The sequence below is a fragment of the Pseudodesulfovibrio sp. S3 genome (assembly GCF_004025585.1).
Lineage (GTDB): Bacteria > Desulfobacterota > Desulfovibrionia > Desulfovibrionales > Desulfovibrionaceae > Pseudodesulfovibrio.
In genome coordinates this window covers 57173-114843 of sequence record NZ_QTZO01000001.1, presented here as the reverse complement: position 1 = coordinate 114843, position 57671 = coordinate 57173, and the positions used below count along the sequence as shown (strand labels likewise).

General features: G+C 55.6%; 56 protein-coding genes and 1 riboswitch (2 of these 57 running past the window's edge). Of the genes, 25 read left to right on the top strand and 31 right to left on the bottom strand.

The features are described from left to right. Nucleotides 1-315: the 5' portion of an IS200/IS605 family transposase gene (gene tnpA / locus DWB63_RS00545; protein WP_128326852.1), read on the bottom strand. It extends 117 nt beyond the left edge of the window; 315 of the gene's 432 nt are visible here — the first part of the coding sequence; its start codon is at nt 313-315; its stop codon lies off the left edge, out of view. Between the two features lie 68 nt (nt 316-383). After that, nucleotides 384-1184, bottom strand: coding sequence for a hypothetical protein (locus tag DWB63_RS00540; RefSeq protein WP_128326851.1), 801 nt, complete (start codon nt 1182-1184; stop codon nt 384-386). Nucleotides 1185-1273: 89 nt separating this feature from the next. Between DWB63_RS00540 and DWB63_RS00535 the strand changes: the two genes are divergently transcribed. Both DWB63_RS00535 and DWB63_RS00530 read left to right on the top strand, forming a co-directional pair. Continuing rightward, nucleotides 1274-3583: an ATP-dependent endonuclease gene (locus DWB63_RS00535; RefSeq protein ID WP_206613109.1), complete on the top strand. Its 2310-nt coding sequence runs from the start codon at nt 1274-1276 to the stop codon at nt 3581-3583. Beyond that, a complete protein-coding gene (locus DWB63_RS00530; protein ID WP_206613108.1) occupies nt 3570-5444 on the top strand; it encodes a UvrD-helicase domain-containing protein in 1875 nt (624 codons plus the stop codon). The genes DWB63_RS00535 and DWB63_RS00530 overlap by 14 nt, the downstream gene beginning before the upstream one ends. 49 nt (nt 5445-5493) lie before the next feature. Here DWB63_RS00530 and DWB63_RS00525 read toward each other — a convergent pair whose 3' ends face one another. The 8 genes from DWB63_RS00525 to DWB63_RS00490 form a co-directional block, all read right to left on the bottom strand. Beyond that, nucleotides 5494-6039 (bottom strand): hypothetical protein, encoded by a 546-nt coding sequence (locus tag DWB63_RS00525; protein WP_128326849.1) that lies wholly within the window; start codon nt 6037-6039, stop codon nt 5494-5496. Nucleotides 6040-6157: 118 nt separating this feature from the next. Further along, a complete protein-coding gene (locus tag DWB63_RS00520) occupies nt 6158-7354 on the bottom strand; it encodes a hypothetical protein (protein WP_128326848.1) in 1197 nt (398 codons plus the stop codon). Beyond that, complete coding sequence (locus DWB63_RS00515; RefSeq protein WP_128326847.1) at nt 7351-7758, bottom strand: hypothetical protein; 408 nt, start codon at nt 7756-7758, stop codon at nt 7351-7353. Before DWB63_RS00515 ends, DWB63_RS00520 begins: the two co-directional genes overlap by 4 nt. 11 nt (nt 7759-7769) lie before the next feature. Further along, on the bottom strand, nt 7770-8468 hold the full coding sequence (locus tag DWB63_RS00510; protein ID WP_128326846.1) for a metallophosphoesterase: 699 nt from the start codon (nt 8466-8468) through the stop codon (nt 7770-7772). Beyond that, a complete protein-coding gene (locus DWB63_RS00505) occupies nt 8465-9583 on the bottom strand; it encodes a Wadjet anti-phage system protein JetD domain-containing protein (protein WP_128326845.1) in 1119 nt (372 codons plus the stop codon). The genes DWB63_RS00510 and DWB63_RS00505 overlap by 4 nt, the downstream gene beginning before the upstream one ends. Then, nucleotides 9580-14115, bottom strand: a complete 4536-nt coding sequence (locus tag DWB63_RS00500; RefSeq protein WP_128326844.1) for a hypothetical protein — start codon at nt 14113-14115, stop codon at nt 9580-9582. Before DWB63_RS00500 ends, DWB63_RS00505 begins: the two co-directional genes overlap by 4 nt. 4 nt (nt 14116-14119) lie before the next feature. Beyond that, nucleotides 14120-14941, bottom strand: coding sequence for a hypothetical protein (locus DWB63_RS00495; RefSeq protein WP_128326843.1), 822 nt, complete (start codon nt 14939-14941; stop codon nt 14120-14122). 1 nt (nt 14942) lies between these two features. After that, the gene (locus tag DWB63_RS00490; protein ID WP_206613107.1) at nt 14943-15911 is read right to left on the bottom strand and encodes a hypothetical protein; all 969 of its coding nucleotides are present in this window, start codon (nt 15909-15911) and stop codon (nt 14943-14945) included. Nucleotides 15912-16517: 606 nt separating this feature from the next. Between DWB63_RS00490 and DWB63_RS00485 the strand changes: the two genes are divergently transcribed. Continuing rightward, the gene (locus tag DWB63_RS00485) at nt 16518-17279 is read left to right on the top strand and encodes a WYL domain-containing protein (protein ID WP_241648517.1); all 762 of its coding nucleotides are present in this window, start codon (nt 16518-16520) and stop codon (nt 17277-17279) included. Here DWB63_RS00485 and DWB63_RS17165 read toward each other — a convergent pair. Continuing rightward, entirely contained in the window at nt 17271-17498 is a 228-nt protein-coding gene (locus tag DWB63_RS17165; RefSeq protein WP_164879731.1) for a DUF6471 domain-containing protein, read from the bottom strand. The genes DWB63_RS00485 and DWB63_RS17165 overlap by 9 nt on opposite strands. A 182-nt stretch (nt 17499-17680) precedes the next feature. On the opposite strand from DWB63_RS17165, the gene DWB63_RS00480 reads away from it, so the two are divergent. After that, complete coding sequence (locus DWB63_RS00480) at nt 17681-18646, top strand: IS1595 family transposase (protein ID WP_128326841.1); 966 nt, start codon at nt 17681-17683, stop codon at nt 18644-18646. A 543-nt stretch (nt 18647-19189) separates the two neighbouring features. Here the strand turns inward: DWB63_RS00480 and hypE are convergent. From hypE to DWB63_RS00465, 3 genes are all read right to left on the bottom strand, one after another. Next, complete coding sequence (gene hypE / locus DWB63_RS00475) at nt 19190-20194, bottom strand: hydrogenase expression/formation protein HypE (protein ID WP_128326840.1); 1005 nt, start codon at nt 20192-20194, stop codon at nt 19190-19192. 2 nt (nt 20195-20196) lie between these two features. Then, a complete protein-coding gene (gene hypD / locus DWB63_RS00470; RefSeq protein WP_128326839.1) occupies nt 20197-21291 on the bottom strand; it encodes a hydrogenase formation protein HypD in 1095 nt (364 codons plus the stop codon). 144 nt (nt 21292-21435) lie between these two features. Continuing rightward, entirely contained in the window at nt 21436-22131 is a 696-nt protein-coding gene (locus tag DWB63_RS00465; RefSeq protein WP_128326838.1) for a hypothetical protein, read from the bottom strand. 263 nt (nt 22132-22394) lie between these two features. On the opposite strand from DWB63_RS00465, the gene DWB63_RS00460 reads away from it, so the two are divergent. From DWB63_RS00460 to DWB63_RS00435, 6 genes are read left to right on the top strand one after another with little or no spacing between them, the layout of a single operon-like run. After that, nucleotides 22395-22967 (top strand): HD domain-containing protein, encoded by a 573-nt coding sequence (locus DWB63_RS00460; RefSeq protein WP_128326837.1) that lies wholly within the window; start codon nt 22395-22397, stop codon nt 22965-22967. Continuing rightward, nucleotides 22933-23847 (top strand): D-alanine--D-alanine ligase, encoded by a 915-nt coding sequence (locus DWB63_RS00455; protein ID WP_128326836.1) that lies wholly within the window; start codon nt 22933-22935, stop codon nt 23845-23847. The genes DWB63_RS00460 and DWB63_RS00455 overlap by 35 nt, the downstream gene beginning before the upstream one ends. Further along, entirely contained in the window at nt 23848-25134 is a 1287-nt protein-coding gene (locus tag DWB63_RS00450) for a glycosyltransferase N-terminal domain-containing protein (RefSeq protein WP_128326835.1), read from the top strand. Nucleotides 25135-25152: 18 nt separating this feature from the next. Beyond that, complete coding sequence (kdsB, locus tag DWB63_RS00445) at nt 25153-25896, top strand: 3-deoxy-manno-octulosonate cytidylyltransferase (protein ID WP_128326834.1); 744 nt, start codon at nt 25153-25155, stop codon at nt 25894-25896. Then, complete coding sequence (carA, locus tag DWB63_RS00440; protein WP_128326833.1) at nt 25893-27017, top strand: glutamine-hydrolyzing carbamoyl-phosphate synthase small subunit; 1125 nt, start codon at nt 25893-25895, stop codon at nt 27015-27017. The genes kdsB and carA overlap by 4 nt, the downstream gene beginning before the upstream one ends. Before the next feature lie 32 nt (nt 27018-27049). Beyond that, nucleotides 27050-27853: a tetratricopeptide repeat protein gene (locus DWB63_RS00435; RefSeq protein WP_128326832.1), complete on the top strand. Its 804-nt coding sequence runs from the start codon at nt 27050-27052 to the stop codon at nt 27851-27853. A 60-nt stretch (nt 27854-27913) separates the two neighbouring features. Here DWB63_RS00435 and DWB63_RS00430 read toward each other — a convergent pair whose 3' ends face one another. The 5 genes from DWB63_RS00430 to DWB63_RS00410 form a co-directional block, all read right to left on the bottom strand. Beyond that, nucleotides 27914-28453: an HAD family hydrolase gene (locus DWB63_RS00430; protein ID WP_128326831.1), complete on the bottom strand. Its 540-nt coding sequence runs from the start codon at nt 28451-28453 to the stop codon at nt 27914-27916. A gap of 5 nt (nt 28454-28458) precedes the next feature. After that, on the bottom strand, nt 28459-29469 hold the full coding sequence (gene pdxA / locus DWB63_RS00425) for a 4-hydroxythreonine-4-phosphate dehydrogenase PdxA (protein WP_128326830.1): 1011 nt from the start codon (nt 29467-29469) through the stop codon (nt 28459-28461). Between the two features lie 85 nt (nt 29470-29554). Continuing rightward, nucleotides 29555-30019 carry an NUDIX hydrolase gene (locus DWB63_RS00420; RefSeq protein ID WP_128326829.1) on the bottom strand — a complete coding sequence of 155 codons (465 nt, stop codon included), beginning with the start codon at nt 30017-30019 and terminating at the stop codon, nt 29555-29557. A gap of 507 nt (nt 30020-30526) precedes the next feature. Next, nucleotides 30527-31138, bottom strand: coding sequence for an L-threonylcarbamoyladenylate synthase (locus DWB63_RS00415; protein ID WP_128326828.1), 612 nt, complete (start codon nt 31136-31138; stop codon nt 30527-30529). Between the two features lie 10 nt (nt 31139-31148). Continuing rightward, a complete protein-coding gene (locus tag DWB63_RS00410; RefSeq protein ID WP_128326827.1) occupies nt 31149-31739 on the bottom strand; it encodes an RNA methyltransferase in 591 nt (196 codons plus the stop codon). Between the two features lie 185 nt (nt 31740-31924). Here DWB63_RS00410 and DWB63_RS00405 point away from each other — a divergent pair, with 185 nt between their 5' ends. From DWB63_RS00405 to DWB63_RS00365, 9 genes are all read left to right on the top strand, one after another. Next, nucleotides 31925-32320, top strand: a complete 396-nt coding sequence (locus DWB63_RS00405; protein ID WP_128326826.1) for a response regulator — start codon at nt 31925-31927, stop codon at nt 32318-32320. Between the two features lie 13 nt (nt 32321-32333). After that, on the top strand, nt 32334-33059 hold the full coding sequence (locus DWB63_RS00400; RefSeq protein WP_128326825.1) for an Hpt domain-containing protein: 726 nt from the start codon (nt 32334-32336) through the stop codon (nt 33057-33059). A 9-nt stretch (nt 33060-33068) separates the two neighbouring features. Then, nucleotides 33069-34733, top strand: a complete 1665-nt coding sequence (locus DWB63_RS00395) for an ATP-binding protein (RefSeq protein ID WP_128326824.1) — start codon at nt 33069-33071, stop codon at nt 34731-34733. A gap of 13 nt (nt 34734-34746) precedes the next feature. After that, nucleotides 34747-34920: riboswitch (cobalamin riboswitch) on the top strand. Between the two features lie 124 nt (nt 34921-35044). Beyond that, on the top strand, nt 35045-36025 hold the full coding sequence (locus DWB63_RS00390) for a sirohydrochlorin cobaltochelatase (RefSeq protein WP_128326823.1): 981 nt from the start codon (nt 35045-35047) through the stop codon (nt 36023-36025). Nucleotides 36026-36032: 7 nt separating this feature from the next. Beyond that, the gene (locus DWB63_RS00385; RefSeq protein ID WP_128326822.1) at nt 36033-37067 is read left to right on the top strand and encodes an iron ABC transporter permease; all 1035 of its coding nucleotides are present in this window, start codon (nt 36033-36035) and stop codon (nt 37065-37067) included. After that, complete coding sequence (locus DWB63_RS00380; protein WP_128326821.1) at nt 37060-37833, top strand: ABC transporter ATP-binding protein; 774 nt, start codon at nt 37060-37062, stop codon at nt 37831-37833. Before DWB63_RS00385 ends, DWB63_RS00380 begins: the two co-directional genes overlap by 8 nt. Before the next feature lie 10 nt (nt 37834-37843). Beyond that, complete coding sequence (locus DWB63_RS00375; protein ID WP_128326820.1) at nt 37844-38737, top strand: ABC transporter substrate-binding protein; 894 nt, start codon at nt 37844-37846, stop codon at nt 38735-38737. A 69-nt stretch (nt 38738-38806) separates the two neighbouring features. Next, complete coding sequence (gene cobI / locus DWB63_RS00370) at nt 38807-39520, top strand: precorrin-2 C(20)-methyltransferase (protein WP_128326819.1); 714 nt, start codon at nt 38807-38809, stop codon at nt 39518-39520. After that, nucleotides 39517-40314, top strand: a complete 798-nt coding sequence (locus DWB63_RS00365) for a sirohydrochlorin cobaltochelatase (RefSeq protein ID WP_241648516.1) — start codon at nt 39517-39519, stop codon at nt 40312-40314. The genes cobI and DWB63_RS00365 overlap by 4 nt, the downstream gene beginning before the upstream one ends. Here the strand turns inward: DWB63_RS00365 and DWB63_RS00360 are convergent. Beyond that, the gene (locus DWB63_RS00360) at nt 40311-40694 is read right to left on the bottom strand and encodes a PilZ domain-containing protein (protein WP_128326818.1); all 384 of its coding nucleotides are present in this window, start codon (nt 40692-40694) and stop codon (nt 40311-40313) included. The two genes, DWB63_RS00365 and DWB63_RS00360, sit on opposite strands and share 4 nt — an antisense overlap. A gap of 117 nt (nt 40695-40811) precedes the next feature. On the opposite strand from DWB63_RS00360, the gene DWB63_RS00355 reads away from it, so the two are divergent. Genes DWB63_RS00355 through lipA form a run of 4 tightly spaced genes read left to right on the top strand, consistent with a single transcriptional unit; the run spans nt 40812 to nt 44931 of the window. Next, a complete protein-coding gene (locus tag DWB63_RS00355) occupies nt 40812-42359 on the top strand; it encodes an ASKHA domain-containing protein (protein ID WP_128326817.1) in 1548 nt (515 codons plus the stop codon). Then, entirely contained in the window at nt 42349-43476 is a 1128-nt protein-coding gene (locus DWB63_RS17455) for a small ribosomal subunit Rsm22 family protein (RefSeq protein ID WP_241648515.1), read from the top strand. Before DWB63_RS00355 ends, DWB63_RS17455 begins: the two co-directional genes overlap by 11 nt. Then, entirely contained in the window at nt 43473-44132 is a 660-nt protein-coding gene (lipB, locus tag DWB63_RS00345) for a lipoyl(octanoyl) transferase LipB (protein WP_241648514.1), read from the top strand. Before DWB63_RS17455 ends, lipB begins: the two co-directional genes overlap by 4 nt. Continuing rightward, nucleotides 44062-44931 carry a lipoyl synthase gene (gene lipA / locus DWB63_RS00340; protein ID WP_128326814.1) on the top strand — a complete coding sequence of 290 codons (870 nt, stop codon included), beginning with the start codon at nt 44062-44064 and terminating at the stop codon, nt 44929-44931. Before lipB ends, lipA begins: the two co-directional genes overlap by 71 nt. Before the next feature lie 224 nt (nt 44932-45155). Here the strand turns inward: lipA and recJ are convergent, their stop codons facing one another. The 9 genes from recJ to DWB63_RS00295 form a co-directional block, all read right to left on the bottom strand. Continuing rightward, the gene (recJ, locus tag DWB63_RS00335; protein ID WP_241648513.1) at nt 45156-46808 is read right to left on the bottom strand and encodes a single-stranded-DNA-specific exonuclease RecJ; all 1653 of its coding nucleotides are present in this window, start codon (nt 46806-46808) and stop codon (nt 45156-45158) included. Nucleotides 46809-46882: 74 nt separating this feature from the next. After that, the gene (locus DWB63_RS00330; protein WP_128326812.1) at nt 46883-47743 is read right to left on the bottom strand and encodes an HDOD domain-containing protein; all 861 of its coding nucleotides are present in this window, start codon (nt 47741-47743) and stop codon (nt 46883-46885) included. A 39-nt stretch (nt 47744-47782) separates the two neighbouring features. Further along, nucleotides 47783-48685, bottom strand: a complete 903-nt coding sequence (locus DWB63_RS00325; RefSeq protein ID WP_128326811.1) for a tetratricopeptide repeat protein — start codon at nt 48683-48685, stop codon at nt 47783-47785. Nucleotides 48686-48694: 9 nt separating this feature from the next. Next, nucleotides 48695-49399: an orotidine-5'-phosphate decarboxylase gene (gene pyrF / locus DWB63_RS00320; protein ID WP_128326810.1), complete on the bottom strand. Its 705-nt coding sequence runs from the start codon at nt 49397-49399 to the stop codon at nt 48695-48697. After that, a complete protein-coding gene (gene gmk / locus DWB63_RS00315; protein ID WP_128326809.1) occupies nt 49392-50033 on the bottom strand; it encodes a guanylate kinase in 642 nt (213 codons plus the stop codon). Before gmk ends, pyrF begins: the two co-directional genes overlap by 8 nt. 3 nt (nt 50034-50036) lie before the next feature. Then, complete coding sequence (locus DWB63_RS00310) at nt 50037-50291, bottom strand: DUF370 domain-containing protein (RefSeq protein ID WP_128326808.1); 255 nt, start codon at nt 50289-50291, stop codon at nt 50037-50039. Between the two features lie 26 nt (nt 50292-50317). Next, on the bottom strand, nt 50318-51199 hold the full coding sequence (locus DWB63_RS00305; protein ID WP_128326807.1) for a YicC/YloC family endoribonuclease: 882 nt from the start codon (nt 51197-51199) through the stop codon (nt 50318-50320). A 42-nt stretch (nt 51200-51241) separates the two neighbouring features. Further along, entirely contained in the window at nt 51242-51775 is a 534-nt protein-coding gene (locus DWB63_RS00300; RefSeq protein WP_128326806.1) for a DUF4416 family protein, read from the bottom strand. Beyond that, nucleotides 51772-53064, bottom strand: coding sequence for a MiaB/RimO family radical SAM methylthiotransferase (locus DWB63_RS00295; RefSeq protein WP_128326805.1), 1293 nt, complete (start codon nt 53062-53064; stop codon nt 51772-51774). Before DWB63_RS00295 ends, DWB63_RS00300 begins: the two co-directional genes overlap by 4 nt. Nucleotides 53065-53122: 58 nt before the next feature. On the opposite strand from DWB63_RS00295, the gene DWB63_RS00290 reads away from it, so the two are divergent. Next, complete coding sequence (locus tag DWB63_RS00290; RefSeq protein WP_128326804.1) at nt 53123-53701, top strand: tetratricopeptide repeat protein; 579 nt, start codon at nt 53123-53125, stop codon at nt 53699-53701. Here DWB63_RS00290 and mnmA read toward each other — a convergent pair whose 3' ends face one another. After that, nucleotides 53702-54739, bottom strand: a complete 1038-nt coding sequence (mnmA, locus tag DWB63_RS00285) for a tRNA 2-thiouridine(34) synthase MnmA (RefSeq protein WP_128326803.1) — start codon at nt 54737-54739, stop codon at nt 53702-53704. It lies immediately after the preceding gene. A gap of 137 nt (nt 54740-54876) precedes the next feature. Between mnmA and DWB63_RS00280 the strand changes: the two genes are divergently transcribed. Next, complete coding sequence (locus DWB63_RS00280; RefSeq protein ID WP_206613105.1) at nt 54877-56616, top strand: C69 family dipeptidase; 1740 nt, start codon at nt 54877-54879, stop codon at nt 56614-56616. Nucleotides 56617-56829: 213 nt separating this feature from the next. Here the strand turns inward: DWB63_RS00280 and gatA are convergent, their stop codons facing one another. Further along, a protein-coding gene (gatA, locus tag DWB63_RS00275) for an Asp-tRNA(Asn)/Glu-tRNA(Gln) amidotransferase subunit GatA (protein ID WP_128326802.1) crosses the window boundary here: on the bottom strand, nt 56830-57671 show its 3' portion. The gene runs 616 nt beyond the window's last position; only the last 842 of its 1458 coding nucleotides appear in the window; its start codon lies beyond the right edge, outside the window; its stop codon occupies nt 56830-56832.

Genomic DNA, 57671 nt, shown 5'->3' with positions numbered 1-57671 from the left:
GAAGTTCTGCCCTGCAAACCCTCTTGCGCGGCCTTGGACTTCATGAGCTATGTGAATCGCACTTTTGCCCTTTATGTACCCAACCACTTGGGACACAGCATATTTAGGCGGAATTGCAATATACATGTGCACATGATCGACACACAGATGCCCTTCCAATATTTTACTTTCGCGTTGTGCTGCCAACTTATGGAACACATCTCCCAAGTAGTTTCTCAGCTTTCCAAACAGCACCTTACGCCGATACTTAGGTATCCAAACGATATGGTACTTGCAGTCCCATTTTGTATGACATAGGCTTGAATTGCACTTCATTGAAGCCTCTCCCTTGCTCACTTAGAGCAGCTCACAAGGGGGGAGGCTTCATGCTACTCCCGCATAAGTCAAACTTCTATGGCCGCCCCAGCAGAGCTGGGGGGTCTCTCATTGGGACTAGGAACAGGCTGGCCTCCACAGTTTACGTCAATGACAGACGCTCCGCTTACAGGCTTATTATTGGCGTGTGTGTACGCATAGTACAAGGCTCCAATGATACAAGCTTTGCTCGCCTCGTGATTGCTTTTTATTGCGACTATACATGGGTGCAACGCCTGAATAACTTTGTCGTAGATCATCTCATTGTGCTGCTTGTAATAGCCATCGCAGATGTCCTGTAATATTTCTGGAAATTCCAAGTAATCGTGATGCCCCAGGTCTTTAAGGTGAAATGCGACTTCTCGAACAACAATTCCAAATGGGCCTTGGTCAACCTCGCTGCGCTTCTTATGGTTATAGTGATCACTTTTGACGCTTCCGTCGCGCATTGCTCTGAGCCTGTCTCTGATTTCCGCATCATCAAATATTGATTCAAGGGTGTTCCAAAGGGTATCGAGGACATTGGAAAGCGGATAAAGCCCTTCTTCAAACATGTTATTCTTCTTTGTCCTTGTAAGGTGGAACCAGTATCGAGAGCTTGTCTTCTTTGGGGTGCCTAAATGCTGCTCAACGTAATTATACAAATACTCTGGTTGCTGTATGTCGATATCATCAAAATTCTTCTTGTATATAGCTTCAATGTCTATGCTTTTTAAAACTTTTCTAAGTTTTTTTATTCGACATCTATACGCGATTGATAGGCTTCGCAGGGTTGTCTCTCCATTTGAACAATTCAAGACAAATTTTTCAGTCGTAGCTCCAAATTTCATGACCATTCCTTCGTTTTGTAGAATTTGAACACCGTCATACTTAAATACATTTATCAAACATTCTGTTGAGTGTTAAGCTGAATAGGCATATGGTGAGGCAACTGCTTATTATTTTTGGAGAACCCTATGAAGGATTACTGCGAATGCTGATAAAATCTTTTCAATTAAAGAACTTTCGTCGACTCAAAGATGTTCATGTTGAACTGGATCCCAAGACCTCGATTTTTGTAGGAGCTAATAACAGTGGCAAAACATCAGCAACGCAGGCCTTTAAACTCTTCTTAGGCCAATCTAAGGAGCGGTTTAATCTTTATGATTTTCATGTCGAGTGCTGGAAAACTTTTGACATCATAGGAGTCAACTGGGGAGATAAGGGTGAAGAACTGGAGATGCCAAAAATCAGTCTTGACCTCTGGTTTGAGGTTGAGTCTCAGGATATTCATAGGGTGATCGACCTACTCCCAAGCTTGGACTGGAAAGATGCTCCTATTGGGGTGAGGATCGAATATGCACCCAAAGATCCGGCTGGACTGATTGATCGATTCAATGAGGCAATAACTAAAGCTCAAGAAGGAATAAAGGAGGACTCCAAGTACCGCCCTTGGCCCCAAACACTCACTGATTTCCTAAAGAAGCAACTAGATTCAGAGTATGCCCTTTTTTACTATGTTCTCGATCATGAACAATTTGATGAAAAATTTAGTCCCATAGCAGGGTACCAGCCGGCTCCACTTGGAGGCACTGGAACAAAATCGGGATCGAAGGTTGTTGGCTCTTTGTTAAGGGTTGATTTTCTTAATGCACAGCGACATCTGACAGATGAACACTCCTCCGGTGGTCGAGCCGAAAATCTTTCCACTCGGTTTAGTCGATTCTATGAACGTAATTTAGAAAAACATGAAGATGATCACGAGGCTATGAAGGCTCTGGTTGATTCAGAGGAACGTTTGAATTCACACCTGAAAAGTGTGTTTAAACCGATGATGGATAGCTTAGCTAAGCTAAAGTATCCTGGATTTGATGACCCTCAACTAGAAATCAAATCGGCTCTCAATCCCAAAAGCCTCCTGAACCAAGGTGCTCAAGTACATTATACTATCAATAATCCGAATTTTCCTAGTGGCTTTGAACAGAATTTCTCTTTGCCAGATCACTACAATGGATTGGGTTACAAGAACTTGATATATATGGCTGTGGAATTGTTGGATTTTCATGAACATTGGATAGCCTCTGAAGTCCGTCCTCCACTACATTTAGTTTTTGTCGAAGAGCCCGAGGCTCACCTTCATGTCCAGCTTCAGCAGGTGTTCATCCGTCAGGTCCAGAATATTTTAAGACAACCTGGCCAAGATGATTTCGGTTACGAAAGCCAGTTGGTTGTGACGACTCATTCTCCTCATATTATATATGAAAGTGGCTTTACGCCTATCCGATATTTCCGCAGGAGCATCTGCCCGGCCATTGAACAAAAATCAACTGTTCTGAACTTATCGTTGTTTAAGATTCATGATGTTGAAATCGAGGGTTACGATGATATCGACACAGCGCGTCATGAAGCTTTGGAGTTCCTCCAGCGATATATGAAATTGACCCACTGTGATCTGTTTTTCGCTGATGGAGCAATCTTGGTTGAAGGCAATGTTGAAAGGTTGTTGCTGCCAATTATGATTGAAAAATCTGCTAAAGAGCTAAGATCTGCATATTTAAGCATTCTGGAAGTCGGTGGAGCCTATGCTCATCGTTTCAAAGAGTTGATTGACTTCCTGGGGATAACTACGTTGGTGATTACGGATATTGATAGCGTGAGGCTCAAAAAGGATATCGAGGAAAAGGCTGAGGAAGGAGATGAGGAGATCAAGGCAGGCGCATGTAGGACTTCGGAGGAAGGAGCAGTCACTTCCAATGAAGCTTTGAAGCAGTGGATCCCCGGCCTTACCAATATAGCCGATCTTCTTGCAGTTGATGAAGCAAAGAAAGAGATTGTGTTGTCAGAAGATTGTCCTGCGAAAGTCCGTATCGCCTATCAGACTCTGCAAACAGTCGCATGGGAAGGGCAAGAGGAGAAATTGGTCGGGCGAACCCTAGAAGAAACTTTTGCTTTGGAAAACTTGGAATGGAGCCAGGACTTAAGCCGGAAGCATCTTGGCCTGAGAGTGATCACTAAAATGAATCGGTTTACACTGGATGAAGTTGCCCAAAAGCTCTTCATACGAGTGAGCGGTAACTCATTTAAAAAAACAAATTTTGCGCTTGGCCTTTTGCTTGAAGGTGAAGGGTGGGACGTGCCTGTATACATTGATGAAGGGCTGAAGTGGTTAGCATCAAATCTGGTTTTCTCGGGCGAAAGCTTGCAGGGCGAACCTCGGACTGATGTTGAGGTGACAGATGCTGATCAGTAGAGCTGGGAAGCCTGATACTCCTACCGACGTCAGCATTAGGGAATATCTTGACTCAATCCCACCTGTTAGCTTCAGCATGGTTGCTGGTGCCGGTTCGGGCAAGACAACCTCGCTGATTAAAGCCTTGCAACACATCAAGAATGCATTCGGTGGCTCTTTACGAAAAAATGGTCAAAAAGTGGCATGTATTACCTACACCGAGGTTGCGACTCAAGAGATATGGAAGGACGTCGGAAACGACCCCCTTTTTCATGTTTCAACGATTCATAGTTTTCTTTGGGAGTTGGTGAGGCCTTTTCAGAGCGACATCAAGAAGTGGGTTGAAAACAAAGTTGGTCTGGACATTGATGAGCTCACTGAAAAACAGGCAAACTATGGTCCTAAAGTTCAGCAAAAGACAAAAGATAAAGATTCCGAAAAAATTGAGCACTACAAAGCGCTTTGTGGTGTCATAGGCAGCATTGATCAATTCGATTATGGGACAGGAAGTGATTATGCCAATGGCATATTGGGGCATTCAGACATAATCAAACTTGTTCCTGAAATCATGCTGGGAAGTACTCTTTTTAGAAATATCGTTGCTCGTAAATATCCATTTTTTTTTGTTGATGAGAGCCAAGACACTTTCGAAGTCTTTGTGGAGGCCTTAAGGGCTATTTTTATCCAAGAATCAAAGAACTTTTGTTTAGGCTTTTTTGGCGACCCGATGCAAAAGATTTATGCGACCGGAGTTGGTGATATCCGTCAAGAGAACACTTGGGAAAAAGTTACAAAGCCTGAGAATTTCCGAAGCCCGGACAGCGTGTTGTCAGTGATAAACAATATCCGTGCAGACGTGGGCGATTTGGTTCAAATCCCTGGTAAAGAACAGGCGGATGGCACTGCGCAACTTGTCATCCTTCCTGCTGATGAGAATAGAGGAGCCTACTTACAACAGGTTCGAGAGTGGCTGGCCCAAGAGGGAAATGATCCGTTGTGGACCCAGGACACAGAGGAATCGGATGTAAAGATTCTAGTGCTTGTTCATCGAATGGCGGCAAAACGACTCGACTTTGCGAATCTTTATGCAGCCTTCAATGACAGAACTCCGGAGTCCTTTAGCATTGGATTCACAGAAGACTCGCATTGGTCTTTGCGGCCATTCAGAGATTACTTGCTGCCGCTAGTTGCAGCATTTACTGATGGTGACAATTTTTCAGTAATGCAACTGCTCCGGCAGAAATGCCCATTGCTGTCAAAAGCGAAATTTGAGAAAGCTCCCAATAAGCCAGAATTGTTGGCAGCAATCAAAGAGAACGTTAGTTCATTGGCGCAGTTGTTACTTGACGATAAGGCTACTGTTTCAGACGTTTTAAAATATGCCGACGACAATAACCTGGTCGATTTGGACGATAGGTTTGCGTTGGTTCCGATAGGTGGGGAGTTTAGCCCAGAGGAGTTGGAAAAGGACAAAGCTGCCCTTGCTAATTACTATAATTGCCAAGCCAAAGAACTGTGGGGATACCATAGATACATAAACGAAGAATCCCCATATGATACCCATCAAGGAATAAAGGGAGCCGAGTTTGAAAGAGTGCTAGTTGTCCTGGACGAAGAAGAAGGAAGTGCCCATAAATTATTTTCATACGAGAAACTATTGGGGATAAAAGAACTGACAGCCACCGATAAAAACAATTTGGCCAACGGAATTGATTCTTCTATCGATCGCACTCGCCGCTTGTTTTATGTCTGTTGCTCTAGAGCTCTGAAGGATCTTGTTGTTGTGCTCTTTACGCAAGATGTTGAAAGTGCGGTTGAGAAAGTGAAGGGCGCTAGGCTCTTTTCTGCTGAAGCCGTATTTACGGCTGCTGATATAGCGTAGAGATTGTTGGTTGAAGGGACGGTCAATCAGACCGTCCCTTTCTTTTTGCCTACCAACGGCGGCAGTGCTTGCTCAGGAGCTTGAACAGGTACTGGATGTCCTGATCTGCGAGCTTGTGCTCATGCTCATAACAGGCACGCAGTTCCTTCCAAGCCTTCATCTCCAACTCTGGGGTGGTGGCGTTTGGCCAATCCGTGAACGACATGCAGTAATCCGGATCGATGTCGCCGGTTTCGTGGTCATAGGACGGCTCCCAGAAGCTACGCATTTCGCCCCACTTTTCCTCATGGCACTTGAAACAATGCTCGCTGTACTCGTCAGCGAAGTAGCGGTCGATGAGCAATTCGCAGACGTGCATCAAGTGCAGGTCGCACTCAGCGCCCACGTAGTCCGGATTACGGCTCAACTCGCGCTGCATCAGCACGAGCTTGTAGCGCATGACGTTGAACAATCCCCAGGACGTGTAGTGCCGGTCGGGCCACACGACAGGAAACCACTGGAACAGATTACGGATACCGAATTTGACCGCACGATACCATTCATCCACCAGCTCCCACGGAGCGGTGAGGTAGTGCGACCAGCGATAGTCAGGCATGACAGACCTCCTATGGTTTTATTTTACCTATAGAAATGTCATGTCATGCCTCCTCTTGAGGATAAGATTGAGATGCTTGGGCATTGGTTACGGACTCGACCATAGCACCGAACTGAAATCATTTCACCACATATGGTTTGTTAATCGTGGCTGCGAGATCAGACCCCTTATAATACGGCCGAATCCAGGTTAGCTTTCGGTCTTGCCGAGCAGGGCCACAAGGCTGATTCCGCCAATGACCACGCACCATGAAACGGACCAGAGGCTTGCCTTTTGGGATATCTGGCCCAGATCCATCTTCAGCGTTGTCTTTCTTGATTACAATGGTTCCAACTGAAGCGCCTACTTCGTTGTAATCAAGGCTGGAATGTCGCTCAGCCCTTTGGAGAAGCTTTCTCCTTTTGGACTTCGATGAAAGCCCTTCAAGGCGTGCTTCCATTTCTTTACGAGGACTGTCCTGGGGAATCAACTCAACCTCATCGGAAGACAAGTACAACACTGCGTTCAACACGATCCGATAGAACGCAAGGCCATCGGTATAAAAAACATCGTCGTGTTCTGAGTTTATTTCCTTGCTTTCAATGTCAACACTGATTCCTGGCCCGAGATTGTCCGGCGTAAGCGTTTCCCAGTCTGTGTGTAAAGCTTGTTCCAATGTCCAGTCGTCCCCTAAAAACAGTTCTCGCTTAAGCATCAAATAAGATGTGTCCGGGCAACGTGCGTGCCATGCACAGATAATAAGCTTTCTGCCAACAAAACCTTCGTCCGCAGGAAGCATGGTGAGGAAGGCTGAAATTGGAGCCGAGTAATCTAGGCCATGATTTTCTTTACCATTTATGCTGTGCATGGCATCCACAACTGTCCTTGACGTAAAGGTAAAGAGACAGGTCGGGAATGGTAATTGAATCAGAGGACCTTTGAGGTTGATCTCCGTATTTGCCAAGTGTTCAGCAAGGTTGTCGCTAAAATGGAAAGTTTTCTTACCTGCCAAGGCAAAATTTAGAGCCACATGGTATTCCTGATTCACGATGCCATACAAGCTTGCATACTCTGCACGCATCTGTGGTAACGCATCATGCAGATGTGGTCTGAGTTGTTCAATGCTGTACCCAGTTTCTTGTGCTGCATAATTCAGAATACCCAAATCAACCTGTTCAACGCACTCTTCAAAGCGGCTGTCGTAATCGTCAACGCTTTGGATTGAGGTCGGTGGCTCTGGCCTGCGCCTCAAGTCCTTGGCATCCCGCTCTGTCAGATCAAGCACAAAGGGGCGCACTTCTCGAATAAAATCGTAATATGTCGCTGGTAAAGTCATATCTGCCACCATTCATAGGGCATCGAAAGGATGCCCAGATAAGGATAATGCCGGTCAAAGTCTTCAGCCACTTGTTTGGCTATCTCGATCTCTTCTTCAAAGTGACCAGGCAGAATGCACCATGTCGCAAGCCAGTGGCGCTTGCTGCACAGACTGCAGCCGCCCTCTCTAATCCAGTAGGTTGAGTGATATTTTACAAATAAGCTCAGCCTCTTGAACTCTCGACAATCTCCCTGCATGTGAGATTCACAAATTGCCGTTTGCGGCAACGCCAGTTCAAGCCCCTCCACAAGTTTTTCAAACTCGGCTCTCACGGCTTCTTTTGCCTGGATCTCATCCTTGTTCTCGATGAGCTTTTCGATCCATCCAGGGTAGTTCATTTCCATGGCTATGTGCTTGCTCATGAGGAGACTCCTTATTCGTTCTCCAGCTCAATCCACCACTGCCTGCCACTTCCGGCGTAATCCAAAGCCGTCCACCTGCATCCGTCAAACTCGTCTTGCTGGAATCTGTGAAAGTGACCAAGATACCACTGTTTGGGTTGATAACGCCTGAGAATCTCGCTGAGCACTTCTTCGGAAGGATCAGGATCTCGGTCCCACCAAACAGGCCATTGTTCGTAGGGGAGGCCTTTGACGTTGAATTCTCGTGGGGCTGTATGGCTGATGACAACATCAATCTGAACCAGAGAAGGGTCAGGGGAATTCTCCAAATCCTCTTCGGTCAAAATCTCATGATCTGGAAACCAGTCTTTGCCAGGCAACCGCGCATAGTTGTCTACCGAGAAAGCCCCGCCAGCAAAAAGCACATTGCGTCCGTCAGGCAGCTCAAGAGTGGAACCTCGCGGCTGATAGATTACGTTGGGCATGCCGTCAGAGAAAGTGCGCTTACCAGATTCTACGAGTGCTTGAAGGCTTTTTAGGTCCTCGTGGTTGCCGTCTATCCAATGGATATGCGCCGAGCCCGGTTTGAGTTTTTTGGCAGGATCACGCCATTTGTGACCTGGCCAGAAACCGAAGTCGCCACACTGAAGGATCATGTTGGGCTTGCGTTGCTCAATAAGAGCATTCAATGAAGCCCAATCTCCGTGGATATCTCCGACAACAAGGATCATGAGATGCTCTCCACCCCGTCAAGTGCGGATGCAGGCAACGGGTGCATGCCCAATTTATCAAAACCGTCGTAGACAATTTCTTGATCTACCGCCCGGCCACGGCAAAGTGCGGCAAGACGTTGAGCCATTGGGTCATTCAACCTTTGGGCCTTCTGCCCTTTCTTACCAACGCATCCAACATACGGATGACTCCGGCCAGCGAACAGCTCTTTGATCATTGGCTCATAGAGAGCCGACAGCTTGAGTTGCGGGAAATGTCTTTTCAGACGATCAAAGATGGCCATGCCCATCAGATCAAGATCTCCCCAGAAAAAGAGGTTCGAGTGACGCAGGAGAAGGCTTGGATTCTTTGGCGGGTTACCTTCACGAGTAAGCACATGGGTTACTCTGTGAGTTAAATTCGCTTGAAGCATGGCCCCATCGTGATCGGATTTTTCATTGGCCACACCGAAACCATACGTGCAAATCCAGGCGAACTGCTTTGAGGCTCCGGCCCGGATTGCGGTTTCGAAGCAGTTCGGGTTTTCAACCAAAATTACAGCTAAAGGCTGCGGCGGGCCTGCCACTGCAAGGTATTTGGGTGAAGGCTGGAAGGAATCAATGTCGATTCCGAATTCGCGGGCGGGACCTTTCAGCCGGTCTAGCAGCTTTGAGGCCCCGAGAAGGTGCCTCGCACTCACAAGATATTGTGGTTTCCCCTGAAATCGCTGCTGATTGTTGCGCAAGTCAACAAGGCCCTGTAGCAGCCTGGCTTTCATCTCTTGAGGGAATTCTTGAAGCGCTTCCCCGGCCGAGTCGAGGGCTTGCCTGTCCGCATCAGAGATGCGGTCATTGGACGCAAGCACATTGTTCCATTCCTGCGCCCATTCGGGTACGTCCTTCTCGCGAAGTTGAATTTCAACCATTGCCTGCGGACAGGTTGGACTCGATCCCCATGAGGCACTTTTTACTACCCCCTCCTCCCGGAGGGTTTGCAAAGCCAAACCAACGTCAAGTTGTGAAAGTTTGGTCCACTTGATGAGCCTTTGAAACAAACCTGTAGGACGCAGTTTGTGTTTCCCGCCATCGGATAAATGGTAGAGTGCCTCAAGGACTATTTTTTTTGTCACGCTCACAGGTCCTCCTCCTGGGTGACAGGAATCTCACCAGAGACAAACGCCACAATGCTGTCGGCTTCTCCTTTGTGAAATTCCTTGCTGTCGGCCCATTCGTTCGGGGAGGCAAGATCCGGCGAGTTCCTGACCATCGTTACAAACAGCTTTGGGAAGCTGTCGAAGTCGTGCCGGAACAACGCTTCTGGGTTGTGCATCAACCCGATAAGCTGGAACCGTCCCAGGCTTTCTTTGAGCTGCAGGGAGGTTTTGACCATTTCCGGGCTGGACAGATTGGAAAACAACCCGTCAATCCAGAACACGCTGGGGCCGATTTCTTTCACAGCCTTTCGGCGTCCTCCGGAGTTGATCCGGGCTTCCATTTTGATGGAGTATTCCGCCAGGAGAGTCAGCCAGAGAAGCGAAAGCGCCATTCGCTCTCCCGAACTGAAACCGTCGTTGTACAGCCTCTTTCGGTCGCCGCAAATGTGCGGGTAATCCACGGTGATACGTGGATTACGGAACACATTGCGGTACAGTTCGGTCCGCAAGTTGTCCCGGACGCTTTTCCGGGCCTTCGCAGCCTCAGGACCATCGTCGCCGAGTAGATCTTGGCCGGTCTCCCTTTTGAGAGCCATCTGGGTTCTCCGGAGGTCCTGGACCAGTTTGCCGATGACCACGGAAAAATCGTCAGCCAGCTCGACGTCGATCTGGAACGTCGCCCCCTTGTGGGCGCGGAGGACCTTTTTCAACTCGCTCAAACCGCTTGCGCTAGTCTCTGCGAGGCTCTGCAAGTTCCCCAAAAGTTCCTTGTAGAGGGTCTCTTCCTTCTGCTGGGCCTCAATGCAGTCCGCCTCCGCGTCTTCGACACGTTGCCGCTTGCCGTTGACAAAGGTTTCAAGACCGTCAGGATCATTACGGAACCGCTCAAGGATCTCAATCTCTCCCTGGGTCAGTCCCTTCGGGGGCGTTTGCAGCAATGCGCCACAGGCCTTCACGTATCCCTGCTGTGCGGAATGAAGTGCCCTGCGTTCACTTCGGGCCTTTTCGTCGTAGCTCTTCAGGCTCAACTCACTTTCAAGATGCCCCTTCAGCGTGTTCAATGCGACAAGGATCTCGTCCTTGCACGATTCAACATCGGAAAGGCCGTCAAGTATTTGAGCTACCTGTGCCTGGGCAACCTCGTCCGGTGCGCCGGACGAAGGGCCGAGAAGGGTGGACATTTCGTCGTCATGGATCAAAACGGCAAGGGCCCGGTACGCCGGAAGCATCTGCGCCACGGCATTATCGTAGGACACGATTGGCCCTTGAAGGGCCCCGGCTCTCGCGGACAAGGATCGAATTATTTCTTCCCGCTCTATTACAGCTTTAGCCGCCTTTGCATGGTCCATCATCTTGGCGTCGATTTTTTCTCTTCGTTGCTCTTCGGAGCTATCGAGACTCGATACATAGGATTGAGCTCGGTCAAATCTATATTTCAGCCGTTTCTCCAGTCTATCCAGGGATTCCCGAATGCTGGCGGCATCCGCCTGGGCGGTTTTCATGAAAGCATGATCCCCCTTATGTACATGCTCGACTAGGTTCTCAATGTCTTGCCTGAACGGTTTTGAGGGCCCTTCCAGGAAAGTTTCCAATTCCCCCTTTGCCTTCCGGAGTGCTTCGGAGGCGGCTGGCCGCTCTCGCTCGGCGGCGGCCAAATCACTTTTTGCGTTCTCAAGCTGCCTTTGAGCCGTGAGAAGTGCTGCCTTGGCTTTAGCCAGGGCTTCTTTGCCCCCTTCTGTTTCCAGTCGTTCGGCGCGCTGGGAGGCGTAAAGCACCTTCTCGGTATACTTTTCCAAAAGCGCATCGTGACTCTTTTGCATCCGGCTCTGCGCCTGCAACATCTCTTCAAATCTGCTCTTCGCGTTCACGGCGTCTTTGGCCTTCCTTGCCGAGACAAGCGCCGGGCTATCGTCGGATGCTTCCCTTAAAAGCTCCTTGAGCTTCGCCTCCTCGATCTCAAGCGAGGCCACAAAACGTTTAAGCCGCTCTCGTTCGGCGGCGAGTTTGCCCGGGTCAAGCAGGCATTCGACGGCGAAGGACCGTCTGCCGACGAGGTAGGTGTACACAATCCCGTTTACGGCCTCGGAATGCAGTTCTCCATCGATGCAGAATGATTCGAGCTCGTCCTTGAGAAAGACCGGCACGGAGAGCCGTCGCTCTTCGAACAGCTCCAGCAGTGCTGACACACTCTCAAGCGAAGGAACTACCGGTGCAAAGAGGACAGTCGAAAATAGTGTGAAAAGCTCTACGCGGCGCTCGTCGGACAACTCGAAAGATCTGATGGCTTCGTGCAGGGAGGTAAACCCGCAGATGACCGCCCCGGCCGTCAATGCTTCCGCCACGTCGGGTCCAGGCGCGATCTTCTTCTGAGAGAGAAACGCAAGATCCTGCTTTGCCGTGCCTAGTTCCGCCTGTTTCAAGCGAAGCGATTCGGCGAGTTCCTGCTGTTCCGTCAAGAGTCGGGCAACAGCCTCGGCAGGAGTCTCCCCGGGGTGGTTTGCAACCCATTTGTCCAGGTGGTCGACCTGGTCTTTGATCTCCTTCATCTGACCCTGAAGATCACCCAGTCCTTTCTCGCTCACCGAGATTTCATTACGAGCGCGACCAGCAAATCCCGCAGGGCTTTCATTTGGGAAGGCCTCATAAAATGGAGCCGAATCCCGATTTAGCTCGTCAAGGCGGGAATGGTGGGTCTGAGCGGTCGTCTCCTTCCTCTGTGCCTCCCCTAGGGCCTTGAGGGCCGTTGTTTCGGTTGCGTGAGCGGTGCGGTCCAATTCTGCGGCGATGGCCTCTGCGGCTTTAAGATAGGTCTCCCTTGCTCGCCATTCGTCCTTTTTTTGTGTTGGGGACGAATCCGGGAAGGCCGCGATGAATCTCTCATACAGGGTATGCACGGGCTGGAGTCGAAGCTGCTTTTCTCGAAGGGCTTCAAGTTTGGCCGTGGCCTGTTGTTTCTGGTCTTCAAGGGCCTTGCCCGTCCCGGCCGGTTCAGCGAGTTCTGCGGTCGAGAACAGTCCGGAATCGACCATTTCTCGGTAAAGACCTTCGTTTTCCTTGAACTCCTTAAACCCCTGCTCCAAGCCTTCTACTTCCTTGCGAAGAGAGTCAGCGAGTTCCCATTCCGCCTTGAGGAGCTGCTCCGCCTTGGCGGTGTCATTGCCCAGCCTCCGAACAAATTGCCTGAACGGGTTGCTGTCCACCTTTGTCGCGAAGTGCCGGAACGCCTTGCAAATGATTTCGACAAGCTCTTCTCGCGGAGCGGGGAGATAGGAGTCGGTACACGCACTAAGAAATGTTAAGCAATGCTTTTGGGAGTAATATCGTGGCGAACGCCCCCTTTCGTCTTTTAGAAATTTTTGGTCCACAATAATTTCAATGACTTGCGGCGAAACGGCCCCATTTATGCCACGGCTACTCGCATCTCGATTTACGTGCTTTGCCTCTTTGCCTAATAGCTCCGCCAGGCCACGGTCGCGAAGCAGAACGCCGAGGTTGGGATCTACCACCATGTTGGTCACCAACAGGTCCACCTTGTTCTCACCGCTGGAGACAAAACGGGGGAAGCCCGGCAGAAGCGCTTCATCCACGATGTACCTCGTCGCGGCCATGGCCTGTCGAAGCTTGTCCAGGTGTCCCGACAGCCTTTTCTTGGAGTCGACCACCTGTGCTCCGGACAGTACCAAGGCATCCAGATGTCCCAGGGCCTCATTTTGCCTGGCCAGCCCCTCCATCTCTTCCTCGGCCGCAATCTGCGCTGCCACGGCGCGACCGGCCGTCTGAAGGATGGTGTCCTCGAAATGGTATTCGTCTTCCTCGGCAAAGGCCCCCATGGGGTTGGCCATGATTTCTGGAGCAAGGACTTCCCAGAAGAAGGTCTGATCCAGACGCTCACCACGGATCTTCTTCACCTGGAAGAGGTTGTTGTCGTGATCCTCTCCGCCTCCGCGAAGTTGGAACCTGGCCATGCGTTCGACGATGTGGTTGGGAACCATTTGACCAATGGCAGCCCGCCATTCGTCCCACCGCTGGTTTCGCTTCAAGATCCCCGGAAACTCTGAAATGAGATCATTGAACCGCTTCTTCGAATAGATGGTCAAGTCGCCATGCTCGTTCCGTTCACAGAGGGGGAGATCCTCCAGCTTCCCTGCATAGTGGTAGAACTGGATCGAGCCTTTACTTTGGGTCCCGTACATTCCGAAAACATGGGTTTCCCCTGGGGTGGAGACCAGCCCGAGAAATCTTTTGGAAATGAATTCTACCCGGAAATGGGAATACGCATCGAATTTGTCCGGGGCCATCGCCCTTCGAACCATCTTGAGAAGTTCTTTATTGCGGCTCAACAGGGCGTTGAAGGCATTTGAGATCGTCGTCTTGCCTACGCCGTTTACGGCCTGGACGATGGAAGAGTTCTCCTCGAAGTCATACGTTTGCTCACGGAAACGAGGGGACCACTTTTCGCCGTATTTATTGCGAATGAAGTTCACCACCTGAACACGATTGATCAAAGCGCTCATAGTTTTACATCTCCTGTTCTTGGCCGATTTCATCGTTATCGGCCAATTCAAAGGCTTGTTCGGTGTGCCTCATCGAAATGGGAGCATCTTCCTCCTCCGCAGGGTCCAGATCAACCAACAGACCGAGGCCGTCATTGAAGTTGACCCCAAGTTCGGCCGATGCGAGCAGCGTCTGCCGGAAAACGTTCTTCTCAACCTCCACAAGGTGCCCAATTTTGACCATGTACTGTAGAAAGGAGCGAACCCTGTCGCTGATGCGAGGGGATTCGGAATCAAGCAAGATCGTCCTGGCCAGGGACGGTTCCGCAACGTTTTCCTGCCGCCGACTATCCAGAGTCTCCCGGATGGCGTCCGCAAGATGATCGCGTGTAAACGCGGCCTCCTGATACCTTGAGACCTCGCTGAAGCTCCGGCCCAGTTTGGGGTATTGAAGATACAGCATGGAGAACCATATTTGGCAAAGCCACACTCTTGCATGATCCTTGGGTTCGCTGGACGTGCCGTGGCGATGTCGGACGCAATCCACGGCCTCTTCCGCATCAGCCCAGGGCGTCAAGACCCCCTCTCCGTCTCGTAGGAGGAGAAAGACATATTGATCCCGCTTTATGCCGGGCATATCGTAGGAATCGTATCGATGAAGCCGGAACCCTTGTGCCTGGAGAAAATGGTCGAGACATGCCTTCTCTTCCGAGGTCGCTTCATATTCCAGGAACTTGGCCAGATCCTGCTCGTTCTTCCGTAGGCGCTGTCCCTGCTCCGCTGCCGAACGAATCATCCGTTGGTCCGACAAGAAGGCGAACACCAAGCCTATTTCCCATCCGCGCATCTCACTTCTCCTCTGCGATTTCGAGTTGCACATCATCGGAGGACAGAACCCTTCCCCGCCCCAATGCAATGGACAGCTTGGCACCCTCCGCCCTCTTCACGATGATCTTTTCTCCGACGTCGCCTCCGCACAAGATGCCGGAGTTAAAACAGACCCCCACTGAGGCAGAGATGTCCTCCAAACAAAGGGAACCGGCGTCAACCATTTCGGAAAGTCTCACAGGCCCGACTGCCAGGGCTTTCCTGACATCGTCGACCTTTTGCGAGAGGAGTTGATAGAAAACGTCGCCAACGGTCGTTGATTCCAGCTTGTCTAAGACGACATCTCTTTCGGGAAGTGCCTGTTGGCGCAGTTTCCGAGGGACATCGTAAAGGCTGCAGCAAATATGTCTGGGCGACCATATGCCGTGTCTGGATTGTGCCCTTCGAATGTCGAGCACGGTCAATTTCCCTTCCCAAAAATGGTCTACCACTCGCTGGATACTGAACTTAGCAACACCACTCCCTTTTGCATCATGGAAGGACTGAAAGAGTAGCGTCAGATTTCGGATGAGCGATCCATTTGCCGCATGGACCTTCTTCAAGGCCGAAACCAACTCGAAAAGCGAAATCTCGTCAGGATCATTTGCACTCCAGGGTGAGTATTCTTCGATCATTTGGGCAACGGCGGGAGAGCGTAATTGATTGGATATCTCAAGCAGTCTTTCTCTGAGTTCCTTGAGAAGCTCCAGATGGCGATCCGAGGATTCAAGAATCTCGGCTCGGTATTTCTGATAGACGGCGTTTCGTTCCCGGATCTTGGTCACCTTGAGGGAGTGGTCCCGGATCATTTGTATGAGACTTTCACAGTTCTCAAGAAACTGCGGCAACTTTCCGTCTGCGAGATCCTTTTCCATCATGGAAACGAATTCAGGAGTGTATTCTAATCGGGAGGGTCTGTTCAGTTGGTAGAAGAGGTCTCGTCCGGACATGCTAATGCGGAAACCACTTCCAGCCACGGCTTGTTCGACTAGTGCGGTCTGCTCGAAGACAGAGGACGGCCGAAAAGCCTCAAAGGTCATTCGACAAGGCGTGTGTAAATGCTTGAGCGCGGTCAGGACGCCTTCCCTTGATACGGGAAAATCCTGTGAAACCTGTTCGGAAATTTCATCCAGAGGAACGAAAGATTCGGGCGAGAGTTCGTCTCGGAGAAAGAGAAGATAAAGAATCGTCGCACCGACCTCCAACCATTGTCCATTCCTATTGTTTCGTCTCCGGTCTTGGGGGGCGAAGGCTTGGGAGCATTCGGAAGGGGAACCACCAAGCACATACAGGTCATGCAGCCGCGCCGTCATCGCGAGGAGTTTGATAAGGGGGGCGTCAAATTGCATAAATCAGTTCCTTGTCTTGGTAAGGAATACGGGCCCACATTGACTAACCCGAAGGTTTGTGTGATGGTTGGCCTGCGTTTGAATTGATTAGACTGTTAGAATTTCTAACACACGGATATTATGATGGTCAAGTATAGCAGTAACTATTTGCGCCTCTCTTTTTTTGAGGCTCGCCTTTTCTGGCTTGGCAGATCCAGCAGGAAAGATATGGCCGAGTATCTGGACATCTCACTTGAGCGAGCGTCCGCAGCCATCAGGGAATACTTGAAGCTTGCGCCTGACAACGCTCACTATGATCCGTCTGACAAGGTTTACAAGCCAACCAGAGACTTCGTGCCGATGATTATTAATCCAACACCTGACCAGGTGTTGGGCCACCTTCTGCTCGATGATGGTTTTTTGTGCCCAATGCCGGATATGATGCGGCTTCCCGTTCCCAAAAGGGCAATCCCGACAGACATCCTCAGAACATTGCTTTCAACGATGGCTGCAGATCAGTCTATTGATATCCTGTACCGCTCAATGTCCAGCTCAGAGCCGACATGGAGGCGCATTACTCCGCACGCCTTCGGCCATGACGGTTTTAGATGGCATGTACGAGCATACTGTTCTCTGCGTGGAGAATTCAGAGATTTCGTCCTTGGACGAATCGTTGAGACTGGCGATCGTGGTTACTCGAAGATCGAAGATCAGATTGATGAGGAGTGGGATGAAATCCTTTTCGTCCGGATAGGGCCTCATCCTGGTTTGAATGAGAACCAGAGAACAACCATTGAAATGGATTATGGAATGGAAGACGGAGAGGCTGTCTTTGAAGTGCGAAGAGCCATGCTCTTTTACGTATTGAAGCAACTCGGCCTGCACCGGACTGAAAAAGAGCAGAAGGAGATGAAGATACCTGCCAAAGAGCAACAGGTTGTGTTGCTCAATACGGGTTTGCTGAAATTGATCCGGTCGGATCTAGTCTAGGCGTAGCTCTTTGATATCCAACGCACGGCAGCATTGTAGCACCCAAAAGAAGCTAAAAGTGCCTCGATGGAGTTTTCCCTTGATGCCCTGAACCGTTTCCTCAACTCCAATCACCGAGAGCCGGGAAACAAGTTCGCTGTAGGTAACGCCGCTTCGGGCCAAAACTGATTTGATAATTCGGCTGGAATCTTCCTGCCATTTTTCATTGGGATTACTCATACAGACTGAGTAGAACACAAACCAAAGTTCTGCAAGTGAAACTTTTGTTGTAGATTTATGTTGACATAATGGTTCTGAATGTGAAACCTTAGACTCGTAAACGAAACAACGAGGTCGAAGTGTCCCAACATTTTTTGCTATCAGCCCAAGCCAGAACCTTATCGCTCACGGAGGTATTCACCATGAGTGATGAGGATATCTTTGGGCTGTTTCGGCAAATGCGTTGGGGTAAGACGAACGGCGAACCGGTTTGTCCTCAGTGTGAATGCGAGGAACACTACTATATTAAGGCAAGGAAACAGTGGCGTTGCAAGTTCTGCAATCACACTTTCTCAGTCACAAGCGGAACATGGCTTGGTTCCACCAAGCTGCCGTTGCGCACGATCCTGATAGGTGTCGTGGCCCTTGCAAATGCCGCTAAAGGCATGTCTGCCCTCCAGCTCATGAGATACATGGGCGTGCAGTACAAAACAGCATATATTTTCTACCACAAGCTCAGAGACGCGCTTCATCAAACTCGCCATGATCAACCAGCCCTGAAGGGACAGGTCGAAATGGATGGGGCATACATCAACCCGTCCAAGCGGTTCCCAAACAAGGTTGCAGATCGTCGGGAGAAGACGAAGCTTTCCAATCGGCCAAAGCAATGCGTGATTGTTGAGCGCATGCGCAGTACTGACGGTTTGGGAGCTTGCAGGACGTTAACGTATGTAGTCGAAACCGAAAGGGCTGAGGACATAACCGATATAGCGGAGCAAGACATTGTTCCTGGAACCGAAATCTTTACTGACTGCCATTCCGGTTATTCAGATCTTATGGTCAGCTTCGACCACACCACAGTGAATCATGACGTTTGTTTCATAGGGCCAAATGGGGAGAACACAAATCAGGCCGAATCGTTCTTCAGCCGGTTCCGTCGTCTCATCCGTGGCCAAACCCACCAGGTCGGGCCTGAATATCTCGAACTGTACGCCAACGAAGTAGCCTACCGTGAAGACACAAGGCGGTGGGATAACCAGCGGATCACCTTCGATATGCTTTCACGCATGCTCTCTGATGAAGACAACGGCAAAAAGTCTCGCTTTCGGGGATACTGGAACTACACAAGACGTAATCGTGGGGCAGAAGACTTGGTCTTGGCTGCGTAAGCCTTCAATGTCCACAACGATTCGCCAGTGTCAGTTTCGCCTACCTTGACAGTTAGTCGGTAGTTCCTAAGCGCTTTACTCACAGGCCCCTTGCAGTCTTGCAATAGGCGTTTACGCCTTCGTACTTCATCGATAACTTGCCTTGTGGTCATGGGGCCATCCGAAGCCTTCAAAATCTCTATGATCAACCTTTTCAGCTCTCCATAGTGAAATGTACGCGTGTGGACTTTCCTTGGCCTAGCCAGTTCCATGTCGCATGAAATGCCAAGCATCAACATCGTACAATCAAGTGTGTTGATTTCGGCCTGCTTGTGCTTCAATTGTTCCTGGAGGCTTAGCAGTTCTCTACTTAACACAGACCTCTTCTTGGAGAGGGCCACTAACACTGGCGATTTGCGTGCTCTAAAAGACATGCCCACATCTTACGACGTGGGCATGCTTGATTTCAATATGGCTTATGTGCGTTTCCTACATAATGCCGCCGCATAAGTAAAAGGCCCCCGGAGAACCGGAGGCCTTTTTCGTATTCATGCATAGAAAAAACTAACAAATGCGCGGCAACTGCTCCCCTTCGAGCATGCCCAGCAGCCTCTTGCCGCCGAGTTGGGTAAGCATCACGACCTTGCCGGGGTTGGCGTCGGTCATGGTGCCGATTCGGCAGGCATCCTTTCCCAACGGATCAGCACGCATGATTTCCAGGGCCTTTTCCGCATGAGCTTCGGGCAGGACGCAGAGGAACTTGCCTTCGTTGGCCAGATACAGCGGATCCAGACCGAGGATGGAACAGCCGCCCTTGACCTCGGGTTTCACGGGAATGCTGTTCTCATCAAGTTCACAACACACATTGGAGCTGGTGGTAATTTCATTGAGGGTGGTAGCCAGACCGCCCCGGGTCGGATCGCGCAGGACATGCACCTCGGGCAGCTCCCGGACCAGCTTGACCAGCAGATGGTTGAGGGCGGCGGAGTCCGACTCTACCTTGGCCTCGAAATCCAGTCCTTCGCGGGTGCCGAGCACGGTCAAACCGTGGTCTCCGATGGTGCCGGAGATAAGCACCGCGTCACCGGAACGGGCAGCATCGCCGCTGGGGGCCGGGTCCACGATGATATCGCCGATGCCGGTGGTATTGATGAAGATCTTGTCCACAGCGCCCTTGGGAACCACCTTGGTATCCCCGGAAACCACGGTCACGCCCGCGGTCTTCACGGCCTCGCCCATGGCGGACACGATGCGCTCCAGGTCATCCATGGGGAGCCCTTCCTCGATGATATAGGCGCAGGTGATGTAGCGGGGGATGGCCCCCATCATGGCCACATCGTTGACCGTACCGTGTACGGCCAGGGAACCGATATTGCCTCCCGGAAAGAAAATGGGGTCCACGGTAAAGGAATCGGTGGACATGGCCACCCGTCCGGACACGGACAGTTCAGCGGCATCATTGAGCCGGTTGAGTTCGTCGTTGCCCAAGTACTTGAGAAACAACTCGGAAATAAGACGCTGGGAAGCGCGGCCGCCACTGCCGTAATCGAGTAATACCTTGTCTGACATGCTTAATCCAATTTGTATTTGTAGTAGGCTGCGCAACTGCCCTCGGTGGAAACCATGCAGGGACCGACCGGGTTGGCCGGGGTACATGCCTTGCCGAAAAGCGGACATTCATTGGGCTGTTTGATGCCCTTGAGGATGTCGCCGCACTTGCATCCCTTCAAGGGAGGGCAATCCTTGATGACGATACCAAATTCCTTTTTGGCGTCGAACTGTTCCCACTCGGGCCGGATTTCCAGACCGGAGCCGGGGATCAGCCCGATGCCGCGCCACAGTGCATCGGCAGGCTCAAAGACTTCATACATAATCTCCAAAGCCTTTTGATTGCCGTTCGCGCCCACGATGCGGGTATAATTGTTGACAACATGGGCCTCACCCTTTTTGCGCCAGTCAATCATCTGCATCAATGACTGAAGAATATCCAAGGGCTCAAACCCGGTGACAACAGCGGACTTACTGTACTTTTCAGCAATGAAATCATAGGGTTTAACGCCAATAATGGCCGACACATGACCGGGCAGAATGAAGCCGTCGATGTTGATGGCCTCATCGGACAGGAGCGCATCCAGGGCCGGGGGTACGGTCTTGTGGAAGCAGAGGATGCGCAGATTGTCGACGCCTTGCTCCCGGGCCATTTTCATGGTCGCGGCGATGGTCGGGGCCGTGGTCTCGAAGCCCACGCCGATGAAGATCACCAGATCGCCGGGATTCTCCTTGGCCAGCTTGAGGGTGTCGAAGGGGGAATAAACCACCTTGACCCGTGCCCCGTCAGCCGTGGCCTTCTTCAGATTGCGCCCGCCGTCTCCGGGCACACGCATGAGATCACCGAAGGTAGCCATGATGATCCCTGCCCTGCCCGCCAAATCCAGGAAGGCATTGACTTCCGACTCGTGGGTAACGCAGACCGGACAGCCGGGACCGGACAGGTGGACGATGCGCTCGGGCAACAGAGACCGCAGGCCGCTCTGAAAAATGGCCACGGTATGGGTGCCGCAGACTTCCATGAAGCGCAGATCCCGGTCCAGTTCTGATTCCATCTTGTCGAGAATTTTCCGGCACATGTCCGGATCACGGAATTTTTGCAGGAATTCAAGGCTCAAATCAATATCCTTATCGTAATAGGTGAGACCGATTTCTTTTGATCAGCGACAGTCATATACCTTCTGAAAGATGTGGGCAAATGAAAAACCCACGCCGTGAACCACCCGACGGGGAAGAAGCTCGGTCCCAAAAATCATCCGGATTTATTCGGGGTTATTTGTCGAAATACGCGCCTCTTCACGGATCATGAATATCGTGGCTGCCTGGGCAGCAAAAAGGCTGATAATCATTACGGATGTCAGTGCCGTCGCAACGCTCCCCGAAATAAATTCTTCATCCGGGGCGGGATTGAGAAGTATGTCGATGGTCCGCACTCCGTTGATGAAGGCAAAAAGACTGTAGAACGACCCGGCAATGGTGACCGCCCGTTGTTCGAATCTGACGGAAAAGAGCTTTTGCGACAGGACCAGGGAAAACGCCAACAACACGATGCAGCCGATGGCTATACGGATTTGATACACCGGATCGATCAGCCAAAACCAGAAAATCCCGAAGCCGGAGAGGCCCAGGACGGCCGCAACAAAGAGATAATGCCGACGCCCCACCAGTTCACCAAGGAAAAGACGCGTCCCAAGCCAGATGGCTCCGAATCCGCCCATGAAAAACAGATGAGCCAGGAAGGTCTTGGTCCATTCACCGACCAGACCGCTTACAGCGGCCGCCAGCGCAGTCAGACTGATGGCGCTGTAGCCGATCACCAACCAAAGCACACCCGGCAGTCGGTATTCCCGATATAAAAGCCACATCCTCCAGACCATGCTCCCGGTGCACAGAAAAGTCAGATAAAAAGTCACCTGCAAATAGGACATGTCGACACCAAGTCTTTTTATGCAACTCATTATTTCTCAATCCGTACCACAACCATAGGTAGTATTCGAGAACCAGACAAATCGCTCCGAAGCCGTTCCCTCCCGGAACATACACCTTTTTCCCATAGACACCCGCTTTATTTTTTCCCAACGGGCTGTTAGGAACAATCCATCGGGTGCACTTGGGCATCCAACCAACCGGACACGCTCCCGCGCTTTCAACGATGCCAGTGAATACTAACTCATATAAAGCCGCCAGCCCAAAAGGCTCAACGCTTCCAACTCCTCCGGGCATGCATTTCGATCCGGGCCTGCCGGTGCCTGACGATGCCCGGTGCGCCGAGTACTGGGAACGATTCGACATATTGGACAACGTGGCCGCGCACAGCCATCTGGTGGCGGACGTAGCCACCTTCCTGGCCAGACGGGCCAAGACGGTGGGCTTGAGGGTGGATGTCCCGACCGTTCGCGCCTCGGCACTGCTTCACGATATCGCCAAAACCTACTGCATCCGCCACGGGGGCAACCACAGCCAACTGGGCGGAGCATGGACAGCGGAACTGACGGGCAACCCCATCATAGCTTCGGGCGTCACGCATCACGTATACTGGCCTTTCGCCCTGGACCTTGAACGCTATTTCACACCTCTGGCAGTGATCTATGCCGACAAGCGGGTCAACCACAGCGACCTGGTAACCATCAAGGACCGCTTCCGCGACCTGATCAAGCGGTACGGTATTCCCCTGAATCTTCAGGACCGCATCAAGGTCACTGAAAATCAGGCCATCGATCTGGAAAAACTCTTATGCGACACACTCGAGGTGGACCTCAATGCATGTGATTTTGATAGCGGGCGGCTGGTCTAATGAACGGGAAGTATCCCTGTCCGGAGCCCGGAAGATCCGTTCCGCCCTGGAAGAACTGGGGCACGACATCACCTTTTTTGACCCGGCCAAGGATTTCAAGAATCTGCTCGACACGGCCAGAAATGCCGATTTCGCCTTTATCAACCTGCACGGCACTCCCGGCGAGGACGGCCTGATTCAGGCGGTTCTGGACCAGGCGGATTGCCCATATCAGGGAGCCGGACCGGCAGCCTCCTATCTGGCCCTGAACAAGGCGGCCTCCAAACTGGTTTTCGAGGACAAGGGCATCAGGACCCCGGACTGGCAGTTCATCACCCCCACCCAGGGAACGAATGCAGAACTCGAACTCCCCTTGCCGGTATTCGTCAAACCCAACAAGGGCGGGTCTTCCCTTGGCATGTCCCTGGTCAAAAAGGCCGAAGATTTTCCTGCGGCTTTGAAAAAGGTCTTTGACCTGTGCCAATCCGCTCTGGTGGAAACATTCATCCCGGGCGTGGAACTGACCTGCGGCATCCTCGGGGACAAACCCCTTCCCCTGATCATGATCACCCCCAAGCCTGGTGCGGAGTTCTTCGACTACGAAAACAAGTACGCGATCGACGGGGCCGAGGAAGTCTGCCCTGCCCCGATTGACGACGCACTGACCCGGTCCATCCAGGCACAGATGGTCACGGCCCACAAGGCACTGGGCCTGACCGGGTACAGCCGGGGCGATTTCATGGTCACGGCAGAAGGCGAAGCCTATCTTCTCGAAGTGAACACGCTGCCCGGCATGACGCCCACCAGCCTGCTGCCCAGAGCCGCCGCCAACCTGGGACTCTCCTTCAACGATCTCATCGCAGAGCTTGTCCGCCTCGGACTGGAAGCGAGGCACGCATAAATGGGCAAGACCGCAGTCGACATGGCTCTCGCGGCCTATGGATTGGGCTGGAAGGGAATTCTGCCGCTCCTGAAACTCAACCCCCGTCTCAAGGAAGGCTGGAATCAGCGCACCTTGTCCGAAGGATTGCCGGCTCCGGCCCACCTCTGGATACAAGCCGCCAGCGGCGGCGAGGCCTACCTGGCCTGGGAGGTGCTCAAACGTCTCGAATCCCCGTTCCCGGAAAGCCTGCGCGTCCTGGTCACCACCAACACCTTGCAGGGATATCAAACCCTGATCAGGGCTGCGGAAGACATCAACGGACAGAAGGCCGGACTGGCGGTTCAGCCGTGGTATTTCCCCTTTGATGCACCCAAGATGATGCAAAAGCTGGTTAGCCGGGTGCAACCGAAGCTGGCGTTGATTCTGGAAACCGAAATCTGGCCCGGTTTCCTGCGCGCGTGCAAACGGCACGACGTACCCGTCCTGCTTGCCAACGGACGCATGACCACCAAGAGCCTGGCCGGATACCTGACCTGGCCGGGTTTATTCCGCGCCCTGGCCCCGGACCGCATCATGGCCGTATCGGAAACCGACGGGCAGCGTTTCGGCACCCTGTTCGGCCGCGATCGGGTGTGGACCATGCCCAACATCAAATTCGACCGCATGGGCGACGCCGGTCCCGTGGCCCGCAAGGACAATCCCCTCAGGGAACTTATCGGCCCCAAAGAGGATTTCGTCATCCTCGGTTCGGTGCGCAGACAGGAGCATTCCGAGGTGGCACGGCTTGCCGCCGGACTCATGTCCAAACGGCCCGGAACCATACTCGGCCTGTTCCCGCGCCACATGCACCACCTTGAGATCTGGCGCAAAAGCATGGATGCCGTCGGACTGAAATGGACACTCCGCTCACAACTCAAAGGACAGGCCGCTCCCGGCACCGTCATTCTCTGGGACTCCTTCGGTGAACTGGTCCCGGCATACGGACTGGCCAAGGCGGCCTTTGTGGGCGGCAGCCTGGCGCCCCTTGGCGGACAGAATTTCCTTGAGCCGCTGACCTGCGGAGTCACCCCCGTAACCGGTCCCCACTGGAAGAATTTCAACTGGGTGGGCCGCGAGATCATCGACTCCGGCCTGGCCATTGAAGCTGCAGACTGGCAGGATGCTTTGAAATCACTTGATAAAATCCTGACAGACACCCCTTCCAGAAAGGCTGTGGCAGCCAAGGCAAACCAATACATCAGGGACCGCCGGGGCGGCACGGAAGCGGTATGCAAACAGGTTGCCGATTTCCTGAATAAAGACTAATAACGCACCCGATACGAAATGAGCGAATTCCCCGAATGTCACGGCATAATCCCCGCGAGGTATGAATCCTCCCGGTTTCCGGGCAAGCCACTGGTCGAGATCAACGGCAGGCCCATGTTTTGGCACGTCTATTCCCGAGCCGCACAATGCCCGCAGATGACCAGCGTCACCCTGGCCACCGACGACCAACGGATATTCGACGCCGCTGAGAAGCTCGACGTTCCCGCGGTCATGACCCGATCCGACCACTCCAGCGGCACAGACAGGGTACTCGAAGCGGCGCGAATTCTCTCCATTGACTCCGACGCCGTCGTGGTTAACATCCAGGGAGACGAACCGTGCCTGGAACAGGAGATGCTCACCGAGCTATTGGCCCCCTTTTCCGACAGCAGGGTTCGGGTAACCACGTTGGCCACTGCCATAGGCGAAGCTGACGCACTGTCGCCGGACAGGGTCAAGGTGGTCCGGGCCAAGGACGGACGCGCATTGTACTTTTCGCGAGCACTGGTGCCCCATGACCGAGATGAAAAGGTGCATGGCTTCCTGCTCCACATCGGACTGTACGCCTTTCGCATGGAAGCCCTTGAGCGATTCGGCCAACTCCCGCCGAGCCCACTGGAAAAGAGGGAAAAACTGGAACAACTCCGACTGCTTGAAGACGGTATCGATATTTATGTGACCGAGACACAGCATGTCTGCCACGGCGTGGACAGGCCCGAAGATCTCGAAAAAGTGAAGACCATTCTGGAGAACAATTCATGAAAGCGATTCTTGCCCTCGAAGACGGCACGATTTTCAAGGGAACAAGCTTCACCGGCCAGGGCGAGGCCTCCGGCGAAGTCATTTTCAACACCGGCATGACCGGGTATCAGGAAATCCTGACAGACCCGTCCTACACCGGGCAGATGGTCACCATGACATACCCGCTCATAGGCAATTACGGCATCAACCCCGAGGACGTTGAATCCCACAAGGTCCAGGTGGGCGGCTTCATTGTCAAGGAATGTTGCAAGCAGCCGAGCAACTGGCGGTCCACCATGTCCCTGCCAGATTATCTGACCGAAGTGGGCGTCATGGGCATCGAGGGCATAGACACCCGCGCCCTGACCCGCCACCTGCGCATCAACGGTGCCCAGCGCGGTTTCATGGCCACGGGCGACGTGGACCCGGCGGAATTGGTAAAAAGGGCCCAATCCATCGAAAAGATGGAGGGACTGAACCTGGCCGACCGCGTTTCCTGCGACAAACCGTACACCTGGGACGGAAAAAAACCGGTCTTCATAGACGACTTGAAGGATTTCGCATGGTCGGGCAAGGGCCCGAAACTGGCCGTGTACGACTTCGGCATCAAGTGGAACATCCTGCGCCTCATGGCAGCCCAGGGTTTTGACATGCTCGTGCTCCCCTCCCACTTCACCGCTGCGCAAGTGCGCGAACTGGGTCCCGATGCCGTATTCCTGTCCAACGGCCCCGGCGACCCCGCTGCCGTGACCACGGCTGTGGATGCAGCCAGGGACCTCTGCAAAGACTACCCCGTCGCGGGCATCTGCCTGGGCCACCAGATTCTCGGTCTGGCCATGGGAGGCAGGACCTACAAGCTCAAGTTCGGCCACCACGGATGCAACCATCCGGTCATGGACCTGCATACGGAAAAGATCGAGATTTCCTCACAGAACCACGGTTTCTGCGTTGATATCGAAGGCCTGGATTTCCTGGAAACCACCCACCGGAATCTCAATGACGACACATTGGAAGGATTCCGGCACAAAGAAAAGCCCATCCTGGCCATACAGCACCATCCGGAAGCGGGACCAGGACCTCACGATAGCCGCTATTTCTTTGCGCGTTTTCGTGATATGGTTCAGAAAAGTACTGGGTTGTAACCCGACGGACGAACCACAGACAGGAATACAGCATGTCCACCGATCTGATAAAATCCCGCAAGAAACTGAACTCCGTGCCTACCCTTCTGAAGAAGGGCAAGTACATGCCCGCCGTTCAGGGAATTCACGACGGCCTCATTCTCTTTCTCAAAAACCAGGTCATGAAGAACGAGCGCGAGGAGTTCGAGGACATACTGAAAAAAGTCACCTATGCCCTCAACTCGGACAAGGAATTGCGCAAGATCTACCCCTTGGTCATCAGTTACGAGCCTGGACAGGAGCGTGAACTGCTCGACGCCATGCGCGAACTGCTCCAGGAACTGCAAAAGGCCCTGAACGAAGAGGTGCAGGGAGACCTGGAGGCCATCCAGGCACAGAAAAAGGCCGCTCTGGAACAGGGGCAGAAGCACCTGGACGCCGGGGAATGGGACCAGGCCAAGACGATATTCAATAAACTTGTCAGCGACTTCGGCGGCGACACGGATCTCAAGGCCGACATCGCGGACCGCTATCTCAATGCAGGCCAGTACAAGGAAGCCTACAGCATGTTGGAGGACGCCCTCAAGGACGATCCCAACGCCATCCACCTGTACAACCGCATCGGCATGGTCCTGCGCAAGATGCAGGACTTCGAAACAGCCGAGAAGTACTATCTCAAGGCCCTGACGCTGACTTCGACCGACGAATACCTCCACTACAACATGGGTCGGCTCTATTTCGATTGGCGGAAATGGGCAAAAATGGCCACTTCCGCCCAGAACGCAGTGGAAATCAATCCTGCCTTTGCCGAAGCAATCAAGATGCTCAAATTCGCCCAGAAAAAAATGGCTGAATAGCCAAACAACAACATGCCTTCTTGGAAAAGGGACTCCGTTCGGGGTTCCTTTTTTTTCGAACTACAACAGGCTCTCGATACACAGGGCCGCGCCGAACAGGTCGTCCGCCACATAATCGGCGATCCCGCTGCACACCGTCTCCTGCGCCGCCCCATTGCCGGTCCGCACCAGGATGGTCGTGGCCCCGGAGGCCTTGCCCACGCCCATATCCGCAGATTTGTCACCGATCATGAAACCCTGGGCTGGGCTGAAACTCAATTCCTCGGCAGCCAGATCCATCAACCCGGTCAAGGGCTTGCGGCAGCTACATCCGGCCTCGGGTGCATGGGGACAAAAAAAGATGCCGTCAATGGTCACACCTTCCGCCTGAAGCAGTTCCACCATGCGGTCGTTGCAGGCCTGCACTGCTGATTCATCATAATAGCCGCGCCCGATTCCGCTCTGATTGGTCAATACGGCCAGGCCGAACCCCAGGCCCTGCATCCGCCTGAGGCCCTCTGCGGCCATGGGCAGCAGCTCCACCCCCTCGGGGTCATGCAGATAATGCTTGTCGACAATGATCGTTCCGTCACGATCAAGCAGAACATACCGCTTTGACATGAGACCTACCTCGCTTCGCCGACCAGTCTGAACAGCATATCCAGAGCGGCTTGAAAACTCTGAATTGACGCCTTGCCCGTTCCCACCAGGTCATACCCGGTGCCATGGTCGGGCGATGTTCGCGGGTACGGCAACCCCAGGGTTACGTTCACGGCCTGACTGAAATGCAGCAGCTTGAGCGGAGCCAGCCCCTGGTCATGATACATGGCCAACACTGCCGGATATTCACCCTTGGCCGCAAAATGGAAAATGGTGTCTCCCGGAATAGGCCCCACAGCCTGAAGCCCTTCGGCAGCAGCCTGCTCCAGGGCCGGAATGATGGTCAGAATCTCCTCGTCACCGATCCTGCCGGACTCCCCTGCATGGGGGTTGAGACCGCACACGCCCACCGGCCCCTCCAGTCCGAGGGTGCGGACGAAGGCTGCGGTCAGCCGCAGACAGTGCAGTACCCGTTCCTGCGTTATCAATTCAGGGACATCCCGCAGTCGGGGATGGGTGGTGACCAGACTGACCCGCAGTTTGGGGGATGTGTCCTCAGGGTCATGACCGCACAGATGCATACAGACCCGGTCCGCGCCCACACCGAGTTTTTCCGCCAGAAATTCGGTATGCCCCGGAAAATCGAACCCGGCGGCATGGAGCATGGCCTTGTTCAGCGGACAGGTGAGCAGCCCCTCGGCCATACCGGATTGCAGTGCCTCTATGGCTGCATCCAGACTGACTCCAGCGGCCAGCCCCCCTTCGACGGCCGGTGCGCCCGGCACAAAATCCATCCCTGCCAACGCATCGGGTTCGAACAGGAACACGCCCGCCCCTTGCTGCCCGAAGTCTTCAAGAGAATCGATCACATGAAAAAATCTGGGGGCATCACAACGCGCAAGCTCCCTGTCCAGCGATGGCGCCGGACCGATCAGCAACAGTTTGTCGGTCACAGGCGGGGCATCGAGAAAATGACGGACCACCAGTTCCGGGCCGAGTCCGCAGGGATCGCCAAGGGTAACACACAGGGATCGCATCAACATTTCACCTTGAATATAAATATGTTGGAAGAACAAATCACTCGAATGAAAATACGCCCGCTCCGGTTGCAAGTCAATGTGCTCACCCCTTCCCTTCGACATGATGAGCCAGAAAATCCGCCAATATGACGGCATGGTCGAAAACCAGTTCGGGCCACTTGCCCAAGGGAAAAACACCGACTCCGGCCGCATCGTCTCCAGCAGCCAATGCAGCCGGATCCCTGGGGATGCCCGCATAGACCACGCTCATGGTATGCTGCCTGGGGTCGCGCTCCGGGTTGGAATACACGCCGAGCAAGCCGGTCAAAACCACGTCCAAGCCGGTTTCCTCCTTCATCTCCCTGACAGCCGCCTGCTCGCAACTTTCACCGTAGTCAACGAAACCGCCGGGCAATGCCCATCCCAAAGGCGGATTTGCGCGCTCGATGAGCACCACCCCCTCTCCTTCAGGACAGGGCATGAGAATGACCACATCCACCGTGGGGGTCGGGTTGCGATAGACTTCTATTTCCTCTCCGCAATGGGGGCAAGGCCGTACTTTCATCATCAGATTCTCCGTTTACGTGTATGACGGAACTCTCCACAAACACGCCCTCCAAGTCAAACGAGATCAGGTGACATTCCACTTTTTTTACCCCGGCCCAGCGGAGAGTAACCATGCGTTCACACCGAAAAAGCACAGGCGAGAAGCAAAGAAAAATCATCGGGAAATTTTCAACCATTTGAATTTATATACAATAATTATTCACAACAGACCATACGAGAAAGGCTTCATCGGACCATCCGGTGAAGCCTTGTATTTCTCGTGTGCAAAAAAAAGGAAGAAGATAAATTGTATACAGCAACCTCCGTGCCAAACACGAAAGATAAAACTATTTTTCACACATCTCCAATTAAATCAGATAGTTAAATAAACAACCCTTCGACACAAAAAAAATCCTGCGCCCCAAAGGGGTACAAGATTTTTTACTTTCCGCCCGTAAAGCCCCATTCCTGGTGTATCCGGGTTCAAGTTTTTTTACGGCCATAGTTCCCATGGCCGTAAAACTGATAGTTAGAGACCTTTCACTGCCACAGAAAAGCCCTTGTCACACAATTTCTTGATGGACACCTCGCCCTCGCGGAGGATCTCCAATTTGTCGGACCCCAAAATGCGGACCACTGTGGACGGCTTGTGCCCTCGCGGCCATGGCGGATCCATGTAGGCGGCATCCACCATTTCGAGCAGATCGGGAGCAATGTCCTCCGGCAGGGCCACTGGGGGCTTGCCGGAAATATTGGCACTGGTAGCTACGATGGGCTTCTTCAGCCTTCGGGACAACTCGGAGGCAAAGGGATGACCGCTCCAGCGTACAGAGGTATACCCTTGCTCGTCGGAAAGACAGCCAGGCAATTCGGGAAGCGCCTTGACGAGAATGGACAACGGGCCGGGCCAGAAAGCCTTTGCCAGGGAGATCAGGGATTTCGGCTGCTCGGCCGTGACCAGACCAAGCATATCCATCCCGCCGATGATCAGCGGCAGCGGACATTCATCCGGGCGCCCCTTCACCTTTCCGATCCTGAGGCAGGCCTCCTCGCTGGTTGCATCGCACCCCACGGCGTACAAGGTTTCCGTAGGATATATGACAATGCCGCCGGAGCGCAGAGCCTTGAGCAAATCTTGCATGAAAGCCTCCTTACCTCGCATACCATTCGGTTTTGCGTATTTCCAGTTCTTCATCCGTAAAAGAGGGCACAGCGTACATACCGGCAGCATGACGCTGCGTGAAGGCCTGGTATAGTATAATGGCCGCAGCTACCGACACATTGAGACTCTGTACCATGCCCTGCATCGGGATGTATATCTCGTCCGGTACAAGCTCGGCCAGTTCCGGAGCTGTTCCCCGATGCTCATTACTCAGAATGATCGCCGTGGGCAGGGTAAAATCGAAATCCATGACCGGCCGGGCCGTTTCGGAAAAGCCGGTCCGCAATATCTGCATACCTTTTTGGCGCAACCCGCCGACCATATCAGCAGCATCGATATGTCGAGAAAGCTCGATCCATTTCTTGGCCGACCCGGAACTCTTCTTTCCCAGATCGGGCCACTGTGCGGTGGTGTAGTACAGATTCACACCAGACACTCCGAACGCGTCACAGCTTCGCAGAACTGCCGACACGTTATGCGGATCCCATATATTGTCCATGACAAGGGTCAAATCCTTTTGCCTGTGGGCCAGGACCTGATCGATTCTTTTCTTTCTTTTCTCGGTGATATCGCGTGACATAGCGGGGTTGGTATCCATTATGCAAACGTTTTGCAACCCCGAAGACCGCTTTCGGAAACACCTCTTTTTTCATAATGTGCCATTATTTTCAGGAATAAAATAATATCATCATATTGACATTTTTTTCTTTTTCGTAGGAAAAGGACATTGGATACATAACATCACGCCAAGCAGCGGAGATAAGAATGCGTGCACTCATAGTCGAAGACGAATTTCTCAGTCGAAAAGTTTTACGGTCTTTCCTGATGACTCTCTTCGAAGTTGATATTGTCGTCAACGGACGGGAGGCCGTTGAAGCATTCAAGTTGAGCCATGCGGAAAAAAGACCATACGACCTCATCCTCATGGACATAATGATGCCGGAGGTAGATGGTATTGAGGCTCTGCAGAAAATCAGGGCCATTGAAACGGAAAACAAATACCGCCCCAGGGTGAAGATAATCATGACCACAGCCCTGGATGATCCGCAAACAGTAATAAAAACTTTCTACGATGGAGAGGCTTCGGCTTACATAGTCAAACCAGTGGCCAAGGACAAACTCTACAATGAACTCGAAAAACTCGGACTCTTGAACAAGTAGCCAAGGATATTTCATGAGCGAAGACCCGATGGTTGAGGAGTTCTTCTCCGAAGTCAATGACAAGTACTACCCTCAGGTCATGGAAGGACTCGAGATGCTGGAAGGCGATGACCGAAGTGAAGGCATCGAGATTCTGGCTCGCCCGCTGCACACCATCAAAGGTGTGACCGGTTTCATGACAGGATTTGAAGAAGCCTCCCATTTCACGCACAAGATTGAGGATTTCCTGAAAAAGGTACAGGGAGGGGAGGTGGAATCCACCGACATGAACATCACCCTGCTCTCCCGTGGCGTGAACATGATTTTCCAGGTTCTTGAACAACTGCGTGAAGGCAATCTCGACACAGAGGAACAGGAAGAAGTACTGAGTCTCATCACCGAGGCCTCCAGCGGCGGTCAGGTAGAGGCCGTAGCAATGGGAGCGGGCGTGGACGTGGAGATTCGGGACGGAGTGACCGTCATACGAGTCAAGGATCCCCGCGTTCATCAGGAAGGCCATTTCAAACCGATTATTTCCGCCATTCTGGGCGTCGAACCGGGCGACTCCATTCTCCTGGATTTGGCACAGGTGCTCACGTTGGGGTCCGGTGCCTGGGGTGCCATCGCAAGCATGGGCTCCACGTTCAAGATCGCGGCCTGCACACTGTCGGCAGACGTCAAACAGACGCTTTACGCCTGGGGATTCGACAAGACCATCTCCGTCTATGCAGACCAAGAAACCTATTTTTCGAGACAATAAGGAAAGCGCATGCAAGACAGTATCATTCAGTGCATTGAGGACATTGAAAAACAGATCCTCGAAGTAGACGCCACCGGCCAGGGGGCCGAAACGGTCGTAGATGCACTCGGATTGTCCTGTATGCAGCTCTCATCCGCAGGTGTCATCGCCCTTCTGGACATGTTCAAGGACGGCATCACGCCGGTCAACAACGACATCATTTCCGCCATGCTCGGCATCTGTGAGGCCCAGAAAAAATTCTTCTTTGCCCTGGGCGGCCTGCTCGGTGGAAGCGCGGAAGCCCTGGCTAGAATTGGCACGAACAGGCCAAAAGCCGCTGCAGTGGTTGAAGAGTCCGAAGAAGAGGCTGCCAAGGCCTTTGAAGAACCGTCAACAGCCGAAGACGACACGCCGACCGAGACAAAGGCAGCGCTAGAAGAAGAGAAGTCTGCCGAGCCGGAAAAGGCCGCAGCCAAACCTTCGGCACAGGCCATCTCATCCATCCGCGTTGGTACGGACCGCCTGGATCGGGTCATCGAGCTGGTGGGCAAACTCATGGTCACCTATGCCGTCATTGCCCAGGGCGGTGCCACCAACATGAGCCAGGTGGCCTCAAGCCTCCGCGAACTGGATAATGTCATCAGCAAACTCCAGAAGGAAGTAAACGCCATCCGTCTGGTGCCGCTCAAACAGATTTTCACGCCCATGCACCGATTGGTGAAGAGCCTGAGCCAGAAAATAGGCAAGAAGCTTGAATTCGATGTCAGAGGCGACGATTTGGCCCTGGACAAGACCATTGTGGAAAGCCTCAACGAACCCCTTGTTCACCTGCTCAGAAACGCTGTGGATCACGGCCTGGAAGATCCCGAGGGCCGAAAGGCCGCAGGGAAATCGGAAGCGGGTGTTGTCACCTTGTCCGCTTGGCGTAAAGGCGACAGTGCCTTTATCCAGGTCAAGGACGACGGCCGGGGCCTGGACCCGGACCGGATTCTGTCCAAGGCTCTCGAAAAGGGACTGGCGGACGCGGACAAGGAATACAACAAGCAGGAAATACTTCAATTCGTGCTCCAAAGCGGATTCTCCACCGCCGAAACAATCACCGACGTATCCGGTCGAGGCGTGGGCATGGATGCAGTAGTCAATGCGATCAAGGTCACTCTGGACGGTGACGTGGAAATAGAAAGCACGCTGGGCCATGGTGCGGCCTTCACCATCACCATTCCCCTGGACCGCTCGGCCAACGAAGGCATCGTGGACGCCCTGGTCTGCAAGGTGGGCGGCGACACGTTCATCATGCCCAGCCGGGACGTGGTAGAGATCTACATGCCGCGCCTTCAGGACGTGGTGCAGCTTCCCGACGGACGGGAAACCGTGGACGTGCGTGGCGAAATACACTCCCTGCTCCGATTGGCCGACCTTCTCGAACTGACCCCGGAAATCAACAACATCGAAATGGCCCAGGCCATTGTGGTCCGTGTGGGAGACTACAAGGGCGCCATCCTGGTAGACGAAGTCCTCAGGCAACAGCAGGTGGTCATCACCGGCTTCACCGTTCCCGTGGAGGAAATCTTCCACATCCCCATCCTCGGGTACGGCATGATGGGCGAATCCGACGCCCTGGTCATCAACGCCGAGGAAATGATCCAGCAATTCCAGGAACGCATAGCCAGGAACGCAGAGTCTTCCTTGACATAGTCGCTGTAACCGGCCTAATTTTCGCCCTTCAGGTGTTTTGACTCAATAGGGAATCCCGTGTGAATCGGGAGCGGACCCGCCGCCGTGACGTCCTGACGAACTGTTCTCACAATGCCACTGGATAAAACCGGGAAGGCGAGGGCAGGAGGGACCAGCCGGAAGACCTGCCTGAAACGATATCGGACTTGCCACGGTGGTACGAGGGCTTGCCGCCATGGATTTGAAGGGAAAAAACGGTTCCCCTTCCTCAGAATTCGTCGAGGAAGGGGATATTCATTTTCCTTAATCAGCCCCTCCGTATCGGAGGAACAATGCTTCAAAGAACACACGCCATTTTTCTGCCTCTGCTCCTGCTCCTGTTTCTGACCATCCCGGCACATGCCGGACACGGCGACGAAGGTCCGGCCAAAGAGGCCATCGTCCTGGCCGCCTTCGGCACTTCCTACCCGGAAGCGCTCAAATCCATCCTGCACATCCGGGACAGGGTCCAGGCGGCCAACCCCAAAGTGCCGGTGAAGCTGGCCTTCACTTCAAGCATCATCCGGTCCATCTGGCAGGAACGACAGGGCGACGCTGCTTGGAAAGAGGCCAATCCCGATGTACCTGAAGATGTCCTGTACGTGAAAAGTCCTCTGGCCACCCTGGCCGACCTGAGCGACCAGGGCTACAAGGACGTCACCGTACAATCCCTGCACGTCTTTGCCGGAGAAGAATTCGAGGACCTCAAGAACACCCTGATCGGCCTGCGTTCCATCCGCACCGTGAAAACGAAATCCCTGCCCTTCGCAAGCCTTCGACTCGGTCGCCCGGCGTTGGGCATGCCCGGAAATGTCCATCCCTACGTCGAAGACATTGAGGTGGGAGCAAAGGCCATGAAGAACGACGTGGAAGAAGCGAAAAAAATGGATGCAGCCCTGGTCTACATGGGCCATGGAAACGACTATTTCTCCACGGGCATATACTCCGAGTTCCAGCACGCCATGCAGCAGCATTTCAGCTATCCTGTCTTCGTGGGCTGTGTGGAGGGATTCCCCGGTTTTGACGAACTGCTGGTCAATCTCAAGGCCTCCGGCAAGAAGCACATCCTGCTCAAGCCGTTCATGATCGTTGCCGGTGACCACGCCTCAAACGATATGGCCGGTGACGAGGACGACGCCTGGAAGCCCATGCTGACCAAGGCCGGATTCGATGTGAAAACCGAATTGCGCGGTCTGGGCATGGTGGACACATGGGCGGATATCTACGTCGATCACGTGAAAGACGCCCGTGCGCAGACCCACCTGCTTCCCTAGGCAAGACATGAACGCCGTTCCCCGCCAAGCCACCCGCAAGGGACTGATCCTGTTGCTCCTTGCCGCCATCGCGGCAGGGCTGACGATCATTGCCTGCGGCATGGGCTTCATAGCCGTTTCACCAGCCGAGATTCTCACATGGCTGCTGGACGGGCTGCGGGGGGCGGCGGACACAATGCCCACACTGAAATCCAGCGTCATCTTCGAGGTCAGGCTGCCCCGCATCCTGACCAGCCTGTCCGTAGGATTCGGCCTGGCCGTGGCGGGCGTGGTTTTCCAGGGGCTGCTCCTCAATCCCCTGGCCGACCCGTTCACCCTGGGCGTATCTTCGGGTGCAGCCTTTGGCGCGGCGCTGACCCTGTTGCTGGGCCTGACCGTATTCGGACCGGCCACGCTCTTCCTCATGGCCTTTCTGGGGGCGGCGGCCACCCTGTTCGCGGTCATGGCCATGGCCGGGCGCGACGGTGAACTGGCCCCTGCCAACCTGATCCTGGCGGGCGTCATCGTCTCCGCCATCCTGTCGGCGGGCCTGAGTTTCATCAAATATCTGGCGGACGAGCGCGTCTCGGTCATCGTTTTCTGGCTCATGGGCAGCTTTGTGAGCCGCACCTGGACCGACGTTGCCCTCACCGGCACGGTCGCCCTGCTCGGCTTCACCGTATGCCTTTTCTTCGGACGAGACCTGAACATCATGAGCCTGGGTGCCCGTCCGGCCCGGAGCCTTGGCGTGGACACGGCCCGCGTGCGTCTCCTGCTGCTGATCACGGCCTCCCTGATCAGCGCGGTCTGCGTTGCCGTCAGCGGAATCATCGGCTTTGTGGGGCTGATCGTCCCCCACCTCATGCGCATGATCGTGGGCCCGGACAACCGCTGGCTCCTGCCTGCCTCGGGGCTGGGCGGGGCGCTCCTGCTCCTGATTGCCGACACCCTGACCCGGGCCGTGCTGCCCCACGAGGTGCCCATCGGCGTGCTGACCGCCCTCATCGGCGGTCCGATATTCTGCTGGATTTTCAGCCGCAGCAGGAGACTGTATCGTGGATAGCCTCTCCTGTTCCCTGCAAGGCCTGCACTTTGCCTATGCCGAAACGCCCGTCCTGAACGGCCTGGACATCGCCTTTGAGCCGGGCAGACTGCACGGCATCCTCGGCCCCAACGGCAGCGGCAAATCAACCCTGCTTTCGGTCCTTGCCGGGCACCTCCGTCCATCCGCCGGACGGGCGACCATGGGAGACAGGCCCGTAAGCGGCTTTTCCGCCGCGGCCCTTGCCAGGCTATGCGCCCTGGTCCCCCAGCAGGCCGACCTCAACTTTCCCTTCACCGTATTCGAGACCGTGCTCATGGGCCGCCATCCCCACATACCCAGGTTCAGCCGCCCCACGGCCCAAGATCTGGTCACCGTCGAGGAAAGCCTTGCCGCCATGGACCTCGACCCGTTGCGCGGCCGCATCCTGGCCGATCTGTCCGGCGGCGAACAACAACGCACTGCCGTGGCGCGCGGGCTGGCACAGGATACACCCGTCCTGCTGCTGGACGAGCCGACGTCGTCCATGGACATCCGCCACACCATGGCAGCCATGACCGAACTCCAGCGGTTGGCAAAGACAAAAAACCGAACCGTCATCACCATCCTGCACGACCTCAACCTGGCCGCCAGGTTCTGCGACCGGGTGTTCCTGCTGGACAAAGGCCGCGTTCACGCCTATGGCAACGTTGCCCACACACTCACACCGGACAACATCCACGCGGTTTTCGGCGTGCACGTCCATATCCTGAACACCACCAGCGGCCCATACATCGCTTATATTTAAGGAAATCATTTTGAAACGGCTTTTGTTCACCCTCTTCTTCACGCTCTTGCTGCACTCCCCGGCCAACTCCCAGACCCTGACAGACCATTCCGGCCGGACCATCGAAGTCAAGGCCCCGTTTACCCGAATCATCTCCCTGTACGGCGCTCATACCGAGAACCTCTTCAGCCTCGGGCTGAACGAAGAGATCGTCGGCGTCTCCACCAGCGAAGACTATCCCATGGCCGTCATGGAAAAACCCGCATTCAACGCCCGCGACGGCGTGGAAAAATTCCTGGCAGCCGAACCGGACCTGATCCTCATCCGCCCCATGCTGCGCCGGGGATATCCCGGACTCTGGGCCGCTTTGGAAAAACGCGGAATTACCGTGGTCTCGCTGCAACCGGACTCGGTGGAACAGATGTACGATTATTGGCGCACCCTGGGCCACCTGACCGGCCGCGAGTTGCAGGCCGAATACATGATAGAGGACTTTCAGGAAGGAATCTCCCGCACGGAACAACGGCTTGCCTCCCTCACTGAAGACCGGCGGCCCGGCGTCTTCTTCGAATCCATCCATGCCAAACTCGCCACTTTTTCGCCCGGAGCAATGCCGCTGTTCGTGCTGGAAAAGGCGGGCGGCATCAATGTGGCCGACGACGCCAGGCCCAGACACGGAACAAACATAGCGGACTACGGTCTGGAGCGGCTCCTTGCCAGAGGCAGCCGGATCGATGTCTACCTGGCCCAGTACGGCACCATGAACGAGGTCTCCATACCCGAGATCAAGAACGGCCCGGCATCGTCCCGCATCAAGGCGGTTCTCAGCGGAAACGTCTTCCTGGTGGACGAGCACCTGGTGTCCCGCCCGACCATGCGCCTGCTGCAAGGTATCGAAATCATATACCAGCTGCTCCATCCGTGATCACGTATTGACGCATTTTTCGAAAACAGACACAGTCGGCCACCGACAAAAAAAGAACGAGATCATTCAGTGACAAAAACAGGCATTCTCTATGGCATAGGAGTCGGCCCCGGCGATCCCGAACTCCTCACCCTCAAAGCGGTCCGCATCCTGGGCGAGGTGGACGTGATCTTTGCCGCCGCCTCCACCAAGAACGACTATTCCACCGCATATGCCATTGCCAGGCCGCATCTGAAAAAGGGCGTCCAGGTCATCCAATTGGGGTTTCCCATGACAAAGGATGCCCAAGAGCTTGACACGGCTTGGAAAGCCAACGCCGAAATCGTTGCCAAAGTCCTGGACAAGGGAATGGACGCCGCCTTTCTGACCCTGGGCGACCCGCTGACCTATTCCACATACGGCTACCTTCAGCGCACCTTGCTCTCGGTAAATCCGAACCTGCACCTTCAGGCCGTCCCCGGCATCACCTCCTTCCACGCCGCAGCGTCCAAGATAGGCCTGGTCCTGGTCGAATCCAAGGAATCCCTGCTCATCACCTCGGGAGTTGCCGACATCGCACGGTTGGAGGAACAGCTTGACTCCTGCGACAACGCAGTTATTCTCAAAGCATACAAGAATTTCGATGAAATCCGGGATCTCCTGACCCGGTTGAGGCTGGCGGACAAGACCGTGCTGGTCTCCCGGCTGGGAATGGACGACGAGTCCATTCTCATGGACATCAAGGACGCACCCAAAAAGCCGCACTATTTTTCGCTGGCGCTGGTCAAAAAGAACAAGACATGATGAAAACCGCCATTATCCTGGCCGCGTTCGGCTCCCGCAATAAAAACGCCATGGCCTCCCTCGACCACATCACCGAGCGGGTCAGGAAAGCGTACCCGGACCACCTGATCCGCGTGGCCTACACCTCCAAGACCATCCGCGGCCATATGAAGGACGCGGGCGAAGCAGTGGATTCCGTCCCGACGGCCCTGGACAATCTCCTCTCCGAGGGTGTCACCCACGTCGTAATCCAGTCCCTGCACCTCATCCCCGGCACGGAATTTCACGAACTGCTCAGCCTGGCCAATGCGCACATGCTCAAGGATGGCGGCTTCAACCGGGTGGAGGTCGGGTTCCCTCTGGTGGCCGGAGAAACAGGCGTGGAGGCGGTGGCCGACACTATTTTGTCCATAGCGGAAGAAGGCAAGGGCGCAAATGACGCCGTGCTCTTCATGGGCCACGGCACCAAACACGACGGCAACGTCTACTACGAAGCCCTGCACCATGCCTTTCAACGGCGTGACCCGTCAGTACACATGGGAGCCATGGAGGCCGAACCGGGCATCGACGCCATTATCGAACGGTTCCAGAAGGACGGGGTCAAGAAGGCCCGCCTGCTGCCTTTCCTGTTCGGAGCGGGCTGGCACGCGGCACGCGACATGGTGGGCGACAGTGAGACCAGTTGGAAAACCCGGCTGAAAATGGCCGGAATCGAGTGCGAAGCCGTGATGAAAGGGGCCGGTGAATACGACCGGCTGGTGAATATCTGGCTCAAACACCTGGACGACGCCCTCAAGCGCATGAACCGCTGCTAGGACTTCTTCAAGCGATCCCGTTTCCGTTCTTCGGCCTGGCGCTTCTGCTCCTTGAGCACCAACCCGTGAACGGCGTCCTGACTCCGGCGGTCCATCTCCTCAAAGACCAGCCCGGTAAAAGAGGCCGCGACCCGGACCACCCTGGCCCGGATGCCCAAGGCCACCTGTCCACCCTTGAAGTACAGGCCGATCTCGAAGCGTTCCCCCTCGCGCATGGCCGTTGCCCCGGACAATCCCACGCCGCTGGGGCTGATGTCCCTGGCGGAATAGACCGCCGGACGCCCGGCCACCTTGACGTGCAGACCGGGAATGCTGGCCCGGTAGGCTTCACGCTTCCCGGAAGGTTGCCCAAACGATATGTCAAACGGATTTCGAGCCATGAACAACTCCTTGCGGAACTGCCTCTCTAGCAACTCTCCGGGCCGTTGCCAAGCCGACCCAACGACATTTACAGCGGTCCGTCCATGAGCTAATCTGTTCGGATTGACGGAGACACGATGAGCATACTCATACACACACACGACGGCGGCAGGTTCGCCCTGGAACCGAAGACGGGCGACACCCTGGCCCGGACCATTTTCCTGTCCAGGCTGTGGCACGGGGTTGCGCTCTGCTCCGGGCTGGGCAAATGCGGATTGTGTCGTGTGCGCTTCCTCAAGGACACACCGGAACCGGGACGGGACGAAGTCAGGAAGCTGGGCCACGAGGCCGTGGCGCTCGGCTGGAGGCTGGCCTGCCTGCACCCGTCAAAACCGTGTGAAATCGAACTGCCTGAACCCGTGCGCAGCCCTCGCGCCGTGCGCACCCTGGCTCAGAATTCCGGAGACTTCACCCTGGCTGTGGACCTGGGCACCACCTCCATCCACTGGACCGCGCTCAGAAACGGCAAACCCGTAGTCACGGGCCGGGAGCTCAACCCCCAGACCGGGATGGGCTCCGAGGTCATGACCCGGCTGGCCGCTGCCGCCACTGCCGAAGGGAGGTTCGTCCTGCGCGCCCTGGTCACGGACCGGATCGCGGAACTGGCCACACTCACCGCCCACAACCTGGGCGGGAAGTGCCTAGGCCTTGCGGTCTCGGGCAATCCGGCCATGACCTACATCCTGCTCGGCAAAAAGCCCGACGACCTGGCCACAGCGCCCTACACCCTTTCCTACACCGGCGGTGACGAAAAAAAACTCGGCGCGGGTCTGCCCCCGGCCTACATACCGCCCCTGCTCGCCCCGTTTGTCGGCGCTGACCTGAGTGCGGGCCTGACCTTTCTCGAATACGGCGGCTCACCGAAATATCCTTTCCTGCTGGCCGATCTCGGCACCAACGGAGAATTCATCCTGGCCCTGTCCCCCGAGCAGCGGCTCTGTGCCAGCGTGCCCATGGGACCGGCCCTGGAAGGCGTGGGATTGACCTTCGGACGCACTGCCGGACCGGGCGCGATCACCGGATTCACCTTGACGCCGAAGGGACTTCAAGCCAAGTATTTCGACGACTCCACGGGCGGGAAATCCGGCATGACCGGCACCGGCTACCTCTCCCTGGCCGCCATCCTGCGCACCCACGGCGTGCTGGACGAAACCGGGCACTTCGGCACCGGGTCCACCCCGCTGGCAACACGGCTGGCCGAACGGATAACGGAGGTCAATGGCGAACCCGCCTTTCTCGTCAACAACGCGGTGCATCTCCCGGCCTCGGACGTGGAAGAGATTCTCAAGGTCAAGGCGGCTTTCAACCTGGCCATGTCCGCCCTGCTCCGGAAGGCAGGCTTCGGCCCCGGCACGTTGAAACAGATATTTATTGCGGGCGCACTGGGCGAGTATGTCGGCTCAACCGACTTGGAAACCCTGGGCTTCCTGCCCCCGGGCTGTGCGGCCAAAACGGTCAAGGCGGGGAACACCTCGCTCAAAGGCACTGAACTACTGGTAACGGACACCGCGGCCCGGACCTTTGCCGAGGGTTTGTCCCGCACCATGACCCGGCTGGACCTGACCGGAGATGCCGATTTCGGCAATGAATTCATACAAAGGATGCGGTTTGCCTATGTCGATTGACGGCCTGTTCCCCAACCTCACCGAGGACAACATCAAACTGCTGGAAGAATTCGGCGGTCTGCTCAAACACGTCTGGCCGCTCAAGGCCAAGCACCGCGATCATTTAAAATACGACATACGGGACATGTCGCGCGGCCTGACCAGCGACCGGATGCAGCGGCGCAAGGAATACATGACCGACGACAAGTACCTGTCGCCCTATCTGCACTATTTCCTGCCCTGGAATCTCTACCGCATGTCCCGCCTCTTTTCCGGCCTGGAACTGGACATCCCCGAGAATGGCGAAGTCGCGGATCTCGGCTCAGGTTCCCTGACCGCAGTGCTGGCCCTGTGGATGTCGCGGCCCCACCTGCGCGAGCGAAAGCTCAACTTCACCTGCGTGGACCTTGCGCCCAAGGCCATGCAGACCGGGCTGAAACTCTTCAAGGCCATGGCCGGAGACAATTCCCCCTGGCGCATCAAGACGGTCAAGGGAAGCTTCACCGAGCATCTGCGCAACAAGGCTGACCTGATCCTGGCGGCCAACGCCTTCAACGAACTGGACTGGTCGGGCCGGACCACACGCGGTCAGGCGGATGTCCTGTCCACCCACCTGATCAATTCCACCAAGGAGACGGGACGGGTGCTCATAGTTGAAACCGGCATGCGCCTCTCCGGACGCATCATCGCCGAAATGCGCGCACAGATGCTCCAGAAAGGGTTCAAACCCATTTCGCCCTGCCCCCACTCCGGCGACTGTCCCATGCCCGCCCTGAGCCAGACTTCGCCATGGTGCCATTTCAACTTTTCCACCAAAGGAGTGCCTTCCTGGCTGGAGTCCATCTCCAAAGAAGCCAGCCTGGAAAAAGACAACGTGACCCTCAATTTCCTCTACCTTTCGCAAAAGGGCGCAGCGGACTGGGGCGCAGTACGGGCCATTTCCGAAACCTTCAAGATACAGGGCAGTTGGGGCCAGTATGCCTGCTCCGACCATGGCCTGACCCTGATCGACTACGCACCGGGAACCCGGACCCTTTTCCCGGGCCAGGCCTTTGCTCCCACCTGGCCGGAGACCCCAAAAACCGACCTCAAATCCAAGGCCGTCATCCTGCCGTTCAAGGCCGACAAGAAAAAATGAAAATCATCGACCTCGGACTGATCGACTACGAAAAAGCCGAAGCCCTGCAACTGGAGACCCTGGCTGCCGTGACCAACGGCCAGGCCGAAAACACGGTCTTCCTCCTGGAACACCCCAAGGTCATCACTCTGGGACGCCAGGGCGGGGCCGAGAACCTGCTCATGGACACATCCCTGCTGGCCGCGCAGGGTATTGCCGTGGCCCAGACCACACGCGGCGGCAACATCACCTGCCACTTCCCCGGCCAGATGGTGGCCTATCCCATCTGGCAGGTGGAAAAACGGACCGGCGGCATGAGAAAATTCTTCCACGACATGGAAGAGGCGGTCATCGGCACCTGCGCGCACTTCGGCGTGAACACGGTCCGGCGGCCCGGCCACCCCGGCGTTTGGGTGGACGAAGTGAAGAAAATATGCTCAATGGGCATCGGCGTGCGCCGCTGGGTCACCTACCACGGCCTGGCCCTCAACGTGGGGTTCGACGTAAGCCTGTTCAACGCCATCACCCTGTGCGGCATCCAGGGGGCGGTTCCCACCTCCCTGTCCAAAGAGACCGGACGCGACATCGACATGAAGGAAGTCAAATATGTCTTTGAAAAAGCCTTCCGAAAAGCCTTTGCGGATACCGCCCTGGCTTCGGATCAAACTCCCCAATAACGAAAATTTTGCCTGCACATCCGGGCTGATAAGCGACCTGAACCTGAACACGGTCTGCCAATCGGCCAAATGCCCCAACAAATGGGAGTGCTTTTCCAAAAACGTGGCCACGTTCCTGATCATGGGCTCCATCTGCACGCGCAACTGCGCATTCTGCAACATCGTGTCCGGCGATCTCGATCCTCTGGACCCGTCCGAACCGGGCCGCGTGGCCGAAGCCGCCAAACGCCTGAAGCTCAAGCATGTGGTCATTACTTCAGTCACCCGCGACGATCTTGCGGACGGAGGCTCCGCCCATTTCGCGGCGACCATCCGAGCCGTGCGCGCCGCAATGCCCGAATGCACCATTGAAGTGCTCATCCCGGATTTCCAGGGCAATGAAGCCGCGCTCAGGACCGTGCTCGACGCCCGGCCGGACGTGCTCAACCACAACCTGGAGACCGTGCCCGTCCTGTACGCCGACATACGGCCCCAGGCGGACTACCGCCAGTCACTCGAACTTCTGGCAAACGCCAAACGGATCGCCCCGAAGATTCCGACCAAATCCGGCATCATGGTCGGCCTCGGCGAAACCGACGAACAGATCATGGTCACCCTCGACGATCTGGCCGCGGTCGATTGCAACATCGTGACCATCGGCCAGTACATGCAACCCAGCCGCCAACACCCCATGGTGAAGCGGTATGTGGAACCGGCAACGTTTGATTGGTACGCGGAGGAAGGGATGAAGCGCGGCATTGGCCACATGTTCAGCGCGCCGCTGGTCAGATCGAGCTACAACGCTGCGGACTTCGTCTAGCAGACTGTCAAGAAAGCACGACCAAGGCGTTACTTAAAAAACTCAACCCCCTCGAATATTTCCTGTATTCGAGGGGTTGAACGTTGTGTTGCGGATACGCAATTTTGCCGAAGGCGCGACAAAAAGTTTGGGAGAGTCCAGAGAACCCTTTTCAAAGGGTGCTCTGGCCGTCGGAGACGCCTCTCCGGCGAGGAACCGCCGGAGGCCACACCCCAAGAAATGCGCTAGAACATCCAGTCCCGTATCCGCAGGTCGATGGAGGGAATGCCCCGAAAACGGTCGATCTTCGGGGTGAAGGCGAACCGCAGGGTCCTGCCCTGGACAACGCGGGTCAGACTGTGCCCCATGCGCCACGCCTTGCCCGGCAGTCTGGCCCCGGTCTCCTGGTCCTCAAGCACCAGTTTGACATGCTCGCGGTCCCGTCCAAAAACACTGTGTTCGGCCACGGTCACCGGCTTTGTGGCAAAAACAGGTTCGGGGTTGCCCATGCCGAAAGGCTGCAACAGCTCCAGTTCCTTGAGCAGGGTGTTGTTGATATTGGCGAAACTCAGTTCGTGATCGAGTTTGAGAGTGGGCGTCAGCGGGTCCGGGCCAAGGGTTGCCACGATATGGTCGTTGAACCGCTCGCGCAAGGCCGACAGATTTTCCCTTTTGAGAGTAAGCCCGGCTGCCTGCTTATGGCCGCCGAATCCTTCAAGCACGGAACTGACCGCCGTGAGCCCTTCGAAAAGGTTGAACTCGGAAATACTGCGGCCGGACCCCTTGAGTATCCCTTCACCAACCTCGGAAGAACAGAGCAGGAGCGTGGGCCGGTAGTACTTCTCCACAACCCGCGAGGCCACGATGCCGATGATGCCCGGATGCCAATGATCGGCATGGAGTACCAGCCCGGCCATGTGTTTCATGGTTTCGGCTTGTGCAAAGGCCTCATCCGAAATCTCCTGCTCCTGGCGTCGGCGCTCCAAATTGATGGCGTTCAGTTCCTCGGCAATGGGCATGGCCGAATCGAAATCCTTTGCCAACAGCAGGTTCAGCGCCTTGGTCGGGTCACCCATGCGCCCGGCGGCATTGATGCGCGGTGCAAGGTGGAAACCGATCTGTCCAGCTCCCAGATCCGCCTGCCGTTCAAAATCGCTGACCACCTTCAGAGCGGCCATGCCCGGACGCTTGGCCTCCTTGATAACCAGAAGCCCGTTCTTGACCAGAATACGATTCTGACCGGTCAGGCTGACGATATCCGCGATGGTGCCGAGGGCCACCAGATCGAGCAGGGAGCGCACATCCACAGGCTCGCCGGGCAACAACCGGTTCAGGGCCACCATGAGCATGAAGGCCACCCCCACTCCGGCCAGGTCGTCGCAGGGGCCGCCATCGGCCAGTCGAGGATCGCAGACCGCATGGGCCTTGGGCAACTCCTCGCCGGGCAAATGGTGATCCGTGACCACCACGACCATGCCCAGTTCTCGGGCACGGGCCACCGGCGCGAGGTCGGAAATACCGCAATCCACGGTCAGGAGCATGGTCACGCCCTGCTCAAAGAGCCGTTCCACTCCGGGAATGTTCATGCCGTACCCTTCATCCATGCGGTTGGGCAGATGGTGCATGATATCCATGCCCCGCATGGCAAAGAACTCCTTGACCACGGCCGTAGCCGTGATGCCGTCCACATCGTAGTCGCCCCATACGGCCAGGGTTCGCCCTTCGGCCACACCCCGAGCCAGGGTCTCGGCGGCCTCGGTCAACCCCGGAATCTCCGCTGGATTGGCCATATTCCGGAGCATCGGACTGAGGAACCGATCCATTTCTCCGATGTCGGTCAACCCCCGATTCCAGAGAATTTCCACGATCAATGGCGAAACGGAAAGTGCCTCAGCCATTTCCACGACTGAGGGCGGTGCGGTTTCATCACCGCGGGGTTTCCAGATGAAGGGCAATATAACGTCCCGGGATGTTAGGAAAGAATACTTACAAATTGTTCGACATCGTCTGACTCGAAAAGCTCTTCGGCGATTTCCAGAATGTCGTCCATATCCACGGAAATCTCCTCGCAAAGGAGATCCACCCTGTGCACATAGGGTCCATCGGGATCGGCAACAGCATGGGTCACGGCGTCGGCCAGGCAGATCACGTTGGATTCATTGGAATGGTCCGGTGCAAGCGCGGGCGAATGGTGCCAATTGACCGGCTCCACCAGGTCGGCGGGCAGATCCCACGACCTCAGTACCAGGGCGCCGACCACGGCGTGGTCCAACCCCCAGTATTCCTCCTCGGCTTCGCTGTCGAGCATCTCGTCGTTCTCGGCCAGATCGCGAATGGCCTGCCAGTCATCCGGTCGTTTCAAGGCCGTGATCAGTTTGCCGATGTCGTGCAGCAACCCCGAGGTGAACATATTGTCCGGCTTGCCCACACCGATCATGTGGGACAATTCCTTGGCGACCATGGCCACCAGAAACTGATGTGTCCAGTAGGCTCCAAGATCAAACTCCGCCGGAATGGGATATTTCCTTGTCAGTCCTTTTACACCCAGGGCAAGCACTATATTGCGGATTTCGGACATGCCGAGCACGGCTGCCGCCCGCGGCACGGACTGGACTTCGGCCTGCAAACCGTAATAGGCGGAATTGGCCAGACTCAGGATGCGAGTGGTCAGCCCCTGATCCCTGCTCAGGGTCTCACCCACATCTTCAAGGGACGCCAAAGACCCGCCGCCGGTCTGAATGAACAGTTTCTTCAGGACTTCCGGAGCAAAAGGCAAATCTTCCCGCATATTGGGAAGCTCTTGAAGGAATCCCTGAATACTATTCTGGTTCATGAAAACTCCTACCCGCCGCCTGACGGGGTTCCATGTCCGTTAATCCAAATTTATCGAAATGGGCGCATCGGACTTTTCGTTGCCCTCAGGCTTGCCCGTGTCCTGCTTCTTTTCCGGGGAACTCGGTTGGGCCTCGGCCGTCACGCTCAGCCCCTCTCCTTCGGCCACATGTCCTCGCTCGACAAGAAAACCCCAAAACTTCTTGCTCGCCTCAAGTTCCGGATTCACCTCCAGACTCTTGAGCAAATACTCCTTGCACCCATCGATATTCCCTTTCTCAAAAAAACACCGGGCAATATTGTGAAAGAGGTGTTCGTCGTTCTGCACCAGTTTCTCGGCCCGTAGGTAATATTGGAGGGCCTGGTCGTACATCTTGTTCTTCCGCATGTTGATGCCGAAATCATTGAACAGATGCTTGTGCTCGACGGCGAATGCGGCTTCCAGATCTACCAGCCGCTCAAAGATGTCATTAGCCCTCACCTGATCACCACGGTCGAGATAGGTCAGCCCCAGCCCGAAGTTGGCGCGGACGTTTTCCTCGTCAATGGACATGGCCTGCTTATATTCGAATTCGGCACTGTAGGCTGCGCCCCGTTCACGGTGCTGTTCGCCGCGCACTATGGCACTGTCCATTTCCTTGATGGCCGGGTACACGGTGGAAACGTAGAATTCCGGTTCAGGATTGAACTTGGTGAGAAAATCATCGCGCTCGATGGTGCGTTTGGGACCGGAAGGAACATAATTACGGTTCAGGGGCTGGACGGAAACTTCGCCGTTCGAAAGCTCTTCGACATCCCAGTACGTCTTCTGGATTGTCTTGCGCTGGGTCGTGCCGGTGCCGACTTTGGCGACTGTCTGGGTGGAAAAGATACCTTTGATCTTCTCCGCACCATCACGCACGATCTCTCGTGTGCCCCCGACTTTCTGCTCCTGATCGGACATCAAATGCTCCTATCCGGCCTGTTCCATCTCTCCGAGGATAACCAGAGCTGCTTCCCGAGGCGCATCGGCTCCGGTTACGGGTCGTCCCACCACAAGGAAATCCGAGCCGCTCTGTACAGCCTGAGCCGGAGTTACCACCCGCCTCTGATCTCCTGCGCCCACCGATGCTGGACGAATACCCGGAGTGAGGCAGGCGAATTCCCTGCCGCAGGCAGATTTGATCCGCTCCACTTCCAGACCGGAACAAACCACCCCATTCAAGCCATATTGCTTGGCTTTAACAGCCAGGTCAAGGGCCATCTCGGAAGGCGACGGTGCCGCTTCCACCGGGAAATCACCGGCAGCCATGCTGGTCAGCACGGTCACAGCCAGAACCAGGGGAGCTTCCTGTCCCGAAGTCAGCCCCTCGCGGCATCCTGCCATGGCGGCGTGAGCCATGCGTTCACCGCCCAGGGCATGGATGTTGACCATGTCCGCACCCAGCCGGACCGCCGAACGGACCGCACCCTGCACTGTGTTGGGAATATCGAAGAATTTCAGGTCCAGAAAAACCTTGAATCCCATGTCCTTGAGGCCGGAAACCACCTGCGGCCCCTCGGCCGTGAACAGCTCCAAACCGACCTTCATCCACGGGGCTGTTCCCTTCAGGTTCCGGGCCATGGCCATTGCAGTCTTTGCGTCCCTGAAGTCCAGGGCGACAACCAGATCAGCCATTGTTTTCCCAGGTCTTCATGATGTTGTCGAGGATGCCGGGCCGAAGCGAGGGTTTGCACCTACCGGCCAGATATACTGCCTTGAGCTCCTGATACGCCTCATCAAGACTGTCGTTGACCACCCAGTAATCAAACCATTCGGCCTGTGAAAGTTCACCGGAGGCATTGGCAAGACGGCGGGAAATGGACTCCTCCGAATCGGTGCCGCGCCCTTGCAGCCTGCTCACCAATTCTTCGCGTGAGGGCGGCAGCAGGAACACGAAGGTGCCCTTGTAGAAGGTCTTTCTGAGCTGCTTTGCACCCTGGACATCGATGTCGAACAACACGTCCCGGCCGGAATCGAGCATTTCTTCGACCGGCTTGGTAGCCGTGCCGTAAAAATTGCCGTGAACTTCGGCCCATTCACAGAAAGCGCCTCTGCTGCGCATGGCCACAAAGGCTTCCCGTGAGACGAAATTGTACTCACGACCGTCCTGTTCACTCCCGCGCGGGGCACGTGTGGTGTAGGACACCGAAAAACCAAAATCAGGATACTCCTCCCGGAGCATGGCAATGAGCGTGCTCTTGCCGGTTCCGCTGGGCGCACAGACCACAAGAACCTGGCCCAGCCTGAATTTATGATCGTCCTGAATCACCTACTAATCCCCCTCGTCCGCGCTGAATCGTTGTCCGATGGTCTCGGCCTGGATGGCCGACAGGACAACATGGTTGGAGTCGGTGACAATGATCGCCCTGGTCTTACGCCCCTGAGTGGCGTCAATGAGCCGCCCTTCGGCACGGGCGTCCTCCCTGAGGCGCCGCATGGGCGCACTGGATGGGTTGACGATGGAAATGACCCGATCCAAGACCACGAAATTCCCGAAACCGACGTTGAGTAATCCCTGTTTCTGCATGGTTTCCTACCGCTTCTTCAGATTGTTTACTCGATGTTCTGGACCTGTTCACGACAACGTTCCAGCTCTGCCTTGAAATCCACAACCAACTGGCTGACTTCGGTATCCTGTGCCTTGTTGCCGCAGGTATTGATCTCGCGGAAGGTCTCCTGCACCAAGAAATCGAGCTTCTTGCCCACATCAGCCTTTTCGGTCATGACCTCGCCCAACCGTTCAAGGTGGGCATCCAGACGGGTCAACTCCTCGGACACATCCAGCTTGTCGGTGAGGTAGGCTACTTCCTGAAGCATGCGGTCCTCTGAAAATTCGGCATTGGCGGATTCCAGCATGTCGACGATGCGCTGTCTGAGCGCCGCTTTCTTGGCTTCCAGGATATCCGGGATGCGCTGCTTCACCTTTTCCGTGAGATCACGCAGATTCTGCATACGTTCCGTAAGGTCGGCAACCAGGGCATCACCTTCCGTGGCCCGGGAACTCACCCACTCCTTGAGGGCGGCTTCCAGTCCCTTGGTCAGGCTGTCTGCCAAACCCGGGTCCGGCTCGGTGCCGCAGTCGCGCCACAGTGCCGACATGGAGAGTACACGGTTGTAGTCAGGTTCGAAAGTACCGCCGCGGCTCACTGCCAGCTTTTCCATCTGATCGAACATGGCCTGCGCCATGGTTTCATTGAAGGTGACGCCGAGAATGCGCGCATCCAGGACTTCCAGGTTCAGGGACACGTCCACCCGACCGCGCGAGGCATGGGCGCGAAGGACCTTTTCCCAACCGTTTTCCAGGGAACGCAGGTAGCCGGGCATCCTCCACTTGACGTCGAGGAAACGGCCGTTGACGCTCTTGATCTCCCACACATGGGTCCAGGCGTCATCATTGGTCTCGAACCGGCCAAAGCCGGTCATGCTAACGGGCATATACTTATCCTTATGTTTGAAAGCCGCGTTTGTGCGAAATCGTCACGTTTGCGGCTTGCTCTGCTTGGTTCTATACGACTGACGCAACTTTGTCAGCCGTGTTTTCATGGCCTCGCCCGCGTAATCCGGGAAGGTCCAGGGAAAATCGACCCACTGCTTTTTCTGCCAGATCAGGGTCAGGTCGGCCCAGATGCCGTCCTTCAAATAGATGCGGTGCGAAAAATTCTTGCCCGTGGCCAGAACCAGGCTCTGCATGGTGATGAAGCCGGGATCGAGGTTGAAGAGCCGCTTCCCCTCCACTGCATACCGGGCCTCCAGCCCATTGGTAAACAGCTTGATATCCGCCAACTCATCCAAGGGGCGGAGGGTATCAAAGGCCACGATCCGCCGGGTAATGGGGGTTCCCAACTCCTTGTCATAATAATCGGTCTGATCAAAGGCAAACAGCTCGGACGGCTCGGCCTTCCCGAACCTCCCTTCCAGCTCAGAGAGCAGCCCGGGCCAGAACGCATCCCATTTCGCACTCAAAACCGAGATGATCAGCAATCCGGGATCGGGAATCTTCGGCGTACTCATGATGCATCCTCCAACGGCTCCACCAACACCACGCCCTTTTCGATACACACCGGCCGCGTCCGGACCAGGGAACGGGGAGCGTTGCCAATTGCAGTGATGATCCGGCAGGCCGCATAGAACTGACTGACCCCGCGACCCTGGGCATCCTGAACCAGGACATCGAGGTGCGGCAAGGTCAGCAGGTTCTTGAGGAAAGCGGACTTTTTCGCGTTGACGAGCTTGCGCAGCCTCGCGGCACGCTCCTTGCGCACCGGCACCTCCACCGGGTCCGGCAGGTCCACTGCGCGCGTGCCGGGCCGCTCGGAATACGGGAAAACATGGCCGTAGGTCAACGGCAGGGCGCGGCAGAGTTCCAAGGTGTTCTCGAACCGGGCCTCGGTCTCGCCGGGAAAGCCGGTAATCAGGTCCGCGCCCAGCCCCATGACCGGCCAGACCTTGGCCAGCCGTTCCATGAAGTCCACGGCGGACTGCGGGGAATAATGCCCCCGTCCCATGGCCTTGAGCACGTCCGAGTCGCCGCTTTGCAGGGAAAGATGCAGTTGCGGACAGACCATTGAGGAACCGGACAACACGTCCAGCGCCTTGTCATCGAGCTGCCCCGGCTCCACCGAAGAAATGCGGAAGCGCGCCCGTCCGGTCCACTCCAACCCGAACACCGCTTCCAGCCGGGCCACCAGATCCCAAAAGTCTGGCTTGCCGTCGAGGTCTCGACCGAAATGGCGCAGGTTGATGCCGCTCAATATGAATTCACGGAAACCGGCGGCCAGGAGCCGCCCGACCTCGTCCACAACCTCGTTCACGGGACGGCTCACGGACCGGCCGCGCGTCAGGGGAACGATGCAATAGGTGCAAAAGTGGGAGCACCCGTCCTGGACCTTGACCACGGCCCTGGCCCGATCGTAACCGGATATGGAAAAGGGAGCGAACCCGGCCTTCCCGCCCTTGGCACCCACCTGTCCGCCGGGACCGTCCAGCAGTTGCGCCTTGTCTTCCTGGGCCACCACCCGAACCACGCCGGGAAGCGCGGCCAGTTCGTCCGGCATGACCTGGGCCGCACACCCTGTGATGATGATCTCTGCCTTGGGGTTGTCCCGATGAAAACGGCGAACGGTCTGACGCAGATCAGCCACGGCATTGGCGGTCACGGCGCAGGAGTTGACCAGGATGAGGTCCGCCTCGCCGGCGTCCCCGACCTCGCGGACATGCTGACCGGCCCAAGCCTCGCCGATGGAACGGGTTTCATACTGGTTGATCTTGCAACCCAGGGTAGCGGTATAAAAGGTAGTCATGCTAGGGTGTATCACTCGATTTGAAAAAAGTTCACCTATATTAGCCGAGACAGCACCCATGAAGCAAACAAATAGCGCATCAACACTGATCTTCCTTGCCGTCCTGCTCGTTCTCTCCGGCTGCGTGACCGGCACCTCCGTCGGAGTGGGCATGGGTGGCGGCAACACCCGCGTGGGCGTGGGCATGGGTACCGGAGGCACTTCCGTGGGCATGGGCGTTGGCGGCTTCGGACTGTCCCTTAACTCACACGGAGACTTCCTGAACAACGGCCCCAACGAGGCGTATACCAACAACAAGGTGGGCATCAACCAACTTCTTGAGGGAAAATACGATGACGCCCGAAAAACCTTCGAGGATACGCTTCAGAAATATCCCAATCAGCCGGATGCCACTTATTATCTCGGCCTGACCTTCATCTATCAGGGAGACCGGGAGGCAGGGTTTGCCCTGCTCAAGGGATACCGGGAGCAATACTATTACCGGGGCACAAGCGCGGTGCAGCGGATGGCCGCCCACCTGGAAAAGAAACCCGAATTGTCGGCCGAGGAAATCCACAAGGCCATGAACAGGGAACGGGTGGACGGCTACAAACAGGATATCCGAGAACGCCAGGAGCTGCGCCGGGAAACCTGGTAGCTACAGCGCCCCTTCGATAACCCCGCCACCGAGCACGGTTCCGGCCTCGTCATAGACCGTCGCCACCTGTCCGGGGGTGGGACGGGTATGAGACTCCAGAAAATCGAACCGCAACTTGCCGTTTGACAAACGGACCCTGCCCGGCTTGGCCTGCTGGCGATACCGGGTCTGGACCATGACCACCTCGGGCCACGTCTCCACCGGACACATGAGGTTGACCTGCCCGGCCACGCAGCCTTGAGCGGCCAGCTCATCCCTGGTTCCCACGATCAGGGTGTTGCCCGCCACATCCTTGTCCAGCACATAGAGCGCCTCTTTCCACGGAATGCCGAGGCCGCGCCGCTGCCCTTGGGTATGCCGCCACAACCCGTTGTGTTCACCCACGATTTCTCCGGTTGCCAACGCCGCCGGGCCAGGGCCGGGCATGGCGCACCGGGCCGTCAGAAAGGCCTGATAGTCGTCGTCCGGCACAAAACAGATTTCCTGACTTTCCGACGGCAGGGGCGGCGTCAGACCGTGGTCGGCCAGAATGGACAAGACGTCCCTCTTCAGGATTTCAGCCAGCGGGAATTCAGCCAGCCGCAGGGATTCCACCGGCACCAGCGACAGGAAATAGCTCTGATCCTTGGTGGCGTCAGCGCCGCGCACCAACATGCACCCCTGGTCCCTTTGCTCCATGCGCACGTAATGGCCGGTGGCCAATCGATCCGCGCCAAAGGCACGGGCCGCCTCGAACAGCACCCCGAACTTCATGCGCGGATTGCACATGGCACACGGATTGGGCGTCAGTCCGGCCCGGTAGTCCTCCGCAAAGGGAGCGATCACCCGGGCATCGAACGCCTCATGCAGGTCCAGGGCGTGAAACGGCACGTCGAGCACGGCACAGGCCCTGGTCAACCCGTCCGCCACCCGTTGCCAATCCGGCCCCGGCGGCAGGAAATGACCATGCACGGCCAACAGGTCATGGCCCTGTTCCTTGAGCAGGGCCAGGGCCAGCAGGCTGTCCATACCGCCTGAAACGGCTACGGCTATAGTCATACGAAAAACTCCCTGTCTGCCATGAGGGCATTCTAGGGAAGGTATCGGGCAATGGGAAGAAATTATAAATCAACTGGCTCAAGAAATGTGTTAAGGCTATCCCAACAACCGATTTCCCATACCGTAAGGAGCCTATAATGAAACGATTTTTCACACTGGCCATGACTGCCTGCCTGACTGCGGTCCTGGCTGTTCCGGCCCTGGCCTGCACCACCATGATCGTCACGCCCGGCGCCAGCGCCGACGGCTCGATGATGGTCACCCACTCCGATGACGACGAACTCGGAGATCAACGCATCATTTACGTGCCTGCCAAAAAACAGGAAGGGAAGCGTAAAGTCTATTCCGACCTCATGCGCTACCCCCGCATCGTCACCGATGACCGCGGTCCGGCCTACAACACGCCCGGATATCCGCCGACACCGTACCTCGCTGAAATCTCTTATGAAGAGATCTGGAAACTTCTGGGCCGAAGGCAGGAAACCTCGTTTGCCTATTTCGACGGCAACTATGGCATCATGAACGAAAAGAACCTGATGATGGGCGAGTGCACCAACGGAGCCAACTACGAACCCGATCCCAATTCAGAGGCGAAAAACGGCCAGCCGCAACGGATCATCTACAGCTCCGAACTCTCCCGCATCGCCCTGGAGAACTGTGTCACCGCCCGTGAAGCGGTCAAGCTCATGGGAGCAATCGTGGACAAATACGGCTATTTCTCAACCGGCGAGACCCTGCTGGTGGGTGACGAGAACGAGGCATGGGTGTTCGAAATGTGTGCTCTGCCAGACGCCAAATACCATTCGGCCTGGGTTGCCCAGCGCGTGCCGGACGGCGAATACTTCGTGGCGGCCAACACCTTCCGCATCCGCGACATCGTCAAGGACGACCCCGACAACTTCCAGTACTCCAAGAACCTCATCCCCGGACTGAAGAAGCTCGGCTGGTGGGACGAAAAGAAACAGGGAACCGTGGACTGGCTCCGTGCCGTCAGTCCCGGCGAATACAACCACCCATACTATTCCCTGCGCCGCGTCTGGCGGGCCATGAGCCGGGTCAATCCCGACCTCGGCCTGTCCCCGTGGGTCAAGGACACCTATGCCCGCGACTACCCGTTCTCCATTCCGCCCAAGAACAAGCTGACCGTGCAAGGGGTCTTTTCGCTCTATCGCGACCACTATGAAGGCACGCAGTTCGACCTGACCAAGGGCGTGGCAGCCGGTCCCTACGGCGACCCCCACCGCTTTGTCGGCCCCTATGACGGCAACCAGAACAATGTGGATACGGAAAAAAAATTCTTCGGAGCATGGGAACGGGCCATCTCGGTCTTCTACCAAGGGTACACCTTTGTCTGCCAGACCAGGCCCAATGCACCGGAAATGACCAAGGGCGCGGTCTGGTTCGGTCCGGACGTGTCCTACACAACGGTCTTCACGCCCTTCTTCTCCAAGATGAGCCAACTGCCCGAAGCCTACCAGACCGGCAGTCCCCAGAAATTCGATCCCGCTTCGGCCTGGTGGAATTTCAACCTGCTGGCCAACTGGTCCCGCCTCAACTTCCAGCGCATGACCTCGGTGGACATCAGGCCCGCCCAGCAGAGGCTTGAGGCCAAGGCCCTGAACGGATTCCTGATGATGGACAAGGTCATGGAAGGCAAATCCGAGGCCGAACAGCAGAAGCTTATCGACGAGTTCAGCTACAAAACCGCCGAGATGATCATGGGTACCTGGCGCGAACTGACCTTCACCCTCCTGGCCAAATACTCGGACGGGTACATCAACCTGCCGGACAAGGATGCCATTGCCATCGGCTACCCGGCCACCTGGCTTGACGAAACACAATACCGCAACGGTCCCACGACCTACGACATGAAATAGGATGCCTCCGGCGGCCAGAGGGAGCAACTTTCGAGAAAGTTTCCCCCTCTGGACTCCCCCTTCACAGCTGTTTGTGTGCCTTCGGCAAAGGAAGATGAACGCGACACTGCCAACCGGGCGCAAGCCATGGCCCGAAAACTGTTGAACTGACACCCAAAAAAAAGCCGGTTGCATGCATCAGCATACAACCGGCTTTTATCTTTCAATCGTTTTCTACAGTTCCGGCATGGGCATGGGGTCGAGGTTGCGCTCAAGGCATTCGGCCACGGAGAGCATGTCCGCCTCGCAAAAGGCCGGGCCCATGAGCTGGAGACCCACCGGCATTCCGGAATCCCGGCCCAATCCAACGGGCAGACTCATGCCGGGAAGTCCGGCCAGGTTGCAGGAAATAGTGAATATGTCGATGAGATACATCTGAAGCGGATCGACCTTGGCGCCTTTTTTAAAGGCTGTGGTCGGCAGAACCGGACCCGCGATGAGGTCGCACTGCTCGAACGCCTTGTCGAAATCCTCGCGCAACAGGCGACGGACCTTGGCGGCCTTGTTGTAGTAGGCATCATAGTAGCCGCTTGAGAGCACATAGGTGCCCATGATGATGCGACGCTGCACCTCGTCGCCGAACCCTTCGGTCCGGCTCGAAGTGTACATGTCGATCAGTTCGTCGGCTTTCCTGTTGCGGTGACCAAAGCGCACGCCGTCGAACCGGGACAGGTTCGAGGAAGCCTCGGCCATGGCGATGATGTAATAGGTGGCGATGGCGTACTCGGTGAGCTTGAGGGACAAGGGAACGGTCTTGGCGCCCAGGGCTTCCATCCTGGCGACGGCGCTCTTGCACGCTTCCTCGACTTCCGCATCCAGGCCTTCGCCCCAGTATTCCTCGGGCAGGCCGATGGTCACGCCGTTGAGGTTTTCACGCCCCAGCCCGGCCAGATAGTCCGGCACAGCCACATCCACGGAGGTGGAATCCTTGGGATCGTGTCCGGCCATGACCTGCAACAGGCGGGCCGCGTCCTCGACGCTCCGGGTCATGGGACCGATCTGGTCAAGGGAGGAAC

Excerpts from the sequence above, each read along its gene's own strand:
- DWB63_RS00540 (WP_128326851.1), bottom strand. The coding sequence starts at position 1,184 with ATGAAATTTGGAGCTACGACTGAAAAATTTGTCTTGAATTGTTCAAAT.
- DWB63_RS00535 (WP_206613109.1), top strand. The coding sequence starts at position 1,274 with ATGGTGAGGCAACTGCTTATTATTTTTGGAGAACCCTATGAAGGATTA.
- DWB63_RS00530 (WP_206613108.1), top strand. The coding sequence starts at position 3,570 with ATGCTGATCAGTAGAGCTGGGAAGCCTGATACTCCTACCGACGTCAGC.
- DWB63_RS00525 (WP_128326849.1), bottom strand. The coding sequence starts at position 6,039 with ATGCCTGACTATCGCTGGTCGCACTACCTCACCGCTCCGTGGGAGCTG.
- DWB63_RS00520 (WP_128326848.1), bottom strand. The coding sequence starts at position 7,354 with ATGACTTTACCAGCGACATATTACGATTTTATTCGAGAAGTGCGCCCC.
- DWB63_RS00515 (WP_128326847.1), bottom strand. The coding sequence starts at position 7,758 with ATGAGCAAGCACATAGCCATGGAAATGAACTACCCTGGATGGATCGAA.
- DWB63_RS00510 (WP_128326846.1), bottom strand. The coding sequence starts at position 8,468 with ATGATCCTTGTTGTCGGAGATATCCACGGAGATTGGGCTTCATTGAAT.
- DWB63_RS00500 (WP_128326844.1), bottom strand. The coding sequence starts at position 14,115 with ATGAGCGCTTTGATCAATCGTGTTCAGGTGGTGAACTTCATTCGCAAT.
- DWB63_RS00495 (WP_128326843.1), bottom strand. The coding sequence starts at position 14,941 with ATGCGCGGATGGGAAATAGGCTTGGTGTTCGCCTTCTTGTCGGACCAA.
- DWB63_RS00490 (WP_206613107.1), bottom strand. The coding sequence starts at position 15,911 with ATGTCCGGACGAGACCTCTTCTACCAACTGAACAGACCCTCCCGATTA.
- DWB63_RS00485 (WP_241648517.1), top strand. The coding sequence starts at position 16,518 with ATGGCCGAGTATCTGGACATCTCACTTGAGCGAGCGTCCGCAGCCATC.
- DWB63_RS17165 (WP_164879731.1), bottom strand. The coding sequence starts at position 17,498 with ATGAGTAATCCCAATGAAAAATGGCAGGAAGATTCCAGCCGAATTATC.
- DWB63_RS00480 (WP_128326841.1), top strand. The coding sequence starts at position 17,681 with ATGAGTGATGAGGATATCTTTGGGCTGTTTCGGCAAATGCGTTGGGGT.
- hypE (WP_128326840.1), bottom strand. The coding sequence starts at position 20,194 with ATGTCAGACAAGGTATTACTCGATTACGGCAGTGGCGGCCGCGCTTCC.
- DWB63_RS00465 (WP_128326838.1), bottom strand. The coding sequence starts at position 22,131 with ATGAGTTGCATAAAAAGACTTGGTGTCGACATGTCCTATTTGCAGGTG.
- DWB63_RS00460 (WP_128326837.1), top strand. The coding sequence starts at position 22,395 with ATGCATTTCGATCCGGGCCTGCCGGTGCCTGACGATGCCCGGTGCGCC.
- DWB63_RS00455 (WP_128326836.1), top strand. The coding sequence starts at position 22,933 with ATGCATGTGATTTTGATAGCGGGCGGCTGGTCTAATGAACGGGAAGTA.
- DWB63_RS00450 (WP_128326835.1), top strand. The coding sequence starts at position 23,848 with ATGGGCAAGACCGCAGTCGACATGGCTCTCGCGGCCTATGGATTGGGC.
- kdsB (WP_128326834.1), top strand. The coding sequence starts at position 25,153 with ATGAGCGAATTCCCCGAATGTCACGGCATAATCCCCGCGAGGTATGAA.
- carA (WP_128326833.1), top strand. The coding sequence starts at position 25,893 with ATGAAAGCGATTCTTGCCCTCGAAGACGGCACGATTTTCAAGGGAACA.
- DWB63_RS00435 (WP_128326832.1), top strand. The coding sequence starts at position 27,050 with ATGTCCACCGATCTGATAAAATCCCGCAAGAAACTGAACTCCGTGCCT.
- DWB63_RS00430 (WP_128326831.1), bottom strand. The coding sequence starts at position 28,453 with ATGTCAAAGCGGTATGTTCTGCTTGATCGTGACGGAACGATCATTGTC.
- pdxA (WP_128326830.1), bottom strand. The coding sequence starts at position 29,469 with ATGCGATCCCTGTGTGTTACCCTTGGCGATCCCTGCGGACTCGGCCCG.
- DWB63_RS00420 (WP_128326829.1), bottom strand. The coding sequence starts at position 30,019 with ATGATGAAAGTACGGCCTTGCCCCCATTGCGGAGAGGAAATAGAAGTC.
- DWB63_RS00415 (WP_128326828.1), bottom strand. The coding sequence starts at position 31,138 with ATGCAAGATTTGCTCAAGGCTCTGCGCTCCGGCGGCATTGTCATATAT.
- DWB63_RS00410 (WP_128326827.1), bottom strand. The coding sequence starts at position 31,739 with ATGTCACGCGATATCACCGAGAAAAGAAAGAAAAGAATCGATCAGGTC.
- DWB63_RS00405 (WP_128326826.1), top strand. The coding sequence starts at position 31,925 with ATGCGTGCACTCATAGTCGAAGACGAATTTCTCAGTCGAAAAGTTTTA.
- DWB63_RS00400 (WP_128326825.1), top strand. The coding sequence starts at position 32,334 with ATGAGCGAAGACCCGATGGTTGAGGAGTTCTTCTCCGAAGTCAATGAC.
- DWB63_RS00395 (WP_128326824.1), top strand. The coding sequence starts at position 33,069 with ATGCAAGACAGTATCATTCAGTGCATTGAGGACATTGAAAAACAGATC.
- DWB63_RS00390 (WP_128326823.1), top strand. The coding sequence starts at position 35,045 with ATGCTTCAAAGAACACACGCCATTTTTCTGCCTCTGCTCCTGCTCCTG.
- DWB63_RS00385 (WP_128326822.1), top strand. The coding sequence starts at position 36,033 with ATGAACGCCGTTCCCCGCCAAGCCACCCGCAAGGGACTGATCCTGTTG.
- DWB63_RS00365 (WP_241648516.1), top strand. The coding sequence starts at position 39,517 with ATGATGAAAACCGCCATTATCCTGGCCGCGTTCGGCTCCCGCAATAAA.
- DWB63_RS00360 (WP_128326818.1), bottom strand. The coding sequence starts at position 40,694 with ATGGCTCGAAATCCGTTTGACATATCGTTTGGGCAACCTTCCGGGAAG.
- DWB63_RS00355 (WP_128326817.1), top strand. The coding sequence starts at position 40,812 with ATGAGCATACTCATACACACACACGACGGCGGCAGGTTCGCCCTGGAA.
- DWB63_RS17455 (WP_241648515.1), top strand. The coding sequence starts at position 42,349 with ATGTCGATTGACGGCCTGTTCCCCAACCTCACCGAGGACAACATCAAA.
- lipB (WP_241648514.1), top strand. The coding sequence starts at position 43,473 with ATGAAAATCATCGACCTCGGACTGATCGACTACGAAAAAGCCGAAGCC.
- lipA (WP_128326814.1), top strand. The coding sequence starts at position 44,062 with ATGTCTTTGAAAAAGCCTTCCGAAAAGCCTTTGCGGATACCGCCCTGG.
- recJ (WP_241648513.1), bottom strand. The coding sequence starts at position 46,808 with ATGGCTGAGGCACTTTCCGTTTCGCCATTGATCGTGGAAATTCTCTGG.
- DWB63_RS00330 (WP_128326812.1), bottom strand. The coding sequence starts at position 47,743 with ATGAACCAGAATAGTATTCAGGGATTCCTTCAAGAGCTTCCCAATATG.
- DWB63_RS00325 (WP_128326811.1), bottom strand. The coding sequence starts at position 48,685 with ATGTCCGATCAGGAGCAGAAAGTCGGGGGCACACGAGAGATCGTGCGT.
- pyrF (WP_128326810.1), bottom strand. The coding sequence starts at position 49,399 with ATGGCTGATCTGGTTGTCGCCCTGGACTTCAGGGACGCAAAGACTGCA.
- DWB63_RS00310 (WP_128326808.1), bottom strand. The coding sequence starts at position 50,291 with ATGCAGAAACAGGGATTACTCAACGTCGGTTTCGGGAATTTCGTGGTC.
- DWB63_RS00305 (WP_128326807.1), bottom strand. The coding sequence starts at position 51,199 with ATGCCCGTTAGCATGACCGGCTTTGGCCGGTTCGAGACCAATGATGAC.
- DWB63_RS00300 (WP_128326806.1), bottom strand. The coding sequence starts at position 51,775 with ATGAGTACGCCGAAGATTCCCGATCCCGGATTGCTGATCATCTCGGTT.
- DWB63_RS00295 (WP_128326805.1), bottom strand. The coding sequence starts at position 53,064 with ATGACTACCTTTTATACCGCTACCCTGGGTTGCAAGATCAACCAGTAT.
- DWB63_RS00290 (WP_128326804.1), top strand. The coding sequence starts at position 53,123 with ATGAAGCAAACAAATAGCGCATCAACACTGATCTTCCTTGCCGTCCTG.
- mnmA (WP_128326803.1), bottom strand. The coding sequence starts at position 54,739 with ATGACTATAGCCGTAGCCGTTTCAGGCGGTATGGACAGCCTGCTGGCC.
- DWB63_RS00280 (WP_206613105.1), top strand. The coding sequence starts at position 54,877 with ATGAAACGATTTTTCACACTGGCCATGACTGCCTGCCTGACTGCGGTC.